At 63.9% G+C, this 56,936-nt stretch carries 50 protein-coding genes and 1 tRNA gene (1 of these 51 running past the window's edge); 25 read left to right on the top strand and 26 right to left on the bottom strand.

Going from position 1 to position 56,936, the window contains the following annotated elements:
• The 5 genes from FJ867_RS13210 to FJ867_RS28750 form a co-directional block, all read left to right on the top strand.
• Positions 1 to 61, top strand: partial view of a PIG-L deacetylase family protein gene (locus FJ867_RS13210; RefSeq protein WP_140649460.1) — the final stretch only. The gene continues 629 nt to the left of window position 1, outside the view; the window shows 61 of its 690 coding nt (coding positions 630-690); its start codon lies off the left edge, out of view; the stop codon is at positions 59 to 61.
• A gap of 242 nt (positions 62 to 303) precedes the next feature.
• The gene (locus tag FJ867_RS13205; RefSeq protein ID WP_140738360.1) at positions 304 to 2,211 is read left to right on the top strand and encodes a propionyl-CoA synthetase; all 1,908 of its coding nucleotides are present in this window, start codon (positions 304 to 306) and stop codon (positions 2,209 to 2,211) included.
• Positions 2,212 to 2,454: 243 nt separating this feature from the next.
• On the top strand, positions 2,455 to 3,534 hold the full coding sequence (locus tag FJ867_RS13200) for an acyltransferase (RefSeq protein ID WP_140497153.1): 1,080 nt from the start codon (positions 2,455 to 2,457) through the stop codon (positions 3,532 to 3,534).
• Positions 3,535 to 3,669: 135 nt separating this feature from the next.
• On the top strand, positions 3,670 to 3,990 hold the full coding sequence (locus FJ867_RS13195) for a putative quinol monooxygenase (protein ID WP_140497155.1): 321 nt from the start codon (positions 3,670 to 3,672) through the stop codon (positions 3,988 to 3,990).
• A 221-nt stretch (positions 3,991 to 4,211) separates the two neighbouring features.
• Positions 4,212 to 4,703, top strand: a complete 492-nt coding sequence (locus FJ867_RS28750; protein WP_181168360.1) for a hypothetical protein — start codon at positions 4,212 to 4,214, stop codon at positions 4,701 to 4,703.
• Between the two features lie 92 nt (positions 4,704 to 4,795).
• On the opposite strand, the gene FJ867_RS13185 is transcribed toward FJ867_RS28750, so the two are convergent.
• From FJ867_RS13185 to FJ867_RS13160, 6 genes are all read right to left on the bottom strand, one after another.
• A complete protein-coding gene (locus FJ867_RS13185) occupies positions 4,796 to 7,177 on the bottom strand; it encodes a polysaccharide biosynthesis tyrosine autokinase (RefSeq protein WP_140817595.1) in 2,382 nt (793 codons plus the stop codon).
• 237 nt (positions 7,178 to 7,414) lie between these two features.
• On the bottom strand, positions 7,415 to 8,311 hold the full coding sequence (locus FJ867_RS13180) for a UTP--glucose-1-phosphate uridylyltransferase (RefSeq protein ID WP_140512943.1): 897 nt from the start codon (positions 8,309 to 8,311) through the stop codon (positions 7,415 to 7,417).
• Between the two features lie 74 nt (positions 8,312 to 8,385).
• Positions 8,386 to 9,354 carry a glycosyltransferase family 2 protein gene (locus tag FJ867_RS13175; protein WP_140497161.1) on the bottom strand — a complete coding sequence of 323 codons (969 nt, stop codon included), beginning with the start codon at positions 9,352 to 9,354 and terminating at the stop codon, positions 8,386 to 8,388.
• Positions 9,344 to 10,294 carry a glycosyltransferase gene (locus tag FJ867_RS13170; protein ID WP_140512939.1) on the bottom strand — a complete coding sequence of 317 codons (951 nt, stop codon included), beginning with the start codon at positions 10,292 to 10,294 and terminating at the stop codon, positions 9,344 to 9,346. The genes FJ867_RS13175 and FJ867_RS13170 overlap by 11 nt, the downstream gene beginning before the upstream one ends.
• On the bottom strand, positions 10,294 to 11,283 hold the full coding sequence (locus tag FJ867_RS13165) for a glycosyltransferase family 2 protein (protein WP_140497165.1): 990 nt from the start codon (positions 11,281 to 11,283) through the stop codon (positions 10,294 to 10,296). Before FJ867_RS13165 ends, FJ867_RS13170 begins: the two co-directional genes overlap by 1 nt.
• A 15-nt stretch (positions 11,284 to 11,298) precedes the next feature.
• Positions 11,299 to 12,471 (bottom strand): glycosyltransferase family 4 protein, encoded by a 1,173-nt coding sequence (locus tag FJ867_RS13160; RefSeq protein WP_140497167.1) that lies wholly within the window; start codon positions 12,469 to 12,471, stop codon positions 11,299 to 11,301.
• A gap of 189 nt (positions 12,472 to 12,660) precedes the next feature.
• Here FJ867_RS13160 and FJ867_RS13155 point away from each other — a divergent pair, with 189 nt between their 5' ends.
• Entirely contained in the window at positions 12,661 to 14,157 is a 1,497-nt protein-coding gene (locus tag FJ867_RS13155) for a lipopolysaccharide biosynthesis protein (protein WP_140817593.1), read from the top strand.
• A gap of 49 nt (positions 14,158 to 14,206) precedes the next feature.
• Entirely contained in the window at positions 14,207 to 15,229 is a 1,023-nt protein-coding gene (locus FJ867_RS13150) for a phosphoribosyltransferase family protein (protein ID WP_140497171.1), read from the top strand.
• A gap of 212 nt (positions 15,230 to 15,441) precedes the next feature.
• On the opposite strand, the gene FJ867_RS13145 is transcribed toward FJ867_RS13150, so the two are convergent.
• The 8 genes from FJ867_RS13145 to FJ867_RS13110 form a co-directional block, all read right to left on the bottom strand.
• Complete coding sequence (locus FJ867_RS13145; RefSeq protein WP_140512933.1) at positions 15,442 to 16,521, bottom strand: glycosyltransferase; 1,080 nt, start codon at positions 16,519 to 16,521, stop codon at positions 15,442 to 15,444.
• A 65-nt stretch (positions 16,522 to 16,586) separates the two neighbouring features.
• Positions 16,587 to 17,033, bottom strand: coding sequence for a hypothetical protein (locus FJ867_RS13140; RefSeq protein ID WP_140817591.1), 447 nt, complete (start codon positions 17,031 to 17,033; stop codon positions 16,587 to 16,589).
• A gap of 14 nt (positions 17,034 to 17,047) precedes the next feature.
• Positions 17,048 to 18,490, bottom strand: a complete 1,443-nt coding sequence (locus FJ867_RS13135) for a GMC family oxidoreductase (protein ID WP_140817589.1) — start codon at positions 18,488 to 18,490, stop codon at positions 17,048 to 17,050.
• Positions 18,491 to 18,583: 93 nt separating this feature from the next.
• Entirely contained in the window at positions 18,584 to 19,915 is a 1,332-nt protein-coding gene (locus FJ867_RS13130; RefSeq protein WP_140556874.1) for a UDP-glucose/GDP-mannose dehydrogenase family protein, read from the bottom strand.
• A gap of 73 nt (positions 19,916 to 19,988) precedes the next feature.
• Positions 19,989 to 20,864 carry a family 16 glycosylhydrolase gene (locus FJ867_RS13125; protein ID WP_140630100.1) on the bottom strand — a complete coding sequence of 292 codons (876 nt, stop codon included), beginning with the start codon at positions 20,862 to 20,864 and terminating at the stop codon, positions 19,989 to 19,991.
• Positions 20,865 to 21,000: 136 nt separating this feature from the next.
• Positions 21,001 to 21,402, bottom strand: a complete 402-nt coding sequence (locus tag FJ867_RS13120) for a hypothetical protein (RefSeq protein ID WP_140630102.1) — start codon at positions 21,400 to 21,402, stop codon at positions 21,001 to 21,003.
• Between the two features lie 223 nt (positions 21,403 to 21,625).
• Entirely contained in the window at positions 21,626 to 22,648 is a 1,023-nt protein-coding gene (locus tag FJ867_RS13115; RefSeq protein ID WP_140817587.1) for a glycosyltransferase family 2 protein, read from the bottom strand.
• A 70-nt stretch (positions 22,649 to 22,718) separates the two neighbouring features.
• The gene (locus tag FJ867_RS13110; RefSeq protein WP_140817585.1) at positions 22,719 to 23,846 is read right to left on the bottom strand and encodes a nucleotidyltransferase family protein; all 1,128 of its coding nucleotides are present in this window, start codon (positions 23,844 to 23,846) and stop codon (positions 22,719 to 22,721) included.
• 522 nt (positions 23,847 to 24,368) lie between these two features.
• Between FJ867_RS13110 and FJ867_RS13105 the strand changes: the two genes are divergently transcribed.
• The 6 genes from FJ867_RS13105 (at position 24,369) to FJ867_RS13080 (ending at position 30,210) form a co-directional block, all read left to right on the top strand.
• A complete protein-coding gene (locus tag FJ867_RS13105) occupies positions 24,369 to 24,521 on the top strand; it encodes a lasso peptide (RefSeq protein WP_140497189.1) in 153 nt (50 codons plus the stop codon).
• 166 nt (positions 24,522 to 24,687) lie between these two features.
• Positions 24,688 to 24,987: a PqqD family protein gene (locus FJ867_RS13100; RefSeq protein ID WP_140497191.1), complete on the top strand. Its 300-nt coding sequence runs from the start codon at positions 24,688 to 24,690 to the stop codon at positions 24,985 to 24,987.
• A 118-nt stretch (positions 24,988 to 25,105) separates the two neighbouring features.
• Positions 25,106 to 25,480: a lasso peptide biosynthesis B2 protein gene (locus FJ867_RS13095; protein ID WP_224618327.1), complete on the top strand. Its 375-nt coding sequence runs from the start codon at positions 25,106 to 25,108 to the stop codon at positions 25,478 to 25,480.
• Between the two features lie 3 nt (positions 25,481 to 25,483).
• Entirely contained in the window at positions 25,484 to 27,391 is a 1,908-nt protein-coding gene (locus tag FJ867_RS13090) for a lasso peptide isopeptide bond-forming cyclase (protein ID WP_140817584.1), read from the top strand.
• The gene (locus tag FJ867_RS13085; RefSeq protein ID WP_140624898.1) at positions 27,388 to 28,359 is read left to right on the top strand and encodes a serine kinase; all 972 of its coding nucleotides are present in this window, start codon (positions 27,388 to 27,390) and stop codon (positions 28,357 to 28,359) included. The genes FJ867_RS13090 and FJ867_RS13085 overlap by 4 nt, the downstream gene beginning before the upstream one ends.
• Before the next feature lie 6 nt (positions 28,360 to 28,365).
• The gene (locus FJ867_RS13080) at positions 28,366 to 30,210 is read left to right on the top strand and encodes an ABC transporter ATP-binding protein (protein ID WP_140670773.1); all 1,845 of its coding nucleotides are present in this window, start codon (positions 28,366 to 28,368) and stop codon (positions 30,208 to 30,210) included.
• A 17-nt stretch (positions 30,211 to 30,227) separates the two neighbouring features.
• Here FJ867_RS13080 and FJ867_RS13075 read toward each other — a convergent pair whose 3' ends face one another.
• On the bottom strand, positions 30,228 to 30,503 hold the full coding sequence (locus FJ867_RS13075; RefSeq protein WP_140512914.1) for an exopolysaccharide production repressor exox: 276 nt from the start codon (positions 30,501 to 30,503) through the stop codon (positions 30,228 to 30,230).
• A gap of 600 nt (positions 30,504 to 31,103) precedes the next feature.
• On the opposite strand from FJ867_RS13075, the gene FJ867_RS13070 reads away from it, so the two are divergent.
• Both FJ867_RS13070 and FJ867_RS13065 read left to right on the top strand, forming a co-directional pair.
• A complete protein-coding gene (locus tag FJ867_RS13070; RefSeq protein ID WP_140497203.1) occupies positions 31,104 to 31,781 on the top strand; it encodes a sugar transferase in 678 nt (225 codons plus the stop codon).
• Positions 31,782 to 31,891: 110 nt separating this feature from the next.
• The gene (locus FJ867_RS13065) at positions 31,892 to 33,157 is read left to right on the top strand and encodes a polysaccharide biosynthesis/export family protein (protein WP_181165291.1); all 1,266 of its coding nucleotides are present in this window, start codon (positions 31,892 to 31,894) and stop codon (positions 33,155 to 33,157) included.
• A gap of 224 nt (positions 33,158 to 33,381) precedes the next feature.
• Here FJ867_RS13065 and FJ867_RS13060 read toward each other — a convergent pair whose 3' ends face one another.
• From FJ867_RS13060 to FJ867_RS13040, 5 genes are all read right to left on the bottom strand, one after another.
• Positions 33,382 to 34,683, bottom strand: a complete 1,302-nt coding sequence (locus tag FJ867_RS13060; protein WP_140512908.1) for an O-antigen ligase — start codon at positions 34,681 to 34,683, stop codon at positions 33,382 to 33,384.
• Positions 34,684 to 34,938: 255 nt separating this feature from the next.
• A complete protein-coding gene (locus FJ867_RS13055) occupies positions 34,939 to 35,766 on the bottom strand; it encodes an SDR family NAD(P)-dependent oxidoreductase (RefSeq protein WP_140817582.1) in 828 nt (275 codons plus the stop codon).
• A 109-nt stretch (positions 35,767 to 35,875) separates the two neighbouring features.
• On the bottom strand, positions 35,876 to 36,382 hold the full coding sequence (locus tag FJ867_RS13050) for an acetone carboxylase subunit gamma (RefSeq protein WP_140817581.1): 507 nt from the start codon (positions 36,380 to 36,382) through the stop codon (positions 35,876 to 35,878).
• A 5-nt stretch (positions 36,383 to 36,387) separates the two neighbouring features.
• Positions 36,388 to 38,583, bottom strand: a complete 2,196-nt coding sequence (locus FJ867_RS13045; protein ID WP_140624903.1) for a hydantoinase B/oxoprolinase family protein — start codon at positions 38,581 to 38,583, stop codon at positions 36,388 to 36,390.
• A 13-nt stretch (positions 38,584 to 38,596) separates the two neighbouring features.
• On the bottom strand, positions 38,597 to 40,762 hold the full coding sequence (locus tag FJ867_RS13040; RefSeq protein WP_140624904.1) for a hydantoinase/oxoprolinase family protein: 2,166 nt from the start codon (positions 40,760 to 40,762) through the stop codon (positions 38,597 to 38,599).
• Positions 40,763 to 40,848: 86 nt separating this feature from the next.
• Here FJ867_RS13040 and FJ867_RS13035 point away from each other — a divergent pair, with 86 nt between their 5' ends.
• The 4 genes from FJ867_RS13035 (at position 40,849) to FJ867_RS13020 (ending at position 45,642) form a co-directional block, all read left to right on the top strand.
• Complete coding sequence (locus FJ867_RS13035) at positions 40,849 to 41,628, top strand: helix-turn-helix transcriptional regulator (protein ID WP_140624905.1); 780 nt, start codon at positions 40,849 to 40,851, stop codon at positions 41,626 to 41,628.
• A gap of 185 nt (positions 41,629 to 41,813) precedes the next feature.
• The gene (locus FJ867_RS13030) at positions 41,814 to 42,566 is read left to right on the top strand and encodes an SDR family NAD(P)-dependent oxidoreductase (RefSeq protein ID WP_140817579.1); all 753 of its coding nucleotides are present in this window, start codon (positions 41,814 to 41,816) and stop codon (positions 42,564 to 42,566) included.
• A gap of 213 nt (positions 42,567 to 42,779) precedes the next feature.
• The gene (locus FJ867_RS13025; protein ID WP_140817804.1) at positions 42,780 to 44,123 is read left to right on the top strand and encodes a glucoamylase family protein; all 1,344 of its coding nucleotides are present in this window, start codon (positions 42,780 to 42,782) and stop codon (positions 44,121 to 44,123) included.
• Positions 44,113 to 45,642, top strand: coding sequence for a mercuric reductase (locus tag FJ867_RS13020; protein ID WP_140817577.1), 1,530 nt, complete (start codon positions 44,113 to 44,115; stop codon positions 45,640 to 45,642). Before FJ867_RS13025 ends, FJ867_RS13020 begins: the two co-directional genes overlap by 11 nt.
• A 31-nt stretch (positions 45,643 to 45,673) precedes the next feature.
• Here FJ867_RS13020 and FJ867_RS13015 read toward each other — a convergent pair whose 3' ends face one another.
• Complete coding sequence (locus tag FJ867_RS13015; RefSeq protein ID WP_140817576.1) at positions 45,674 to 46,255, bottom strand: DUF1349 domain-containing protein; 582 nt, start codon at positions 46,253 to 46,255, stop codon at positions 45,674 to 45,676.
• A 57-nt stretch (positions 46,256 to 46,312) separates the two neighbouring features.
• Complete coding sequence (locus tag FJ867_RS13010) at positions 46,313 to 47,752, bottom strand: aldehyde dehydrogenase family protein (protein ID WP_140512893.1); 1,440 nt, start codon at positions 47,750 to 47,752, stop codon at positions 46,313 to 46,315.
• Positions 47,753 to 48,018: 266 nt separating this feature from the next.
• Between FJ867_RS13010 and FJ867_RS13005 the strand changes: the two genes are divergently transcribed.
• The 5 genes from FJ867_RS13005 (at position 48,019) to FJ867_RS12985 (ending at position 53,751) form a co-directional block, all read left to right on the top strand.
• A complete protein-coding gene (locus tag FJ867_RS13005) occupies positions 48,019 to 48,678 on the top strand; it encodes a TetR/AcrR family transcriptional regulator (protein WP_181165292.1) in 660 nt (219 codons plus the stop codon).
• Positions 48,679 to 48,773: 95 nt separating this feature from the next.
• Entirely contained in the window at positions 48,774 to 50,027 is a 1,254-nt protein-coding gene (locus FJ867_RS13000; protein WP_140817574.1) for a sarcosine oxidase subunit beta family protein, read from the top strand.
• Between the two features lie 70 nt (positions 50,028 to 50,097).
• Complete coding sequence (locus FJ867_RS12995) at positions 50,098 to 50,364, top strand: sarcosine oxidase subunit delta (RefSeq protein WP_140512890.1); 267 nt, start codon at positions 50,098 to 50,100, stop codon at positions 50,362 to 50,364.
• Positions 50,361 to 53,240, top strand: a complete 2,880-nt coding sequence (locus tag FJ867_RS12990) for a sarcosine oxidase subunit alpha family protein (RefSeq protein ID WP_140556900.1) — start codon at positions 50,361 to 50,363, stop codon at positions 53,238 to 53,240. Before FJ867_RS12995 ends, FJ867_RS12990 begins: the two co-directional genes overlap by 4 nt.
• On the top strand, positions 53,233 to 53,751 hold the full coding sequence (locus FJ867_RS12985; protein ID WP_140523503.1) for a hypothetical protein: 519 nt from the start codon (positions 53,233 to 53,235) through the stop codon (positions 53,749 to 53,751). The genes FJ867_RS12990 and FJ867_RS12985 overlap by 8 nt, the downstream gene beginning before the upstream one ends.
• On the opposite strand, the gene FJ867_RS12980 is transcribed toward FJ867_RS12985, so the two are convergent.
• The 4 genes from FJ867_RS12980 to FJ867_RS12970 all read right to left on the bottom strand — a co-directional run bounded on the left by FJ867_RS12980 (position 53,741) and on the right by FJ867_RS12970 (position 55,114).
• Positions 53,741 to 54,226, bottom strand: coding sequence for a hypothetical protein (locus FJ867_RS12980; RefSeq protein WP_140817572.1), 486 nt, complete (start codon positions 54,224 to 54,226; stop codon positions 53,741 to 53,743). The two genes, FJ867_RS12985 and FJ867_RS12980, sit on opposite strands and share 11 nt — an antisense overlap.
• 37 nt (positions 54,227 to 54,263) lie before the next feature.
• The gene (locus FJ867_RS28745) at positions 54,264 to 54,419 is read right to left on the bottom strand and encodes a hypothetical protein (protein ID WP_181168359.1); all 156 of its coding nucleotides are present in this window, start codon (positions 54,417 to 54,419) and stop codon (positions 54,264 to 54,266) included.
• A 56-nt stretch (positions 54,420 to 54,475) separates the two neighbouring features.
• Positions 54,476 to 54,551, bottom strand: a tRNA-Ala gene (locus FJ867_RS12975).
• Positions 54,552 to 54,724: 173 nt separating this feature from the next.
• A complete protein-coding gene (locus tag FJ867_RS12970; RefSeq protein ID WP_140497238.1) occupies positions 54,725 to 55,114 on the bottom strand; it encodes a TIGR02300 family protein in 390 nt (129 codons plus the stop codon).
• A gap of 207 nt (positions 55,115 to 55,321) precedes the next feature.
• On the opposite strand from FJ867_RS12970, the gene aroA reads away from it, so the two are divergent.
• The gene (gene aroA, locus FJ867_RS12965; protein ID WP_140497241.1) at positions 55,322 to 56,680 is read left to right on the top strand and encodes a 3-phosphoshikimate 1-carboxyvinyltransferase; all 1,359 of its coding nucleotides are present in this window, start codon (positions 55,322 to 55,324) and stop codon (positions 56,678 to 56,680) included.
• Positions 56,681 to 56,936: the final 256 nt, after the last annotated feature.

The following is a 56,936-nucleotide window of genomic DNA, read 5'->3' as shown; positions in this document are numbered from 1 at the left end:
CCTGCTGCCGCCGGCGCCGCCGATCCGACCGGTCATCGTGAGCACCAAAAGGGTCGACTGAGCCGGGAGACGGCTGCTCCATCGCGGTGACCGTGCCCGACGACGAGACCACCGGCTGACGCACCGGTGCACACGGCCACATGGGCACGCCCGGGCCGGACCGTGCTTTTCTTCCCGGAGGGCCACGATGTCGCACCTTTGCGGCCAGGACCGGGCCGGATCAGACGAATTGAGGGAAGACATCGCCGGAAAAAACAGCATAGGCTATTGCCAGGACGGCAAATCTTCCCGGGGAGGAAACGGATGGCTTCACGCTATCACGAGGTCTATGACGGCTGGAAACGCGACCCGGAAAAGTTCTGGGCGGATGCGGCGAACGCCATCGATTGGTACACGCCTTACGACAAGGTGTTCGATGCGGAAGCCGGCGTTTATGGCCGCTGGTTTACCGGCGCCACCTGCAACACCTGCTACAATGCCCTCGACCGGCATGTCGCCGGCGGGCGTGCCGACCAGATCGCGCTGATCCATGACAGCGCCATCACCGGCACCGTGAAGACATTCACCTATGCCGAGCTCAAACGCGAAGTGGTGGCGCTGACCTCGGTGCTGAAGAACCGCGGCGTCGGCAAGGGTGATCGCGTCATCATCTACATGCCGATGGTGGCGGAAGCGGCCATCGCCATGCTTGCCTGCGCCCGCATCGGCGCCGTGCATTCGGTCGTCTTCGGCGGTTTTGCCTCGCATGAGCTCGCCACCCGCATCGACGACGCCAGGCCGAAGGTGATCATTTCGGCCTCCTGCGGCCTGGAGCCCGGCCGCGTCGTCGCCTACAAGCCGCTGCTCGACAAAGCGATCGAGATATCCCGCCACAAGCCGGACGCCTGCCTGATCCTGCAGCGCGACCAGCTGCGCTGCGAGCTCAGGGACAATTACGACATCGACTATGCGGACGCGGTCGCGCGCGAGCGGGCGGCCGGCGCCAATGTCGACTGCGTTGCGGTGCTTGCCACCGACCCGCTCTACATCATCTATACGTCAGGCACGACCGGCCAGCCCAAGGGCATCGTTCGCGACAATGGCGGCCACATGGTGGCGCTCGAATGGACGATGGAAAACGAGTTCGGCGTCAAGCCCGGCGAAGTGTTCTGGGCGGCGTCCGACGTCGGCTGGGTGGTCGGCCATTCCTACATCGTCTACGGGCCGCTGCTGCATGGCTGCACCAGCATCCTGTTCGAAGGCAAGCCGGTCGGCACGCCCGATGCCGGCACCTACTGGCGGGTGATCGCGCAGCATGGCGTGGTCGCCCTGTTCACCGCGCCGACGGCGTTCCGCGCCATCAAGGGGCAGGATCCCAGGGGCGAATTCGTCGCCAGATACGACCTGTCGAAATTCCGCACGCTGTTCCTCGCCGGCGAGCGCGCCGATCCCGAAACCATCAAATGGGCGGAGCAGAAACTGAACGTGCCGGTCATCGACCATTGGTGGCAGACCGAGACCGGCTCGCCAATGACCATCAACCCCGCAGGCCTCGGCCTGCTGCCGGTAAAATACGGCTCACCCGGCGTGCCGATGCCCGGCTACGACATCCGCGTGCTCGACGATGCCGGCCACGAGGTGCCGCGCGGCACGCTCGGCAATGTCGTGGTCAAGCTGCCGCTGCCGGCGGGCTGCCTGCCGACGCTGTGGAACGCCGACGCCCGTTTCCGCCAGGCCTATCTCGACGAGTTCCCCGGCTTCTACAAGACCGCCGATGCCGGCATGATCGACGAGGACGGCTACCTCTACGTGATGGCCCGCACCGACGACATCATCAATGTCGCCGGCCATCGGCTGTCGACCGGCGCCATGGAAGAGGTGCTGGCAACGCATCCCGATGTCGCGGAATGCGCCGTTGTCGGCATCGCCGATGCGATGAAGGGCCAGGTTCCGCTCGGCTTCGTCGTGCTCAACGCTGGTGTCTCGCGCGAGATCGGCCTCATCGAGAGCGAAGTGGTGGGGCTGGTGCGCGAGCGCATCGGCCCGGTCGCCGCCTTCAGGACGGTGGTGACGATCAAGCGGCTGCCGAAGACGCGGTCGGGAAAGATCCTGCGCGGGACCATGCAGAAGATCGCAGACAAGGAAGATTGGACCATGCCGGCGACGATCGACGACCCGGCCATCCTCGACGAGATCACGGCCGTGCTGAAGGAGCGCGGCATCGGGGTCTAGATGATCGGGCGCAGCAGACACGATCCTTCCGTTTATTGAGCGGTCGGCGCCGCCCCCCCATCCGCCTGCCCGCACCTTCTCCCCATGAAGGACGGTAGCGACGTACTCCAGTGCCGACTTCCCCCACTCCCCGTCGTTCGCGGGTGAAGGTCGGCGCCAACTGTCACATCTGGCCAATCTTTTGTTGTGCAATGCAACAACAGACTCTAGGGTTTGGCTTGGGGGGCCATTCAAAGGCACGGCATGGCTCAGCACAAGGCGACATTCGGCGGCGTCGACATATTGCGTTTCCTGGCCGCCGTCATGGTGATGTTCTATCACTATGGCTTCTGGGTATGGGCATTCCCTGACGGGGTTTCGGCGCGCGCGACCGGCGGCATCCCGCCCCATCCCGAAATGGCCTTGGTCGGCTCCGGCTGGGTCGGCGTGCAGATATTCTTCGTCATCAGCGGTTTCGTCATCGCCTTCAGCGCCGAGAATTCGACGCCGCTGCGGTTTTTCGAGGCAAGGGTGAAAAGGCTGGCGCCGGCGGTCTGGATCTGCGCGCCGGTGACCGCGGCGGTGCTGCTGCTCACCGGTCTGAGCTGGCCAACCGATGCCGTGATCAGGCTCGTTCGCACCGGCCTTTTCGCGCCCTACGACCCTTGGGTGGACAGCGTCTACTGGACGCTCGGCATCGAGATCGCCTTCTACGCTGTCGTCTGGATCCTGTTGCGGCTTGGCCGCTTCCACCTGATGGAGACGGTGGCAGTCGTGATCGGCCTCGTCAGCACGCTGTTCTGGTGCCTCTATTATCCGCTCGGCTGGTCCGACCTCGCCGAGACACGCTGGCTGCAGCTCGTCCTGGTGCACCATGGCTCTTTTTTCGCCGTCGGCGTGCTCATCTGGCTGATGCGGTTCAAGGCGGTGACGGCCTCGCGCCTAGCCTTCTGCCTGCTGTTCCTGGGCGGGGGCGTGCTGCAAATCGCCAGCTCGGTCGACGTCCACAGCATTAAGGTCGGTGCCGCGATGCCCTATGCGCCGCCGATCCTTGTCTTCCTGGTCGCCATCGCCCTGATGGCGTGGTCACTGCGGCTCGACCTCAGCTGGAGCGGCTGGCGCCGGATCGGCCTGATGACCTACCCGCTCTATCTGATCCACGACGTCATCGGCGCGGCGGTGCTCGGCGCGATGGTCCGCGCCGGGCTGCCTTATCTGTTGTCCATGGCAATGGTTGGCGCGACCATGATCGCGGCAAGCTGGCTGGTGGCGACCGAAGCCGAACCGCGCATCCGGCTGCTGCTCGACCACACGGTGTTCCGCTACCGGCTCAGGGCCGCGTAGTCGCGATCTTGTTGACCAATGAGGATTGACCAACGGGCACCTCGGTGCCTTCCTCGCAGGAGCGCACTGTCCAGCCGCAGGGTTCCAAGGCCTGGATAGTGAGTCGCGGCCCTGTACAAAGTTAGGGACCAATCGATGCGGATCGTCAGGATAGCCGAACTGGAAATCGATCCTGACCAGATCGACAGCTACAAGGCCCTGATTGCCGAAGAGATCGAGGCCTCCGTGCGAATCGAGCCGGGCGTGCTTTTCCTTCATGCCGTGTCGGAAAAAGGTGCGCCTGAAAAGGTGCGCGTGATCGAATGCTACGCCGATCAGACGGCGTACGAAGCCCATCTGACCACACCGCATTTTCTCAAGTACAAGACGCAAACGGCGAACATGGTGCGGTCGCTTCGGCTTATCGAAACCGACCCGATCGCGCTGTCTGCGAAACCCGGTCAGAACTCAAACTGACCAGGGCTTGGACCGACACCGCCGTCCATCCAGAGCGGACGATCGACCTGCCGTCGAAATCGCTGGCAAGCGAAATAGACTGATCTGCTCTGGGGCCGACCTGCTTCCAATCCATGTCGCCAACCTCAAAGCGCGTCGATTCTGCGCAATACAATATTGCTCCGGATGTCATTTCATAGACATCGCCAATCAGCCAAAGAAACCGGGCGTCACGGGCTAGCATGGCGTCTTTGGATCGGGCGCGGCTGCTTGAATCCGCCAAGCAGTACGGAAGCTACCTCGTTATAAATTCGACCCTTGAAGATGCCCGTACTTGTTTCGCCGGCTTGTTCGCTTTACGAACGGCAATGACCCTCATCTCTCGCATTGCCGCCCTTGCTTTGCTCGCCGTCATTGTCTTCGCGACGCTGTCGCCAATCCAGATGCGGCCCCACCTGGGTGACCCAGATTTCGAACGCGCCCTCGCCTACGTTCTGTTCGGCGTGGCAATTGGGCTCGGCTTTCCAAACCGCTTGGCTGGAACTGTCACTATAGTTGTCGTCGTAGCCACTGTGCTGGAGCTGATGCAGCTCCTCGAACCCGGTCGGCATGCGCGCCTTTCGGACGGCTCGCTGAAGGCTTTGGCAGGCATCCTCGGAATAGTTGTCGTCCATCTCAGTCTTTTGGTGGCCAGCCGCTATTGGCCGCGTAAGCTGACATTGCCTGCCGGATGATGCCCGGGTTTAGACTCCCACTGTAGCCCGCCGTGGCCACATAGGCGATGACCTGCCTCGTCACTCAGGCACGGAAATCGCCACGGTTGAACTCAGACCGTTGTCTTGCTGCGCACTTCGGTCTTGTCGAGATAATAGCTCGAGTACTGGCCGAAGAATTTTTCGGACGCTCCGAACGAGCCGTATTTGGCGAGCTTCTTGAGATCGACCTTGTTCAGCACCGCGCCGACGATCTTGTTGGCGACATAGGGTTCGGATTCGAGCATCGATCTCACCATCGCGCGCGGCGTGCGGCCCCATTCGGTGACCAGCACGAAGCCGTCGACAAGCGGCGCGAAGGCCTTGGCGTCGACCACCGGCCCCAGCGGCGGCAGATCGACGACGATGTATTCGAAGGTCTCCTTGGCGTTGTCGATGAAGCGCCGCATGCCGGCCGAGGAGAGAAGCTCGCTGGTATGCGAGAAATTGCTGCGCAGCACGGCCGGAATGATCGCCAGCTTGGTCTGCCGGTCGATCTTGCCGACCGACTGCCAGGTCTGGCCGCTCACCACCGCTTCCATCAGTCCCTGCTCGGCCTCCATGCCGAGGCTGCGGCTCAAGCCCGGATTGCGCAGGTCGCCGTCGATCAGCAGCGTCCTGGCGCCGTTGGCGGCGAGCAGTCCGGCCAGATTGGCCGCGACCGTCGACTTGCCTTCGCCGGGAAGGACCGAGATGACGCCGATGACGCGGCTGCCTTGCCCTTCCATGACGACGTCGAAGGCGATCTTTGCGCTGCGCAGCGTCTCGGAGAACATCGACGCCGGAGCATCGACGCTGACGCGCATGCGCGCGCGCTTTTCGGCGGCGGCCGGCGATTTGGCGGTTTTGAGATCCGGGTCGGCCGGCTTTTCCTCCCTGGCGGTCTTGCCGCCGATGACAGGCAGATAACCGAGGAATTTGAGGCCGACGCGGTCGCGGACATCCTCGCCGGTCCTGAAGAAACGCTCGTTGAATTCGTTCAGGCCGCCGAGCCCGGCACCCATCAACGTGCCCAGCACAAGCGAGAGCGCCAGCACAACCACCGTGCGCGGGCTGGAGGCGCTGAGCGGCGTCGATGCATCCGAGATGATGCGGATCTTCCCGACCGGGAAGGATTGCTGCTGGGCGGCTTCCTCGTAGCGGCCGAGGAATGTCTGGTAGAGCGTGGAGAGCGCCGTCGCCTTCTGGTCGAGTTCACGCAGCTTGACCTGCGACTGGTTGTCGATTGCGCTCTTGCCTTGCGCCGCGGCGACATTGGCCCTGAGCGCGGTCTCGCGCGCCAGCGCCACTTCATATTCGTTGCGATAGCTTTCGGTCAGCTGCTTCAACTCGCCGAATATCTGCGCCGATATGTCGGCCTTCTCCTTGGCGAGCGCCACCGCCTGCGGATGCTGCGGCCCGAAATTGGCCTCGACATCCTGCTGCCGCTTGGCGACGGCGAGATAGCGCGTCTTGAGCGCCGCGATGACCGAGCTGCTCGGCTGGTCGCTCGATATGGCGGCATCCTTGAAGGCGTTCTCCGAACCGCTTTCGACGATTGACTTGTACTGCTGGTAGCGGGCGCTGGCCCGGGCCGTATCGGCCTGCGCCACGATAAGCTGGGCGTTGAGGTCGGCAAGCTGCTTGGCGCTCATCAGCTGGCCGTCGCTGTTGGCGGACAGGCCGTGCTCGGCCCTGAATTTCTCGACCGCTAACGATGCCGCCTGCGAGCTTTCGCGCAGTTCCGTCAGCCGGCCCTGCAGCCAGACCGCTGCGCGCTCGGTGGCATCGAAGGAGGCGTCGAGCTGGTCGGCGAGATAGGCATCGGCATAGGCTTTGGTGATCGCGGTCGCCAGTGCCGGGTCCGTCGCCTGGTAGCCAAGCGCGATGACATAGCTTCGCCCGACGCGCTCCGCCTGCACCTCGTTCTGCAATTTGAGGATCGCGTAGTCGCGACGTGAGGTCGCGATCAGCGCATCGCGGGTGGCGGGGTCGAGCTTGGTGACGTCGCCGACGCCCGGCATGGGAGGACTAGGGCGAACATACTGGATCAGGCCGCGGATCAGGCCGATGCCCTGGGCGAGCGCCGACTGGGGCGGGTTCATGAATGCGTCGTTGCGGTCGAGCTTCAGCTTGTCGACGACCACGGCGGCAAGCCGCGTCGAGGTCAGGATTTCGATCTGGCTCAGGATGGCCGAATCGGTCTGCATGGTCGTCGACGCCGCCGAAATGTCGTCGACGATCTTGTTCAGCCCCTCATCGATCAGCACGCTCGAGACCGATTGGTATTTGGGCGGCGTGGTCTGCAGATAGAGCAGGCCCAGGACAAGACCAATGACCGCGCCCAGGACAACCACCTTGGCCTGCCGCGCTGCCATGCCAAGCAGCCGCTCGACATCGATGAAGTCTTCGCCGTCTCCTGCTTCCGAATTCGGCAATGGCATCCTCTTGTCGAGAGGAAAGTTGGCATAGTTCATCTTCGGTCCAATTCCAGAGCCCGTCCATCCCAATCATCGGGATGGGCTCTATCTCACTGTTTGAACATGATCTTTTCCGAAAACCGCCTTGCGCTTTCCGGGATCATGCCTTGGCTCCCAGGCACTTCGAAGATCGGGAGCATTGCCAAAAAGCAACGCAAGTTCCATGCCGGACGCCACAGGGCGTTGCGCGCATCGCACCGTCAGCCGTCCGACAATGCTCCCGAAACATGGGCATTATGCGGCTTCTTCCTGTCGTTCATGCGACCGGACGAACTCCTGGAGCATCTCGAAAACCGGACCCTTCATGTCGTCGCGCGCCAAGGCGAAGGCGATGTTGGCCTGGATAAAGCCCTCCTTCGAGCCGCAGTCGAACATGCGGCCCTTGAAAGGCTGGGCAAAGAAGGACTGCTCCTGCGCCAGGCGGACCATGGCGTCGGTCAGCTGGATCTCATTGCCCGCGCCGCGCTGCTGGTTGCCGAGCAGGGCGAAGATCTCGGGCTGCAGGATATAGCGGCCGTTGATGTAGAAGTTCGACGGCGCATTGGCCGGCGCCGGCTTTTCGACCATCGCCGTCACCTCGAAACCGCCGCCAATGTCGGCGCCGCGGCCGACAATGCCGTATTTGTTGGTCTCGGTCGGGTCACAGCGCTCGACCGCAATGACGTTGCCGCCGGTCTCGGCATAGAGGTCGGCGACCTCGGCCAGGCAGCCGCGGCCGCCGAACGAAACCATATCAGGTAAAAGCAGGGCGAAGGGCTCGTTGCCGATGACCTCGCGCGCGCACCAGACGGCGTGGCCAAGGCCTTGCGGGGATTGCTGGCGGATGAAGCTGGTGGCGCCGGCCACCGGCAGCAGGCTTTCCAGCGACTGCAATTGCGCCTTCTTGCCGCTCTGCTCCAGTGTTCCGATCAATTCCGGATGCAGGTCGAAATAATCCTCGATAACCGCCTTGTTGCGGCCGGTCACGAACACGATGTGCTCGATGCCGGCCTCGAAGGCCTCATCGACGGCGTATTGCACGACGGGCCGGTCGACGACGGGAAGCATTTCCTTCGGCATCGACTTGGTCGCCGGCAGGAACCGCGTTCCAAGCCCCGCCACCGGTATCACGGCCTTCCTGATTTTCTTCATCGCAAGTTCCTTCTGAGGAGATCGACTTCAGTCCATTCGCAGGCCAGGAAAAATCCCTCCATGTGCCTGCATCTTCACCTCCCCGCCCCTACGGCAAATTGTGCCGCTACTCGTCGCAACCGCACGGCGATCGGCATGCCCATATGCCTGACCGCCGCCGGGTCGCTGAGCGCCGTCCGGATCGCCTTGAGCGGGGACCGCGCCTTGATGTGCTGGACCATCGACAGGAACGAGGCTGCCTTGCGCAGGCTGCGGCTGCGCCGGGCGAAGGCCGCTTGCGCGGCCGCGTCCATCTGATGGCTTTGAGCGAAAATTGCATCGGCCTTGCGCATCGCCTCGACATGATGAGGCTCGAGCACGCGCGAAATGGAGCCGCTGCGGATGTGATAGGCATAGCCGATGTCAGGCTCGACCACGCACCTGCCGCCCTTGGCCAGGGCGTTGGCCAGGAATATGTAATCCTCGCCGATGATCAGGTCCTCGTCGTAGCGAAGTCCGTTTTCTTCCAGGAAGCGGCGCTCGAAGATCGGCTTGAGATAGCCGAGATTGAACTTCGATTCGAAGACGACGTTGCCGGCGATATAGCTGGCCAGCGAGATCTCGCCCAATTCCTCCAGATAGCGCGTCGGGAACATCGCATCCTCGATCACGCCGTCCTCGCGGACGACCTGGAGGTTGTCGACGGCGATTTGCGCGCCCGCCCTTCCGGCCCGCGCGATCATGGCGGCGATGCGGCCGGGATAGACCGCATCGTCGGAATCGAGGACCGCGACCCAGCGGCCGCGGGCAGCCTCGAGGCCGGCGTTCCTGGCGCCGCCGGGGCCCCTGTTCTGCGCGAGCGCCACGACGCGCACGATGTCCTGCGGATAGGCCCTTGCCACGTCGAGCGTGGCGTCGCGCGACTTGTCGTCGACGACGACGACCTCGACGCTGACACCCTTCTGCGCGATGGCGCTGGCGATCGCCCGGTCGAGGGTCGCCTCGGCGTTGTAGGCTGCAATGACGAAGGAAACGTCCGGGACGAAGCTGACGTCAGGCTGCACGCTTGCCTCCTTCCTGTGGCGAGGGCTGGCCGTAGAGACGAATCTCGCGGATGCCGACAAGGCCGCTGACGACGCCGACATGCATAATGCCGCGCAGCACGCTGCGGTTCCGCCGCACGGGGCTGGCAAGGAAGGGAAACGCCGCGGCGAAGCAATAGGCTGCCTTTGCCGAGGCAATGGCGACCTGTTTGAGCAGGCCAATGCCGCTCGCATTGCGCCCCAGGAGATGGCCATGCGTCTGCCCGACGCGGAAGCGGCGGCGGCCAAGCCAGTCGAACGCGGCCCTGGTCCGTGGCACGACCTCGTCCACCCAAGCCTCCGGAGAAAACGCGATCGTGCCGCCTGTCTTGTGCATCTGGTCGAAGAATTCGGTGTCCTCGCCGCCGGTCTGGCCACGCGCCAGGCTGAAGCGGCGCCCGCGCAGGCTGTCCGACCCCATGTCGAGCAGCACGTTGCAGGTGTAGCCGGTGCGGATCTCGCCGCGCACCCAGACCGGCAAGGTCGAATGGAAGTCGCCACGCCGCATCCAGTCCGGCGCATCGGCCCCATAGCGCGCCTTGACCGGGCCCAGCACGGCGGCGGCGCGACTTGCCTGGGCTGTTGCGACGAGCTCGGCAAGCCAACGCGGCGAAGCCGTCTCGTCGTCATCGATGAAGGCGACGAAATCCGACGTGCTGGCGTCAAGACAGGCATTGCGGGCGATCGAGATGTTGCGCGCCGGGCAGTGGTGATAGCTGATCGGCAGCGTCAGTTCGCGCGCCAGCGTCGTCACCAGATCCCTGGCGCTCGGCGTGTCGTCATTATCGGCGACGATGACACGGACATCGAAACCGGCCAGCCTGTCCATGGCGTCGAGCGAGCGCAGCGTGTGGGCCAATTCCGGCCGGCGGAACGTGCACACGCCGATATCGATGCTGCGGTTCTTGCCTGGAACCGCCATCACGCGACCCCGCGCTGTTTGCCAAGGCCGAGAAGCTGCAGCCAGAAACCGACGGACCAGCCGAAATGCATGACCATCGCCGAGACGCCGGCAAGCGCGATGTCGGCATTGCGCTGGCTTACCGCCGTCCACAGGCCATAGCCGAGGCATACGGATGCCCAGATCAAAAGCGGCACCGCCGCCAGCCAGTGCACGAAGGAAAAGGCCGCGAGCACCACCACCGGGAACACCAGCAGCGGCACCATCTGCCGGACCTTCGGGATGACGCGGTGCTTCAGGACATTCTTGGCGCGTCCGCGGCCGTAGCCGAGATACTGGAAATAGAGGCCGCTGAGCGACGCGCGCGGATAGTAGACCATCTGCGTCCTGCCGCTCATCCAGATCCTGTAGCCGGCCTGTCTCAGCCGGTAGTCGAGCTCGGCGTCCTCATTATGGCTGAACGTCTCGTCATAGCCGCCGACGGCCCGGAAGGCAGAAATCCGCATCAGCGCGTGATGGCCGTGATCGACCCATTCTCCGGCGGACAGATGCCTGTGCTTGGAACCGCCGGTGCCGAGCTTTGAATTCTGTGCCGCCGCGGCCGCCTTCTGCACGGTGCCGCTGCCGCTGGTCAGCATCGAGACCACGACAGAATCGGCGCCCGTGGCCAGCGCTTCCTCGACCAGCCGGTCGCAATAGTCGGCGGGATAGCCGCCATGGGCATCGATGCGGATCAGATATTCGGCACCATCGCCGAATCTGGCGACGGCAAGATTGATCGCCGCGCTCTGGATGCGCTTTTCATTGTGGAGCAGGATGATGCGGGGATCTTCCTTCGCACGCTCGCCGACAATGGCCGGGGTACCATCGGTGCTGCCGCCATCGGCAACGACGATCCTGGCGCCGAGCCTCGCGGCCGCGGGGCTGAGCTGGTCGAGCAGCACACCGATATGGGCTGCCTCGTTGAGGCAGGGAATCACGATCAGGCTGGAGGGGAGCGCTTGCATCATCGGGCGATCTCCATCCTAGGCCAAAGCCTCGGCCGCGAAGGGTTGGCGCATGGCGGCCAGGCTGCGAAGCTTGTCGACCAGCGCCTGGCAATCGCTGCGATCATAGCTCCATATCCTGGGGTTGCGCGACAGAACGCGCTCCTTCAACGTGCTGAAGCGGCGCTCCTCCATCTTGCCGATGGCGGCTTCGAGCGCGTCGGGTGAGGCTTCGGGCAACAGAATGCCGATGCCTTGCCGGCCGAGGAACCGCCCAGTTTCCGTGTTGGCCATCGAGATCGGCACCGCGCCGAATCGGCAGCCTTCATAGAGGCGATTGGGCAGCAGCCATTCGGAATTCTGGCCCGCCTCGAAGAAATCGATCGCCCAGGAGAAATGCACGTCCCGGTAGATCGCCGCCATGTCCTCCGGGTTGCGGTAGGGTCCGCGAAACGAAAGCCAGGGCTCCGCCTCGACGAAGGCGTGGAAATCCGGGAATTCGGTCAACGCCGGGCGGCCGCGCAGCACGATCTCGAACCGGCCGTCGGCGCGGCGCGAGAAATCGGCCAGGAGTTCGAGCGAGCGGCGGCAGCGCAATGCCCCGAACCAGCCGATGCGCCAGGGTGGCGCGACAGGCGCCTCGGCCATCTCATGCTCGGCCGGCAGGATCGCCGCTGCCTCGAAATATTTGTTTTCGACCAGTTCGACCGGCGCCGTCACCTGGCCGTACGGCTCGAAATAATTGGCGGTGAATGCGGGCGAGCTGGTCACCAGCAGCCTTACGTCCCTGGCAAGGTAACGTTCCGTGGCACGCAGCGCCTTGCCGACCGCATCGCTGCGAAGCATCAGGCGATGGATGTCGAGGCATTCATAGACGATCGGCACCGCGGCGCCGAATGCCGTGTTGGCGCGGCGGGCGAGCGCCAGCATTTCCAGGTTGCGCGCGATGATGAGATCGGGCCTCGGCATGCCGCGGAGCCTGGTGCCGATCGAAACCGCCGCCTTGGCGACTGCCGTCAGGCGCTGGGCGAATCGCCCGTCACGCGTCGCGCCGAGATCCAGCGGCCGCAAACCCTCGACGTCGGCAATGCGATTTGCCGTGCGGCGGAAGCCTGCGAGCGTGACCTGGGCGCCACCTGCCCTGAGCATTGTAATCCGCCGGCGCACTGCCGGGTCGGAAACGTCATGCACAAGGTACAAGACATTCAGCATGAAAACTCGACCGCTGTTGGCCCACCCACGGCGAACCTAGTACAGGTCTTGCTGCATCGCAACATTTTTGGTGCAGCGTAGCAAAATCCACGTTTTTTGTTGCACTGCAAAATAAATGCCGTAATTTGGCCGCGGCGGCGGTTGCAGGGTTCCTGGTCGGAACCTGCACAAGAATCAGGAATCCTGAATTTGGAAGCCAATCCATTCGATCCGCCAGAAGGCTCGCTGCGCAAATCCGTCGGGCGCGGCGCGGTCGTGACGGCCTTGTCGCAGTCCGTGCGGGTCGCCACGCAGATCATTTCCGTCATCGTGCTGTCGCGTCTCCTGTTGCCGCAGGATTTCGGCGTCGTGGCGATGTGCGCGCCGGTGCTGGCCTTCATCGCGCTGTTCCAGGATTTCGGCCTCACCCAGGCGACCATCCAGAAATCGGGCATACGGCACGACGAGGTGAACTACCTGTTCTGGATCAATGTCGCCGTCAGCGCCATCCTGGCCTGCGTGCTTGCCGGCGCGGCACCGCTGGTCGCCGCCTTCTACGGCGAACCGCGTGTGGCTGGCCTGGTGGCGGCGCTGGGCCTGCAGATCATGGCCTACGGCCTCGGTGCGCAGCATCTGGCGCTCCTGACCCGCCGCATGCAGTTCGGCCGCCTGGCCATCATCGATGTCGCAGGCGCCGTGGCTGGTCTTGCCGTGTCGATCGCCTGGACCTTCATCGACCGCTCCTACTGGGCACTTTTCGCCGGCACCTTGACCGGAGCCGTGCTGCCGACGCTGTGCTACTGGGCCAGTTCGCGCTGGCGGCCCAGCCTGCCGCGCAAGGTCGCCGGGATCAGCGAGCTGATCAATTTCGGCGCCGGCATAACCGGCTTCAACTTCGCCAATTTCTTCGCCCGCAATCTCGACAACGTGCTGATCGGAAAATACTGGGGCGAGGCGCAGCTCGGCCTCTATGACCGTGCCTACAAGCTGCTCCTGTTCCCGCTGAGCCAGATCACGAACCCGCTGTCGAAGGTGATGGTGCCGGCTCTTTCCAGGCTGAAGGACGAGCCCGACCGCTACCGCAGCGCCTATCTTCGCGTCATGCCGCTCATCCTGCTGGTGGCGCTTCCCGGCGTCGCTTTCGCCACCGCCATGTCGGACATACTCATCCCCTTCGTGCTCGGCGAGCAATGGCGCGCGAGCGCCGGCATTTTCCTGGCGCTTGGCTTCGCCGGGCTGCTGCAGCCGCTCAACAATCCGGCCGGATGGCTGTTCGTCAGCCAAGGCCGTTCCGGCGACTTCATGCGCTGGGGCATCATCACGGCGGTGACGTCGGTGCTCGCTTTCGTGCTGGGCCTGCCTTATGGCGCGCTCGGCGTGGCGATCGCCTATGCCGTCAGCGAATATCTGCGCACGCCTTTCCTGTGGCTCTATGTCGGCAGGAGCGGGCCGCTGCGGGCAAGGCACGTGCTTCGCGCGGCGACGCCGTTCGTGCTCGGCGCGCATGTGGCGCTGGCGGTGGTCTGGTTGGTCAAGCCGCTGCTACCGCAGCAGCATGTCATTGCCTTGGCCAGCGGCGCGATCCTTGCCTATCTCATCACCATCGTCATCGCGCTGGCCTTCGCAGCCGGCCGTGAAGCCTTGCGCGAGGCCTTGAAAATGCTGCCGGCAAGGCCGCCGGCGGCAGCACCGCGCGAGGCGCAATAATTTCGGCGCTTTCGACCCTTACCGTTCACCCGAGCATCAGGCCTGATCCATGCATTACCGATCGATCTCAGACATGAACGACGCGATCGTGAGCAACCTTCACCGGTTGCCGCGCGACATCGACCTGGTGGTCGGCGTCCCCAGAAGCGGGGTGCTGGCAGCGACGCTGGTCAGCCTCGCGGCGAACATACCGATGACCGACCTGGACTCCTTCCTCGAGGGTCGCGTCTACACATCGGGCATCACCAAGCGCCGTGCGGTGCTCGACCGCAAGGTCGCGGAAATGCGCAAGGTGCTGGTGATCGACGACAGCGTCTCCGGCGGCAACGCCATGCGCGACGCCCGCGCCCGCATAGAGGGTGCCGGCATCGAGGCCGACTACACCTTTGCCGCCGTGTTCGGGCTTGAGCCGCAGCATGCCGAGACCGATGTCGTCTTCGAGGTCGTGCCGCATCCGCGCATGTTCCAGTGGAACTTCATGCATCACAAGTTCCTGGCGCAATGCTGCGTCGACATAGACGGGGTGCTGTGCCTCGATCCGACCGAAGCGGAAAACGACGATGGTCCGGCCTACGAGAAATTCCTTAGCGAAGCGCGGCCGCTCCACACCGCGACCCGCAAGATCGGCTGGCTGGTGACCAGCCGGCTGGAGAAATACCGCGCGCTGACCGAGGCATGGCTGGCCAAGCACGAGATCAAGTACGATCATCTGATCATGCTCGACCTGCCGAGCAAGGCGGAGCGCCAGCGGCTTGGCGCGCATGGCAGTTTCAAGGCCGAATTCTACCGCAAATCCGATGCCATCCTGTTCATCGAGAGCGAGCACGAGCAGGCGCTGAGGATCACCGAGCTGTCGGGCAAACCGGTGCTGTGCGTCGAAACGCACATGGTCAGCTTTCCCAACGCGCTGTCGCTCCCGGCGCTCGGCCAGGCGGCGCGCAACCTGCCGGCCAGGTTGCGACAGGCCAAATCACAGGAAGGCCGCAAGGGCGCCGCCAAGGCCCTTGCCCGCGCGCTGCTTGGCGCCCGCGGCTACGAGACGCTGAAAAGCCGGGTCAAGCGCCTGGCCTGATCCGCCAAGGCTGCGAATCCAGATTAACGGGTTCCTTCGGAGTGTTTCGCCGGCGTGCCGGTCGAGAAGCATCAAACGAAAAACCCGCCTGTGCGGCGGGTTTCCGGCGCAACTCAGCACCATGACCAAAAATCTACCATAGCTGCCTTCACCCTGTCAAGAAAAAATTCCTATTACAGGGCTGCCGGGTCCGGTGCCAGCCTGAGCCCTGGCTACGCCGCCTGTCGCGAACGCTGCTGTGTGGCCTTGTCCAGTATGGAAAAGAAGGTGAGGAACTGGCGGTCCGGATCGAGCTCCGGACGCTCGGAGAAGCTGCGCGCCGTGGCCGAGAGCCGGTCATATTCCTGGCGGTCGTTCCACAGCAGCCTGACAGCCGCGATCCAGTCGGCGAGCGGCGCATCGTAATCCAGCACCACGCCGCCCGGGCCGATCGCTTCGGGCAGCCCGCCGCGCCGCGAGCCGATGACGGGAATGCCGCTGCAATGGGCTTCCGAGGCCACACGGCCCCAGGCCTCTTCCCATTTGCTGGGCGCCAGCAGGATCCTGGTGCGGCCATAGACGGTCTTCATGTCGCCGGTGCGGTTCTCCAGCCTGATGTTGGAGAACGGGGCGATGGTTTTCTCGATGCGGGCGCGATGATCGTCGGCAAGCTTCCAGCTCTCCACGAACAGGAACGGAATCTCGGGGCAGGCGCCGGCGATGCGCACGGCGAGCTCGAAGCCTTTCTCCTCGTACGGATTGATCAAGGTGACGAACTGGCCCGTGGTCGGCGTGCTGTAGAGGGCGGCATTGATGGTCGGCGGCAGCACCGCCGCATCGATGCCGAACTTCTGTTTGTAGGCGCGCGCGGTGAATTGCGAATTGGCGATGTAGAGCGCCGAATGCAACTCGCGCAGATCGCCGCCCAGCTCATGGAACTCGACGTTCCTGAGATAGACGACCAGCGGCACGCCTTCGGCCTGCAGCGCCTTGCCCACCGGAACCGACTTGTGGCATTGGACGACGGCCACGTCCGGCTTCAATCTGCGGACGGCAAAGTCGGCCGCCTTCCAGGGAAACCAGGCCCGCACCACCGGATAACCGGGAAAACTGTCGATGACCGCCGGCTGACGCAGCAGCTTCATCTTGGCGCGCGCCTTGAAGCCGAAGACACCGTCGCCGAACAGGGCGGCCAGTACGGCCGCCTCATGGCCGTGCTCGATCAACTGTTCCGCCAGATGATGGGTGCTCGACTGGACGCCGCCGCTGAATTCGGGCGTGTATCCGTTTCCGCCTGCAAAAAGAACTTTCATGGTCCTGGCTCCTGGTTCTTTCGCGTTTCGTTCAATGTGGCCCGAGAGCTTGCTCCGGCACCGCCTCAGGCACTCTGTTGCTCGAGATTGGCGAACGGATTGGTGCATGGCTGCCATCCGGTGAACCGTATCGGATCGCCCGGCGAACTGCGCCAGGCGTAGTCGGTCAGCATGTGGAATTCGGCGATCAGCCAGCGGTCGAAATGCAGCAGGTCCTGCCTCTTCTGCTCCGGCAGCAGAGCGCGGGCTTTGCCCAGCCTTGTCTCCTCGAGCAAGGTGACGGCGTCGCTGAGTTTCTTGCTCGGGAATATCCATGGGTTCCTGTCGCGGAACGCCAGGACGAACTGCTGCAAATGCTCGATGCGCATGTTGAGCTTGCCGAAATATTTCTCGAGCGTGACGCGCACCAGATCCTCATCCGAAAACGAGGATACTGCCGCGTAGGCAATGCCGGTCGACACCACCCCGCCCGCCATGACGGCCAGTGCGGAGCGTCGCGAGATCTCTATCATCTGGTTTGCTCCTCTCACGCCATCCGGCTCGCCGCCCGCAGGGACAGCGCTGCCGCGGTCAGGCTCGGATTGGCGCATGAACAGCTCGGATATGTGCTGGTGCCGACCACGACCAGGTTCCTGAACTGGTGATGAATCATGCCGCTGTCGACCACCGAATCGGCCGGGCCCGTTCCCATCCGGAGCGTACCCTGGACATGCGATTCGGTTGGCCGGATGCCGCGATCGAAAAGCTGTTCGACCGGCAGCGGGGCGAGCAGCCCGGGCAGTTTCTCCAGCGCCCGCGCCATGCCCTTGACCGCGTAGTCGGACGGCGCCTTGAAGCTGACGAAGGCGTTGTCGTCCTCGTCGAGCGTGACGAAATTCTCATGGTCGAGCAGGTTCTCGGTCACCACGACGAGCGGCAGCGCCTGGCGCAACCGCCCCTTCTCGGCGCGCATGCCGTGTTGCCAGCGGTTCTCGAAATAGACCAGCGCCGCGGCGTGCTCGGACCGGTGCGGACCGTCATAGAGGCCGAAATTCAAGCCGGTGGTGATGGTGCTGCCGTCGAAATTGTCGACACCGTCGAGGTAGACCTCGAAATTCCAGCCATAGGATTCATGCAGGCCGCGGCCGACGAATTCGCCTCCCAGGCCGGAACGCAGCATGATCGCCGCGCTCTGGATGGCATTGGCGCCGAGAATGAAGAGGTCGCCGCTGACCTGATATTCCTTGCCGGCGTGGACGAAGGTGACCGAGCGGACCGTCCCGCCGACATGGTCGAGCCGGCGCACTTCCGAACCGAGGCAGACCGACACGTCGGGATGCTCGAAGACATGCATCAGGCCGTTGTTGGCGGTGAACTTGGCGTCGACCGGGCATAGCCAGCATCTGAGGTTGGCGCAGCACGAGGTGCGCTGCGCGGTCGGCACGCGGGCGCGCGCGGTGGGCATGACGAAATGCTGGCCTGGCTGCGCCGCCTTCATCATCCGGTCGGGCGTCGACATGCGGTGCGGCGGCTGCGGAAAGGGCTTCGAGCGCGGCAGCATCGCCGCCATGTCGGGATCGCCCGAGATCGACATGATGTCTTCGGCGTCGCAATAGAACGGCTCGACGTCGTCATAGCTGATCGGCCAGTCATTGCCGATGCCGTAAGTGCTTTTCAGCCTGAAGTCGTTGGGATGGAACCTCGGCGTCTGCGCGAACCAGCAGTTGGTGCCGCCGCCCAGCCCGATCGTGTAGTTCCAGGGCTTGTCGGAATTGGTCTTGTAGGTCGACTCGTCCTCGATGTCGGTGTTGACGTTCTGCTTGAGCTGCCATTCATGCGTGTTGTGCCGGCCCCATTCCAGGAGCAGGATGCGCGCCTTACGCCGCTTCGTGAATTCGTGCAGGAAGAAGGCCGAACCGAAACCGGAACCGATCGCGACAACGTCGAAGTGGTCCTTGGTGATCTGCTCCGGCTTTACGTCCAGCACCATCAGCCGCAACTCCTTTCCGGGTCTTGTGCGTTCGTCATGGCAAGCACACCGGCCGGCCGCGGCGATCCCACATTGGATTGCCCAAACCCGGTCTCATGCCGCCATCCTGCCGATCGAGTGATATTCGATGCCGTGGCGGGCGATGACCTTGGGATCATAGAGGTTGCGGCCGTCGAAGATGATCGGCGTGGTCAGCGCGTCCTTCAGCGCGTCGAAGGAAGGCGCACGAAAACTCTTCCACTCGGTGGCGATCAGCAGCGCATCGGCGCCGCGCAGCGCCGCTTCCTTGGTGCCGCACAGAAGCAGGTCGTCGCGCAGCCCATAGATGGCTTGGCATTCCTGCATCGCCTCGGGATCATAGGCCTGCACGGTGGCCCCGACGTTCCAGAGTGCCTCCATCAGCGTGCGGGCGGGCGCCTCGCGCATGTCGTCGGTGTTGGGCTTGAAAGCCAGGCCCCAGAGCGCGAAGGTCTTGCCCTTGAGGTTGCCCTTGAAATAGCGGTTCACCTTGTCGAACAGCACGGACTTCTGCTCGTTGTTGCGCTCCTCGACGGCGCGCAGCAGCTTGGCGTCGAACTTGACGCCTTCGGCGGTCTTGATCAGGGCGCGCACGTCCTTGGGAAAGCAGGAGCCGCCATAGCCGAGGCCCGGATAAATGAAGTGGTAGCCGATGCGCGGATCGCTGCCGATGCCCTTGCGCACCTCCTCGATGTCGGCGCCGAGCTGTTCGGCCAGATTCGCCATTTCGTTCATGAAGCTGATCTTGGTGGCGAGCATGCAATTGGCCGCGTATTTGGTGAATTCGGCGCTGCGCACATCCATCACGATCATCTTCTCGTGGTTGCGGTTGAAGGGCGCGTAGAGCTCGCGCATCACCGCCTCGGTGGCCTCGCTCGATGTGCCGACGATGATGCGGTCCGGCCTCATGCAATCGGCGACGGCGGACCCTTCCTTGAGGAATTCCGGATTGGAAGCGACGTCGAAGGTCAGGTCCTCGCGGCCTCTTTTCTTCAGCGTTTCGGCGATCCTGGCCTTGATCTTCTCGCAGGTGCCGACCGGCACGGTCGACTTGCCGACGACGATCTTGGGCGCATCCATTTCCCGGCCGATCGCCTCGGCGACCGCCAGCACGTATTTGAGATCGGCCGAGCCATCCTCGCCGGGAGGCGTGCCGACCGCGATCATCTGGATTTCACCATGCCTGACGGCGGCGGCCGCGTCGGTGGTGAACTTGATCCGGCCGGCGGCATGGTTCTCCCTGACGATGCTTTCCAGGCCCGGCTCGAAAATTGGGACGAGACCTTGATTGAGCCGCTCGACCTTGTTCGCGTCGATGTCGACGCAGACGACCTGGTGGCCCACTTCGGCAAGCACAGCAGCCTGCACGAGACCGACATAGCCGATACCAAACACCGTCAAATTCATTCTGTTTTGTTCCTGTCCAGGGCAGCGGACCGTGGTCGGCCCGGCCGGTTCAAATCGACTTTCCCAATAGGTTCTACTTTACGCTGCATGCCAGCGATTCCGGAAACTGGCAGGGTTCGCCCTGCGCGGTGAAGGCGACGCGCTCGATCTGCAGCGAAAGCTTGCGTCCGGGATCGGCGAATGCGCCCAACCATCCGGTCATCGTATCGCTGCCCCAGAGGCTGAAGAAGATCTTCTGAGCATGGCTGGGCAGCTTTGCCGGATCGGTGATGGTGTTCACCAGCTGGCCGTTGACGTACCAGCGCAAACTGTCCTTCTGCCAGACGAAGGCGTAGTCGTTGAAGGCCTTTTCCGTGCCGCCCGGCACGTCGACCAGCTTCTCGTTCTTGCCCTTGCCGGCGATGTAGGCATTGACCTGCACCTTGGACGTGTCCTTGGTCAGGATCTCGAAGTCGATCTCGTCCCAGGGCTGCTTGTCCGACGGTCCGATATAGGAGAAGAAAGCCGCGTTGAGGCCGGGACCGGTGTCGGTCTTCATGCGCGCCTCGTAGGTGCCGTAGCCGAAGCGCTGCTTGGTCTGGATTTCGCCGCAAGCGTAGTCGCGGTCCTTCGTCTTCTGCTTCTCGAAACCCAGCGACAGCACGCCGTCCGCCAGGCTGACCTGCCCCTTCGCCCAGGTACAATTCTGATGGCCGCCATTCGTCCAGCCATCGGAGACATACCAGCGCTGGCGGTTGAAGCTGGTGAAATCATCGACGAATGAGGGCGCCGACTTCAGATCCTGCGACCAGGACGGCGCCGGCCCGGCGAACAGGCCAGCGAGAGCGGCCAGCGCGACCAGGGCAGCCCTGCGTCCGGCGGAACCGCCCGGGCGGGCTTGTCTGGCCTGGCGCGTTGACGATATGCCGCGAACTGCGACGGTGAACGTGGTTCTCGGATCCGCATTCATACGAAACTCAACCTTTGCGCTGTGCATCCCCAACCCAAAGTAGCCATTCGAGCCGTTGCCAAACGGCGCTTTCTTTCTCTCGTCAGCCCCTCCCCAAGCTGCCTTCCCGCCTCGCGCCAAATCCACCCTTCAGCCTTCATCCTCTGCCGGCGCCTGCCGGTTTGGCGAGCCCCTGGCTGGCCGTCATATCGGACGACCCGTCCTCATCGAAAACCATATCCAGCGAATGACGAAGCTCCCGGACCATGCCGTTCTGGCGCGACAGCGCCGCGATGCGGCGCTCGCAATTCAGGATCGACGTCGTCAATTCATCGACCTCGGCGGAACGGCGCGCAGACGCCGAGCCGTTCTCCATGGCCTCGACCAGAAAGGCGGCGTTGGTGGCCGTCGCCTTGTAGCGATTCTCCAGCCCGTTTCGCTCGGCCTCGATCTCGGCCGCGATCTGCTCGAACAGCTTCGCCAGGCGGTCGAGGCGCGAAATGTCGGTCTGGCGGTCGCGGGCCGGATTCCTTGATCTGAAGCCGAATATCGAGGCCATGCGTTCAAAGTCCTATGGTAGTCCGGCCGTCGGCCGGACCCCTTACCGGTTCAATATCGGGCAGTCCGATCGGAGGCCAGCTCATTGGCCATCCTAATTGCTGCACCGCAACATAGACTGCCATCCCCGGGCCGCGTAGGCAACCACCCAATTCGTAAACTCATAAATCCGCCGGAAATGGTTTGCGCGACGGGCTGGCAAGAGCGCGGCCGGATACCCGCATTCAAGGCTGCTTGCCCGTGCTGGTGCCGGCCATGAGAAAACGCATTGGCGGCACATGTTGACGCCGGGAGGCTAACCCGACGCGGCGAAACAGCGCCTCGAGCTTGTCGGACGCCACGCCCTGGACGATGGGAACCAGGTTGGATTGGCTTGCGAAGGCATAGGCCGCGGCCGACGCCAGGCCCCGCTCTGCCTTGACGTCGAGGAAATTGCGCAGCCGGTATTTGTCGCGCACGTGGCGCTCATGGCGGCGCAGCACCGCTTTGGAACCCTCAGGCAGGCTGTCGATCGCCAGCAGCGCCAGGTCGGCGTCGGCAAGACGCTTCAGGTCCTGGGTCTTGTGGCGGCCGCTCAGCGAATCGGCCCGCACGATGGCGCCGTAACCGCAGGAGCGGATGACCTTGAAGCGCGCGCCGCTGGCGACCGCGCGCGCGTAGAGTTCGTAATCCTCGCCCAGACGCAAGCTCTCGTCATAGCGCAAGCCGTGCCTGTCGAGAAAAGCGCGGCTGATCACCGGCTTGAGGAAACCGAGTTCGCCTCTGCGCACGTTGCGCCTGGAGATGTTGCCTTCGACGAAGCGCTCAAGGTCGAGGAATTCCGGCTCGGCCGCGAACTGCGGTGCGACGATCTGGGTGACATCGCTCAAGGCGTCGTCCCTGATGAGCATGATGTTGTCGGCCGCGAAATCCCAGTCCGCGCCGGCAAACAGATTGTGAAATCTGCCCGCGAGAAAGAAGTCGTCGGCGTCCAGAATGGCGATGAACGGCGATTGCGAGGCCGCGATAGCGGCGTTGCGGGCGAAGGAGGGGCCGCGATTGACGTCGAGCCGGATCACCGCGAGCCGGCCGCTGCCGTCATCGGCGGCGCGGGCGACTTGGGCCGTGTCATCGGTGGAGGCGTCATCGACGACGACGACTTCGGCCACTTCCGGTTCGCGCAGCGCGGACGCGATGGCGACCGCGATTGTTCGCGCCGCGTTTCGGGCCGCGATGATCACGCAGACCTTTGATTTTGTCATCGACATGAATTTGCCTCTTGCACAGGTTCCATTCTGCCCTCGCCCTGTACGTGTTCGATGCCTGACAGGCTTCCCGTCACGGGCTGCCCTGCCGTTCGAAGATGCGGCGGCTGATGTCGGCCGATGCCGCCCAGCCGGCTTCCGCCAGATAGCGGACCGGCGCACGACCGCACAACTCCCACAACACGGTGCGCCGCTGCGGCCAGCGCAGGGATGACAGCCATGGCGCGATGACCATGTTGAGCAGGTCCTCATTGCCGATACGCGACAGCATCCGCGCGGCGCGCTGCGACAGGAGCGTGTCGGCGCCGCCGAGGAGCACGTCGGCGGCGCGCAGGCCAAGCAGCAGCGTGTCGTCCAGCCCCTGCGCCGCGGCGGCATCGAGCAGGCGCTGCTGCTCGGCTTCGTCCAGGCGGTCGGCGCTGGCGCGCACGTCGCAGACGTAACCGGCGCAGGGTTCCCGGTTGAAAAGCGCCTTGGCGACGCTGATGCAGGACAACAGCAGAGTGTCGGCCGCCGATGTGAACGGCACCTCGACGCCGGTGATCTCGACCTGCCGTTTGCGCCGCAGGAAGCCATCCGCGTCGCGCGGGCTGGGCGAGCCGGGTTGCTGGAGCCGATAATGCAGATCGACAGTGGATTGCGTCGGCCCGTCGCCGCGGACCATGTGCTGTTCGCCGAGGAAACGGACCCACCAGACGGAGCGCGACTTGCCGGCGATCTCGTATCCGATCGAGCGGAGCGCCTCGCGCGCCCTGAAAAACCCGGCCGGCGCCACCAATATGTCGACATCGCCCGAAGGCTTCATGAAATGATCGTCGTAAAGCAGATGCTGCTGGAAGGGACCTTTCAGGAAAACGAAATCGATCTGCCTGTCGCGCAGCGCCGCCTGGATCGCCATCGAATCCATGATGCAGGACGCGTTCATCGAAACGGTCTTCCGGCGGTAGGCGTCGAGCCATTGGGAGAGCTGAGCCGGCGGCCCGTTCGCGGGTGCGCTCGACAGCACCTTGAGGATAAAGGTCGCGACCTTGTTCAACCTGGCTATGTCGGTGACATTGGCCACGGAGAGGCCGGAGGCATCGCCGGGCGCGGCGCCGGATCGCGCCGCGAAGAACAGCCGCAGACAGGCCTGCACATAGGCGATCTCGCCGGCGCAATCGGCGGCGCGCAGTCGCTCATATGAACGTTCGTTCAAGGCCATCGGGCGCACGGTTCTCCAGAAGCGATCGGCGCGACGCCTATGCTGCAGGTGCGAAGCAAAGCATCGCCAAAAACTTTTGCGCCGTCCAGTTTTTCCTTTTGCAGCGCAAAAATCCGGCCCCGACGTTTATCGAAACCGGCTCGGGCGAACGATGAGGAGAACTGCTGGACCCCAGGGGACGAGTGGCCTTTTCGGCGTTCCGTAGCAAACCTACCGGGAGACCCGGTGCTAGGGCATTATTGTCGCCATGCCTTGAAGTGACAGGGCTTATAAAGTTTATATATGCAAATCAATTTCTTATGCTGACCTAGTGCATTAGGCCCATATGCAGGGATCTCGAGGCGATGAAGGCCAAAGCTTGAGATCGTTACTCACGACTGTGTCTGCGCGCGCAGTCCATAATTGATTAATGCGCGGTAAATCAGGCTTGACTCATAAATGCTGCCATGCAGCTATTGCATCGCAGCATGAAAGTGCCGCCGGCAATCGACAGGCCGTTTCCAGTCCTTGATGGAGTGTAAAATGGAACAGAATGTTGAAAAGCAGGAGTACGAAACGCCCAGCCTGACGGTTCATGGTTCGATTGAAACCATCACTCAGGGCGGTGGCGGCAACACGGCGCTCGACGCAGCATTTCCTGCGCACACGCCGATTGGCGACCTGACGTTCTCCTGAGCCTGTCCTGATTCTGGAGGGACACGTTGAGCCTCTGGAATCCAAGAACCATAAAGGGAGTCGGGGTGAAAATCCCGGCTTCTCTTCATTGCCTGACCCGGCTTTTCTTCATCGCCAGAATGGTCGGCACGCATTGCGGACAGTGTGTAGCAAACGAGGTTTTCGGATGAACTGGAACCCATCTGACCACGATCGCGTAAGTGCGACCAAGGAAGCGGTTGCCTGCGAATTCGGCAATGGCCTGGCGCTTCTCAACCTGAAATCCAACATCTACTACAGCCTCAACGGGGTAGGCACGTTCATCTGGGAGCTGATTCAGGAGCCGAAACCAATTGCCGAAATCCGCCGGGCCGTGCTCGCGCGCTATGATGTCGACGCCGAGCGCTGCAGGGCCGATGTCGACGCGCTGTTGAAAGGTCTGGCCGATAGCGGACTTGCGAGGCTGCATCATGAGGAACCTGTCTAGGCAGGTTCCGCAAAAGCGGGTCACGGTTTTGCGGCAAGAACCTGCGACGGAGAAAAGTCCCGACCAGACGAAGCACCGGCGGCGTCGGCTTCGAGCTCTCTCCCTGAGTGGCCCGGAAATGCTGTTCCTCTGCCGCTGCCTGCTGGTGGTCGCGGCCGTTCGCCTGGGGCTGACCCTGTTCTCCTACAACCGCCTTCGCGGCATCGTCACCCGGCTGGAGGCGCGTGAATGCGCCAGCACGGGAGAGCTGCGCCGTGTCGCCTGGGGCGTTGCCGCCGCGGCCCGCCTGGTGCCGCGCGCAAGCTGCCTCACCCAGGCGCTCGCCGGCCAGTACATTCTCGCCCGCCAGGGCAACGCCTCGAAGATCCGCATCGGCATCGAGCGCGACACCGGCCGGCAGCTGAAGGCGCATGCCTGGCTGATCAGCGGCAACCATGTCGTCCTTGGCGGCTCGATAGACAGGTTTGTCCCTCTCGTCGACTATGGTCAATGACCGATGAGCGGCGTGGCCGGTATCCTGCACGGGCACGAGGCGCCGGAGTCCGCAGCCGATATCCAGCGCATGCTGGCCCGCATGCGTCATCGCGCCCGCGACGGCAGTTCGTGGTGGACCGACAAGGCTGTCGCGCTCGGCCACGCCTGGCTCAACACGACCGATGAAGCCGGCCCCGGCCCACTGACGATGGCGGGCGGCAAACTGGCCGTCACCGCGGATTGCCGCCTGGACAATCGCGACGAGCTGACGGCACGGCTCGGCGTCCGCGACGCATCGGTTGCCGACGCCGTGCTCCTGATGTGGGCCTATCTGCGCTGGGGCGAAGCCTGTCCCGTGCACCTGCAAGGCGACTTCGCCTTCGCCATCTGGGATGCCGAGCGGCAGGTGCTGTTTTGCGCGCGCGATCATTTCGGCGTCAAACCGTTCTACTATCACGCGGACGGGCAGCGCTTTGTCTTTGCCTCCGAAATCGGCCCGATTCTTGGCGTCACCAGCGCCGGCGCCCGCCTCAGCGAACATCAGATCTCGGGTTTCCTGGCCGGGCTGCCAGACGATCCGCAAGCGACGCCTTACACCGATATTTTCCGCCTGCCGGCGCGCCACAGCCTCACTGTGACGGGGCAGCGCGTGACGCTGCAGCGATACTGGCAGATCGAGCCGTCGTCGCGGCCTATGCGGCTGGACGCCGCCGAGGAATTCGCCCACCTCTTCTCGCAGTCCGTGCGCAACCGCATGCGCGGAAGCGCGGCGGTCGGGGCCATGCTGAGCGGCGGCCTGGACTCCTCTTCGATCGCCTGCGTGGCGGGCCGGCAAAACCTGTCCGAGGGAAAGCCGAGGCTGCCCACCTTTTCGCTGGTTTTCGAACGCGGCTCGGCGATGGACGAAACCCCCTTCATAGACGCGGTGCTGGAACAAGGGCGCGTCGACGGCACGCTGATCCCGGTCGGCAACTACGCGCCGTTCGCGGAATTCGAACGGGTGCTGGAAGAGCAGGAAGGAACGTTCCTGGCGCCGGGCCTTACGCTCACCCGGGAGGTCTACAGGACGGCGGGGGCCAAAGGCGTCAAGGTGCTTCTCGACGGCCATGGCGGGGACGAAGTCGTATCGCAGGGGCACGGCCATCTGCACGAGCTTGCCAATGCAGGCAAGTGGCTGGAGCTGTGGCGCGAGATCCGCAGCGCTTCCAACACCTATGGCGACGGCATGCTCGGCATGTACTTCCAATTCCTGACCATCTACGGGCCTGCCTGGCGCGTGGCCAGGCTCAGGCACGCCGCGAACCGGCTCCTGCACAGGCTGCGAAAGCCGGCCCAGGGCGGAAGCTGGCGCGACCTGATCAATGCCGATCTTGCCGGCCGCACCGAGCTCATCGAGCGGGTTCACCGAGCCGGCTACAAGCCGCCCGACGTCAGCGCCAGCGAGGCGCTGACCCACCGCTGGATTCTTTCCAACGGCTATGTGCCGCATGCTTTCGAAGTCCTCGACAAGGCGGCCGCCAATTTCGGCGTCGAACCTCGTTATCCCTTCTGGGACAAGCCGCTGGTCGAGTTCTGCCTGGCATTGCCGGGCGAGGAGAAGCTCAGCCGCGGTTTTGGCCGCTACGTGCTGCGCCGCGCCATGCAAGACGTGCTGCCGGCGGCGGTCCAGTGGCGGCGCGACAAGATCGATTTCACCGGCAATCTCGTCAACGGCATGCTGCGCAACCACCGCGACCTCCTGGAACAGGTGCTCGGCCCGGACGCCGGCCGCATCGAGCCCTATATCAACCTGCCGGCCGTGAAGGCTGCCTATGCCCGGCTGCTCAGTCGGCCCGACCGGCCGGCGCCGCTCGACGTCCAGTATGTCTGGCGCTCGGCGTCGCTGTCGCTGTGGCTGCGGCAGGTGCAGCGTGCCGGGAGTGCCGCATGACGCCGTTGAACGAGCCGCTGGCCCTCCGCCCGCGCGCGCAAGGCTGGCCGCGCGGACAGCGCCGTTTTTATCGAGCCTACGGCCTGACCATCGCTTCCGAGGTGACATTGCCAGAACTGGAGCCGGCCGAACCCGCAGCGGCGGATATCGTGATCAGTGTCGGCGCGATCGATATGCCGAAGCCTTCGCCCGAGGCCGCGACCATTTTCCGCTTCGAACCGGATCGGCAATATCTGGCATGGCACGCTGTCGCCGCGTTCCTGATCAGCGACGCCTGCCGCATCGAGGTCGAGCCGGCGCCCGGCATCGACGACGCGCTGATCGCGTTCCCGCTGCTGGGACCGGTGATGGCGCTCATCCTGCACCAGCGCGGCCTGCTCGTGCTGCATGCCAGCGCCGTCGCGATTGCCGGCAAAAGCGCCATCTTCATGGGCGACAAGGGCGCCGGCAAATCGACGACGGCAAGCGCCATGATCCGTGCCGGACACGAACTGCTTACCGATGACGTCGTGGCGCTCGATCTCAGCCATCCGGACGAGCCGATGATCGTGCCGGGTTTTCCCCAGATCAAGCTGGCGGCCGACGCGGCTGCCGCGATTTCGCTCGAAGGGGCACAAGTGCGGCCGCAGGTGCATCCGGCTATCAACAAGGCCCAGCACCGATTGCACGGGGCGTTCTCGCGCGACAGGGTTCCGGCGACCCGCATCTATATTCTCGAGCGCGGCCAAAAGACTGAGATCTTGCCCATGCCCGGCATCGCCGCTTTGCCGGCCGTGATCAGATTTTCATACGTCACGCGTTTCGGCCGCGCCGCCCTGGTCGGCGATTTCGCGGCGGCGCATCTCGGGCATTGCGCACGGCTCGCCGATCGCGTCGGCGTGTGCAGGCTCGAAGTGCCGACGGGCCTCGACAGGATCGGCGAGGTCGTGAGCCTCGTCGAGCATGACCTGATGGCCGGACAGGGATAGCAGGAGATGTCGAAATCATCGCTCCTTCGCCCGTCATTGTTTCGGGAAATCGCCGGGTTCGGCGCCGTTATCGCCCAGATAGGCGGGCGGCGGGCCTGGACGGCGCTGCTCTTCCTGATCATGGGCAGCCTGACCGAAGGCATATCCATCCTGTTGCTGGTCCCGCTGTTGCAACTGGTCGGACGCTCCGGCCAGGATTTCGCGATCAAGCTGCCCGACAATGATTTCATGCGCTGGCTGGTGCCGGACGGCACGCTGAAGCTGACCACGATGTTGTGCATGCTGGTGGCGCTGGTCGCGCTGCAGGCCGCCTTCAACCGCTTCAAGTCGGTCTACATGGCCAGGCTTCTCTTCGATTTCATCAACCGCCTGCGCATGAACCTGTTCGAAAGCATCGGCAAGGCACGGTGGGGCGTCTTCACGCGCATGCGCGGCTCCGACCTCGACCATGCGCTGACCGGGGACATAGACCGCGTCCAGGGCGCGGCCTTCTCGCTGCTGATGCTGGTGCAGATCGCCGTGCTTCTGGCCGGCTATCTCGTGATCTCCATGTTCATTTCGCCGGTCATGACGCTGTTCGCCGTGGTCATCGGCATGCTGATGTTCCTCGCGCTGCGGCCATTCCGGTCGCGGGCCACCGCCTTTGGCCAGGTCCTGACCACCAACCGCCAGGATCAATACCGGACGGTCTCGGAATTCCTCGGCGGCATCAAGGTGGCCAAGAGCCTGAACATCGAGGCGACCTATTTCGCGCAGTTGCAGGCGACACTTGAAAGAATGAAGGCCGACAACATCGCCTATGTGCGCAACAGTTCGACCGGCACCGCCCTGTTCCAGGTGGCGAGCGTGATCGGCTTGAGCCTGTTCATCTATGTGGCGCTGGTTCGCTTCGACCTCTCACTGGCCGAGATCGTGGTGCTGCTGCTGGTCTTCATGCGCATCGCGCCGCGCTTCATGGACATGCAGACGCAAGCGCAGCAGGTCCTGATCAACCTGCCCGCCTATGCCGCGATGCGCAGCCTGCAGATGCGTTTCGACGCCGAGCGGGAACCTGGCCATGCCGGGATCGAGGACGCTCGAAAGCTGTCGCTCGATTTCGGACTGAATGTTCGCGGCGTCTCCTTCGCCTACGAGGACGGCGCCGCCAAGACGGTGGTGAGCGACATCACCTTCGGCCTTCCGGCCGGCAAGGTCACCGCCCTTATCGGCCCTTCGGGATCAGGCAAGAGCACGATCGCCGACATGCTGCTCGGCCTGCTCGAGCCGACAGCCGGCACGATCCTCGTCGATGGCGTCGAGATCGACGCCGCCAATCGCCGGGGCTGGCGCGACCAGGTCGCCTACGTGCCGCAGGACGTGTTTCTCCTGCACGACACGATCGCGGCGAACCTGCGCCTGGCCGCACAGCAAGCAAGCGACGATGAACTGTGGGCCGCATTGCGATCGGCCCATGCGGCCGAATTCGTCGAACGGCTCGACCTCAAGCTCGAAACGGTGGTCGGCGACCGCGGCGTGCGGTTGTCGGGCGGCGAACGCCAGCGGATCGCGCTGGCGCGCGCCTTGCTGCGCAAGCCGTCGCTGCTCATCCTCGATGAGGCGACCAGCGCGCTCGACTGGCAAAACCAGGCGCTGATCGCGCAATCGATCGACGGGCTGCGCGGCTCGATGACGATCCTGACCATCGCGCACCGGCCATCGATGATCGCCTTCGCCGACTGGGTGGTGGCGATGGAAAACGGCCGTGTCGTCGAGGCCGGGCAATATCGGCGGCTGAAGGCGAAAGCAGGAAGCCGGTTGTCCCGGATGCTTTCGGGCGAACAATCTCAGTCCGAACCCGCCGACGTGGCCTGAGGCCAGCCCGGTCTGGGTCAGTGAAGGCTTCGCCCGGCGCCGCCGAGCTTTTCACCCTCGGCCACCTCGGCCGAACTCAGCTTTCTTTCGGCCTCGCGTGTCCTGTCGGCCGGCGTCGGCGCGCTTTTGACGATCATGGCATAGACGAGCACGAAGTAGCCCGCCTGGATGACCACGGCACAGATGATGACGCGCAGCAGCGTCGTGCCTATTGAAGCGCCGCCCAGCCATGACCAGCCAACGACGATCGCAAGAGCGAAAATCATCCCAACGATGAATTTTGGAAGCGACATACCCAACAGCCCACAAACCGGCCCGGGTATATTCCAATCATTGCCCCACCCGAGCGTCGTCCCTTGTCATGCGGGCTTGTTAAGTCGCCCGCTCCCGGCCGGTTGCTTCCGGCCTTTCAACCTGTCGCCACTTTGACAGGTATAATTTGCAATTCTATTAAGGCGAGCAAAAGGCCGCAAGGGCAACTGCATTTATTTTTAGGTGAGCTTTTGCGCTCGACTCGCTCATGCTGCAACGCACACGACGGGATTACGCGCAACTTCGGCTCTTTGGTGTTTTTCAGTAGAATCTACAATATTGAATAGTATTTTATATGAATACCACCGAATATCGTGCCGCGCTAAAGCACCAACGAGCTCCATTCAAGGGCATAAAGAACGCCCCGCCTAGAAGTTGCCCCAAAAGCGCCTCTATTTTTCCGGCTATGCCCATTTATTGTCATAAATGTGCTAAATATTCCGAAATTTGTGCAGGGCACGCTTATTATTTAGTCAATTCATGACGTGACTATTTCAAAGGTGCGGGAAATTGTGTGTTGCGCTGCAACATTTTTTTGATATCGTGCCGTAAACCATCCGGTCAACGCATGGAGTTTTGGCATGAGGGATGTTGCCAAGTCGGCCACAGCGGAGTTTTCGCAGGCTGGCGTCGATTTTCCACCGCCGATCGGCGGCCTTATCAAGCGCAGTTTCGATATTGCCGGTTCACTGGCCGCCCTGATCGCTCTCAGCCCGCTGTTCGTGATGATAGCGCTGCTCGTCAAATTCTCCGATGGCGGATCGATTTTTTACGGTCACCGGCGAATCGGGCGTGGCGGACGGGTTTTCCCTTGTCTCAAGTTCCGCACCATGGTGCCGGACGGCGAAAGGGTGCTGGCTGCCTATCTGGCGGCCAATCCGGAAGCCAAGGCGGAATGGATAGCCACCCGCAAGCTGAAGAACGATCCGCGAGTCACCCGGGTCGGCGCGGTCCTGAGGAAACTCAGTCTCGATGAGTTGCCGCAGGTCATCAACATCCTTCAGGGCGACATGAGCCTTGTTGGACCTCGCCCGGTCGTGCGCGACGAACTGGAGATCTATGGCAGCGCCGCCGTGTATTACCTGAAGTCCCGCCCCGGCCTGACCGGCCTGTGGCAGGTCAGCGGCCGCAACGACGTCTCCTATGACAGCCGCGTCGCGTTCGATCGCCACTATGTCGAGAATTGGTCACTTTTTGAGGATATTCGCATCATCATCAAGACAGTTCCGGCTGTCTGGATGTCGCGCGGCTGCTACTGAGCGGTCGCGAACCGGATCGCACGCGGGAGATTTCTCCCGGCAGGCATCGGGCGCAGGCTCATCGGGCTGGTGGGGCCAAAGCGGATCGGAACATTCAGTTGAAGATAGACATGTTCGAAGTTTTTTGCAGCGGCCCGCATTCGGGCCGCTCGCGGCGTTTGCGGCTCGTGGCCAGCTGCCTGGCCCTGTCGCTCGCCCTGCCTCGGATCGCCCTTGCCGACGAGTACCATCTCGGATCGCAAGACAAGCTCACCATCCGTATCGCGGAGTGGCAGACCGTCGAAGGCACGTTCCGCGACTGGTCGGCGGTGAATGGCGTATACACGGTCGGGCCGGCCGGAATGCTGTCGGTGCCTTTCGTCGGCGAGCTGCCGGCATCCGGCAAGACAACGGCCGAAGTCGCGGCGGCGATCGGCGAGGCGCTGCAGCACAAGCTCGCCTTGTCGGACCGGCCCGAGGCATCGGTCGAAATGGCGCAGTTCCGGCCGTTCTATATTTCGGGCGAGGTGCAGAACCCCGGCCAATTCCCCTATGTGCCCGATCTTACGGTGCTGAAGGCGGTCAGCATCGCGGGCGGCATCCGGCGAAGCGCCGACTACGGCCCGCAGCTCGGCAAGGACCTGGTCACCGCCAAAGGCAATTTCGACATATATGACGATCAGCGCGTTCGACTGATCGTCAAGCGCGCGCGCATCGATGCCGACCTTGCGGGCAAGTCCAGCTTCGACGTGCCGAAGGAGGTCGAGGGCGATCCGAGACTGCAAGCCATCGTCGCGGACGAGATGACGATCCTCACGGCTGACCAGAAGGCGCTGAAGCTGAAGCTCGAGGCGCTCAGCGACCTGAAAGGGGTCCTGCAGGCCGAGATCGAATCGCTGCAGAAGAAGATCGTCAACCAGCAGAAGCAGGTCGACCTGGCGCAGCAGCAACTCACCAGCATCGGTCCGCTGGCCCAGAAAGGCCTGGTCGCCAACGCAAGACTGTTGGATTCGCAGCAGTCCGTCACCGACCTTCAGGGCAAGATCCTGGACTACGAAACGGCCATCCTCACCGCCAAGCAAGCGATCAGCAAGGCAACGCAGGATGCCATCGATGCCCAGAACACGCTGAGCTCGAGCCTCGCCGCCGACCGGCAGCAGACCGAAGCCGACCTGAACGAGGCCGCGCTGAGGGTCAACATGCAGAAAGGATTGATGGCCCAGGCCACCGATCCCGCCACCGTGGCCGCCAGCGCAACCAACGAAGAGCCCACCCTGATCTATTCACTGCTGCGCGCTGCCGACGGCAAGACGAGCGAGATTGCGGTCAAGGAAGACACGCCGGTGCTGCCGGGCGATGTGATCAAGGTCAAGCTGGCGCCAATGCCCAGCCAGTAAGTGGTCGAACGGCCGAGATAAGAGCAGCTCACCGTTCACGAAAACGGTGAGCTGCTCTATCCCTTTGTTTTTGCGCAATTCCGGACGGAAAGCGCTGCGCGCGTTTCCCGGGGAAGCCGTACACACTTTCCTGAAATTGCTGGAGCGGGGCGGCGTTTGAGGGAATCGCCAGCCGCTCTATCGCCTTGCTTTGACGCAATCCCAAACGGGAAACCGATCGGTATTCATCGAGCGGCGTCCGTGCCAGGCTCGGGGCCGCTCCAGCCTCTGGCGGCATTTGCCTCTTCGATCCTTGCCGCAGACAGGCGAGGACGGGCAACGGGCAGTCGCGCCAGCTTGAAGAAGCTGAAATACATCAGGAAGGAACCCATGATGTAGGGGTTGAGGATCTCGACCTCGACGAAGGAGCGGATCAGGAGCAGCACCATGACGCCGGCCAGAACGACCGAATCCGCCCGCCATGTTCCGAACGCGACCGCCGAGACATGGCCGTAAAGCGTGCGCAGGATGACCAGCGAAACCAGCGTCGCCCCGACGAAGCCGAGTTCGACAAGGGCTTCGATGTAGGTGTTGTGGAAGTGGAAGCCGGTGCGGGTGGTGATGTAGAACTCGTTCCACAGGCGCTCGGCCTCGGCAAAACCCTGGACCCAGTATGCGGCATAGCCGACGCCGAGCATGGGCGCCCTCTGCGCGGCGTTCCAGCCCTGCTCCCACAGATAGGTGCGCCCGGTGAGCGTCGAATCCTTGCCGAACAGGCCGAGGACGAAGTCCATGAGGCCGAGATTCAGCGCCACAAGGATAGCGACGACCAGCATGCCTGTGCCGACCAGGAAGATCACCCGGCGGTAGCGTCGCGACAGCACCTTGCTCATGGCAAGCAGCATCACCAGCGCCAGCACCGCCGGTGTCGAGGCCATCGAGGTGGCCGAATGCGAGATGACCAGCAGATAGGCCGACAAAAGCACCACCGGCACGGTCAGGAACAGGCTCAGCCGGCCGTGCCTGAGGAAGGCGATGAAGACGACGCTGAAATAGATGCCGAGCGAGGCGACGAAGCCGATCTGGTTCTTTGAGGCGAAGGCGCCGACGAAATTATAGGTGCCGTCGAGGACGTCCTCGGAATAGGCCCCGACCTTGAGAGAGTAGAGCAGGACGACGAATATGCCGACCAGGGCGCCTATCGTCAGGGTCCGCACACTGACGGCTCGCGCCGCGACATAGGCGCAGGCGATGTGGGAGAAGTACTGGACGGCCGTTCTCGCGGTGATGCCGGGAGCGTCCGACCAGAAGACGGAGAAGCATACATAGGCCGCGAACGACAATGGCAGCCAGGCGCTGGACAGATGCCGCAGGAACCGCCTGTAGTCGACCATGATGAGGGGCAGCCACACCGCATAATAGGCCAGGATCAGCACCTGGCCGAATATGACGGAGTAGGAGAATGCCCAGACCGAAACGGCAACGGCAAAACTGCCGTAGACCGAGTTCCTCTCGGGATCGACCAGCAAGGACTTTGGAATCTTCATCTCAGGTTCTCGCCGAGCCTACCCCGGACCGCCGCGTAGCCGGCAGGCATCTCCGTAAGAAGGGTGCAATCGACGGCATCTCCATTGTGCAGTGCAATATAACCTATCGCGCCGCGCGCTCAATGGCAAATGCGGTCACCTTGTCTTACAGCCAGGCGAGCGCCGAGAGATCAGGTCCGGGACACGCCCGGACGGGATCGGACTTCTCTTTCCATTGCCGGCCTCTCCATCGAGGCCCGCAAACAGCCGTGCGCGCTACCAAAGTGCTCCGCCGGTGACCTGTATGTTTTCCATGGTGATGCCCTTGGCCATATCCGAGCAGAGGAACACGGCCAGCGCCGCGATCTCCTGCGGCTGGAGAATGCGCTGCTGGGGGTTGCCCCTGGCGATCTCGGCCATCGCGTCCTCGGCCGTGCGGCCCTTGCCCTCGCGCTCGACGACCTGCGCCACGTTGCGGCGCATCAGTTCGGTCTCGACCCATGTCGGGCTGATCATGACGCAGGTGACGCCATGCGCCGCCCCTTCGAGCGCCACGCAACGGGTGAGGCCGAGGAGACCGGCCTTGGAGGCGCAGTAAGCGGGATTGTCCTTCCAGCCGACCGAGGCGGCGGTCGAGCCGATGTTGACGATGCGGCCCCAGCCGCGCTCGATCATGCCGGGCAGCACAGCGCGGGTGGCGCGGAAGGCGCCGGTGAGATTGGTGTCGACGATCTTGTCCCACAGCGCGTCGGAATGGCCGCAGACCGGCTGCTCGGCCGTGGTGCCGGCGGCGTTGACCAGGATGTCGACAGGACCGACCGCCGCCTGGGCGTCGGCCGCGAAACGGTTCGTGACGTCGCTGTCGCGCACGTCAAGATGGGCGGCGTAAATCCTCGTTCCATGCGCGCCGAGAGCCGAACGCACGCGCTCTATCTCGTCGTCGCCGGGATAGTAGGCGGCGTCGGATCTCTCCACGCCGCCAGGTGCGACATAGGAGCCGACGGCGACATTGGCGCCGGCCTGCGCCAATGCCGTGGCAATCGCCAGGCCCATTCCGGAGAAGCCACCGGTGACGATTGCGCCGCGGCCGGAAAGGTTTGTCATCGGGCATGGCCTCCGCGCGGCACGGGACGGTCCATCAGTCCCGAGAGTATCTGAACTTCATAGGCCAACATAACCTTCGGAGCCGGTGACGAAACTTGTGTCCTTGCCATCAGCTTTCCTTGTCCATCGGCTCGAGCGGCTTGCCCAGCCAGTCGCGGTAGAAACCTTCCAGGTCGGGTTCGAAATCATGGACGATGGGATAACCCGGCGCCGCGGCCTCGACCTCGTGCAGCGTGCCGCATTGCGGGCAGATGAACTCGCGGATTTCCATCCATTCGGGATCCGGCAGGTCGCTGTTGGGATAAATCTCGCGCAGCGCCTCCTCGCTGTCGCGCACGAGGATCGAAGCCTTCAGCTTCCAGTTCTTGCGGTAGTCGCCGAAGGAATGGCCGCATTCGCAACGGGTTACCCGCTCATCGCCGCTCTGACAGATGAAGAGGTGGTCGCCCACGGGAAGCAGGATCGGATCGCTCCAGCCGACTCGGTCCTGCAAAACCGAAACATATTTGAAGAACCGGTCGTCATCCTTGTAGGCGCTCATGACGCGGCGCGTCTGCGGCCAGGGCAGCGTGCCCGCGACCAGATCGGCGATGACTTCCTTGCTGTATGAGGTCATGGTCCCTACTCCACGCCGAAGGTCGATTTGGCGTCGACATCCCAGAAGGTTGAAAAATCCCTGGTGAAGCGCGGCGAAAGCTTGATGGCGCTGGCATACATCTTCTTCACCTCGGGCGCGAAATCGGCCGCCTTCACCCGCTCGCGCTCCTTGGCCATCCACTCCGAGACCGGCCTGGCCCGAGCGAGCCGGCGCGACCGCATCTCGGCGCGGTGGCGCTTGGTGGCTTCGAGGTTGGCGACGGGATAGCCGTCCTCGTCCTCGTCAAGCACGATCCCGAAGATATTTTCGGCAGCTTCCCTGGTGAGATAGCCGTTCTCGACGTCCGATGCCGTCTTGAGCGGATCGCGCTCCAGCACGTCGCCATAGCCGCCACCGCCATTGTAGGAATGGGTGAACACGTCGCCGGTTTTGTGGGGCGCGGTGATATAGGGCCCTTCCATCGTCACGTGCTGGCCTTCGAGCCGGACCTCGAGTTCGGAACGATAAGGATTGGTGCCGGTATGGTGCGCCAGCGGCGCGCCCTTTTGTGCAAGCTCGAAGATGTTGCTGTCGCGCACCGCACGGTGTTTCTGGCACGTCGGCGCCGGATACCCGCCGCAGAGCCCGCCATTGTCGAAGACGCGCGAGGAGTGTTCCGAGGTGACCAGCCGGAGATGGTCGGTCTTGCTGACCAGCCAGGTCGACAGGAAGGCGCAGCCGCCGCGATATTTGCCGGCGCCCCCGGAATTGGCAACGATCGAACGACCGATATAGACCATCGGCATGTTCTGTTCCCAGATCTCGATGTTGCCCATGTCGGATTCAGGGTTCCAGCCGACATAGGCGGTGTCCAGCCCGTCCTTGATGGCAAGCGCGCCGGAACCGGCGGCCGCGCATTCGAAATGCGCCATGCCGAACAGCGTGCCGTACTGGCTGGTTCCCCCCATCTCGATCATCGGGCTGTTGACCTGGCCGACGAAGGCCTCCTCGACGAAGCCGCGGGCGATGAATGATCTCGACAGGAGCCGCTGGAAGACGCCATAAGCCGGCAAGAGCAGCGCCCAGGACGTGGCGGTGGCCACCATCTCATTGTCGGGATTGGTCCAGGTGCCATGCGGCAGCTTCAGCTCCGTCGCCATCCAGGCGCCGTCATTGACCAGGCCTTCGAAATTCATGTGCTGGGTCAGCGTCACGAACATGCCGCCATCCATGCCGGCCGGCGTGCAGTTCATGGAATGGTAGCCCCAGGGCTGCGTGCCCTCGAAATCCATGATGATCTTGCCGCCTGTGGTGATCTCCATTTCGATCGGTATGTTGTAGAGCCAGTCGGGATCGCCGAGCGGCTGGTAGCCCGGCTTGCCCTTGGTGACGTGACCGTAAAAAGTATGCCCCCGATAGATGCCGGGAACGGTCAGTTGCCGCGTGCGGGCGAGTTGCGCGCGGCGGCCCTCCTCGATGAATTCCTTCGACACCTTCATCCAGTAGTCGAGGCCGATCTCGTCGATCAGCGCTTTGACGCTTTCGCGCATGTCGATGCAGGAGGCGACCTTGGCCTTCTCGTCCAGCACCCAGTAGATGGGCATGCGCAGATTGCGCTCGCAGCGGATCACGTAGTCGCGCCGCAGTTCGTCGTTCTGGCCGACTTTTTCGGCACAGACGAACAGGCCTTCGGTGAAGCGCTCCTGGGCCAGCGCCACGTCGCCGCCCGGCGTGATGCCGCCGGCCTCCAGCTCATGGCAGACGGCGCCGGCCCAGCCGACGAGCTTGCCCGAGTGGAAGATCGGCACCACGTCCATCACGTCGGGCACCTGCACCGTGCCGATGAAGGCGTCGTTGTTGGCGAAGATGTCGCCGTCGACGATGCGGGGATTTTCCTCGTAGCCCTGTCTGATCATCCATTTGATGAAGCGGCTCATCGTGTGCACATGCACCATGATGCCGTTGGAGAGCGCGATCGCGTCGCCCTCGGGCGTGTAGATGGCGACGACCATCTCGCCGACCTCGCGCACGCCGGGCGAAGCCGAGATGCGACGCGCCATCTCGCGCGCCGAGACGCAGTAGGCGCGCAGCTTGGTGTGCAGCGTCTCGAATTTCAGCGGATCCTGGTTGCGCAGTTCGAGATCGGTAATGCCGTCATAGCAGCCGGTCTCGTCCATGAGCCGTTCGGATTCGATCAGCCGCTCGCGGAGGCGCAGGGCGGAGGCGGGTTTGTCCAGCATGGCGTTCGCCCTCTCAAGCGTGGGAGTAGTGGAGCAGCGTCCATTCGTCGACGAAGACACGGTCCCGCGGATGGACGACGAGGGTGGTGGCGGGGTGTTCGATGATGGCCGGGCCGGTCACCTCATGCCCCGGCAGCAGAAGATCCATCTCGTAGAGATCGGCCTTGTGCCAGCGGCCGCCAATATAGGCCTCGCGCACGCCCTTGTGCGCGGATGCGGGGTTTGAGGGGCCGAGCGGCCGCTTGAGCAGCACGGGCTTGACCTTGTCGGCGGTGGCGATCAGGCCGAGCTCGGTGATCGAGAAGCCGGCTTCGCCATAACGCGAGACGCGATGGTTGACCTTGGCGTAGACCGCCTCGAACTCGTCGATGACCTTGCACATGTCGCCGGCCGAATTGATCGCCGAGAGCGGCGCCATCACCTCGACGTCCTCGAGCTGGCCGGTATAGCGCATCATCAGGAACGGCACCGTCCTGATCTTGTCCAGCGCATGACCGTCGGCCACCATCTCGTCGACCGCGGCCCTGGTGAGATCGTCCCAGACCGCAGTCACTCTGGCGCCGAAGGCCAGCAGCTCGGCCTCACTCGCCCGCGCGCCGATGTCGATCTGGGTGGATACCGAATGCCGGCGCATGAAATCCGCCGTGGTGCAGCCGAAGGCGGAGAAAGCGGCCGCGAACTGGAAGGTGATGATATCCTTGAAGCCGATGCCCCTGGAGCAGCCGGCCAGATGCAGCGGCCCCGAGCCGCCATAGGAAAGCAATGTGAACTCCGAAGGGTGGATCCCCTGGCCGGAGATGACGCGGCGCAGCGCGTTGTTGGCGTCGGCCTCCAGCATATCGATCATGCCTTCGGCGGCTTCCTCCACGCCGACGCCGAGCAGACGGGAGCACTTCTCCTCGAAGGCCTTGCGCGCCTTCTCGACCTGCAGCACGACCTTGCCGCCGAGGAAATAATGCGGGTTCAGCCGACCGAGGATGGCGTCGCAATCGGCGATGGTCGGCTCGGTGCCGCCCCTGGCGAAGCAGATCGGGCCGGGATCGGCACCGGCGCTTTCCGGCCCGAGCGAGACTTTCTTCGTCAGCGGATCGACCTTGAGGATCATGCCGGCGCCGGCGCCGATCGTGTCGAGATGCAGCGTCGGCACGTTCAGCTTGAACCGGTCCATCAGCGGCTCGTTCTCGATCCGTGTCTGGCCGCGCGTGATGACGCCCATGTCGAAGGAGGTGCCGCCCATATCGGAGCAGATCAGCGAGTCATTGCCGATCAGCTTGCCGACATAAGCCGCGCCCAGAATGCCGCCGATCGGACCCGAGATCATGGTTTCGTGCAGGCGCGGATGATTGATCGAGGTGAGGCCGCCGAAGGAGAGCAGCGTCTGGACGCCATATCTGAAGCCGTATTTCTTCGAGACGTCCTCGATCCCCTTGAGCTGCTTGCGGCCGCGCGAGGTGGCGTAGGCCTCGATCAGCACCGAGTTCAGCCGCGACTGCTCGCGGATGACCGGGCGCACCTCATGGCTGCCGTAGACGAGGATGTCGGCTCCGGCGGCGGCGATCTCCTCGCGGCAGATCTCGGCGATGCGCTTCTCATGCACCGGATTGACATGCGAGAAGATCGTCATGATGCAGACCGCCTCGACCTTGTCGGCGATCAGCTTTTTCGCCGCGGCACGGACCTCATGTTCGTAGAGCGGCAGGATGATGTCGCCGAACTGGTCGATGCGCTCGGTGACGCCGTGAGTGCGTCGGCGCGGCACCAGCGGATCGGGATGATGATGCGTCACAGCGTGCAGCCGGTCGGCATAGGAATAGTCGGCCCAGGCCTGCAGGCCGCGACCCATCAGGATCATGTCCTCAAGGCCCTTGGTGGTGATCAGGCCGAGTTTCCTGCCGGTGCGCGACAGCAGCGTGTTGAGCATGCCGGTGCCGGAATAGAGCACCACATTGACGCCCGAAAACAGGGCCTCGAGCGAGATGCCCCAGGCGTCCGCCGCGTCCTCGGCCGAGGCGAGGAACCCCTCGGCCTCGTTCTTCGGCGTCGTTGCCGACTTGCCGATCTTGAAGCGGCCGTCCTGATCGACAAGGATGGTGTCGGTCATGGTGCCGCCGGCGTCGATGCCGATGACGATGGGATTGGTAGAGATATGGTCCACGGGTCGCCTTCCCTTGCCGAGCATGACCACAGGCTAGATTCGCGGGACCGGATCGCGCCATATGCCTAAAGGCACAATGACGGGCGAGAGCTCGTCGCCGAAAAAGAGGCATGCGCATGGGCAACATCTGGGCGCCGCTCGCCATGGCGATCGCCGCCACCGGCACCGACAGGCATGTCGACTGCCTGATCGACCTGATCGGCGCCGACATCGCGCATGACCTGGTGACGGTGACGCGCTACTCGGCGACGCAGACGCCGCAATTCGTCAAGCACCGGCGCTTCTCCGACGAGATGGTGCGGCGCTATCTTGATAATTACTACGTGTTCGACCCCTTCTACGCTTCCTGGCGGCGCGAGCGCCGGCTGGGCATCATGCCGCTCAAGCGGCTGGCCGACGACGAGGCGAAACGCGGCCAGTACATAGCCGGCTTCCTCGCGCAATCGGAGATATGCGATGAAGTCGGCATCATGCTGGCCGATGGCGGCGACTGGTGCCTCGGCATTTTCCTCGATCGTTCGACGACGGCGTTCAAGGACAGCGAGATCGCCCTGCTGACCGAGCGGCTGCCGGTGTTCGAGGCGCTGCACGCGCTCGACATCAAGGCGCGCGGAAGCGATTTCACGCGCAGCTCGGCGCCCTCCAGCCCCGGCGCCTCGCCGCGCCAGCAACCCACAATCCCGGCGAGCCTATGGCCGGAACTGTCGCTCAGGGAAAGAGAGCTCGTGCAATTGATCCTGGCCGGCCATCCGACCGCCAACATTGCCGAGCGGCTCGGCATCACCGTCGGCACGGTCAAGAACCATCGCCGGCGCATCTATGAGAAGCTCGACATCACCACCGAGCGGGAATTGTTCCTGCAGTTCTTCCTGTACCGCTCGGACAAATAGGCCTGGCGCTGGTGCAAGCGCTGGACAGGCAGATCGAGGGGAGCCCGGCATAACGCGCCTCAGGGATTGGCCCAGACGATCGAGGTGCATGCCGGCTTGAACTTGGCCGGCGGCGACCTCACAGTCACCCCCGAACATGGTTTCGCCGAGCGGAGCCGATTTGCGCCAGGACAGGGGAAAATGAGATGCCGACGATTCTCGCGGAACGGTTTGCCGGACGCTCGGCGGTGATTACGGGCGGCGCATCCGGCATCGGCCTCGCCGTCGCACAGAGGCTGATCCAAGAGGGCGGGCGCGTTTCGGTTTGGGACCGCGATCCCGCCCAGATCGAAGCGGCCAGGGCTTCGATCCCAGCGCTGCATGGCCAGACCGTCGATGTCGCCGACCCGGCGGCGGTGGATCGGGCGGCGCGGTCGACGATCGAGGCGCATGGCGGGGTCGACATCCTGATCACCAGCGCCGCCATCACCGGTCCCAACATGACCGCCTGGGACTATCCGGTGGAGGACTGGCGTCTGGTCATCGACATCAACATCAACGGTGTCTTCTACTGCAACAAGGCGCTCGTCCCGCACATGCTGGAGCGCAATTACGGCCGCATCGTCAACATCGCCTCGATCGCCGGCAAGGAAGGCAATCCCAACGCTTCCGCCTACAGCACATCCAAGGCCGCGGTGATCGGCCTGACCAAATCGCTCGGCAAGGAACTGGCCAAGACCGGCATAACCGTGAACTGCGTCACGCCGGCGGCGGTGCGCACGGCGATCTTCAAGCAGATGAGCCAGGAGCATATCGATTTCATGCTCTCCAAGATACCGATGGCGCGCTTTGGCGAGGTCGACGAGGTGGCGGCGCTGATTTGCTGGATCGCCTCGGAGGAATGTTCGTTCACGACGGCTGCCGTCTTCGACGTCTCCGGCGGCCGCGCCACCTACTGATGTGGTGCGGCGCTTTCCGGCTGGCGGCAAGCCACTACAATTGCGCGTGAGGAAGCAACCAACGGAGCTGGACAAGCGTACAGTGGCCGAAGCCGGAACCCGGCAACGGCAACAATGAGGGCGAAGACATGACCAGGCGTGACAGTTCGGCCCGCGCGCAATTCCTGCACCTTTCTCCGACAATCGCGACGACCGGACCGGAGCTTGCCGCATTTGCTTAAGGTCGAGCTTGCCATCCTGTCGGACGACGACCTTCTGGATCGTTTCCAGCGCGCGGCCTTCGGCTATTTTCTGGAAAACGTGAACCCCGAAAACGGGCTGGTCGCCGACACGTCGCGGCCGAATTCACCGGCCAGCATCGCGGTCGTAGGCTTTGCGCTCTCCTGTTATCCGATCGGGATCGATCGCGGCTGGATGGAGCGGGAAGCAGCGGTGGAGCTGACGCTCGCCGCGCTGCGTTTCTTCTGGACCAGCACGCAAGGCAGTGGCGCTGATGTCACCGGCCACAAGGGTTTTTACTATCATTTCCTCGACATTCGCACCGGACTTCGGGTGTGGCGCTGCGAACTGTCAATGGTGGATACGGCATTGCTGATGGCCGGCATTCTCGTGGCGGGCGCCTATTTCCGGGGCGACAATGACGAGGAAGCCGAAATCCGCCGGCTGGCCGAGGCGCTCTACCGGCGCGTCGACTGGCGATGGGCGCAAGGCAGTAGTCCGACGTTGCGACAGGGCTGGAAACCGAAGAGCGGCTTTCTCCACTATGGCTGGGAAGGCTACAATGAGGCGACGATCCTCTATGTCCTGTCGATGGCCTCGCCCGACAGCCCGACGTCCGACGACAGCTACGCGGGCTGGACGGCGACCTATCAGTGGGAAAACATCTACGGCTACGACGTGCTTTATGGCGGTCCGTTGTTCATGCACCAGTTCTCACACGCCTGGATCGACTTCGCCGGCATCCGCGACGCTTTCATGCGCGAGAAGAATTCGGACTATTTCGAAAACAGCCGCCGCTCGACCTACCTCCACCGCGACTATGCTCGGCACAACCCCCATGGCTATGATGGATACGGAGAGAACCTCTGGGGGCTTTCGGCCGGGGACGGACCGGGCGGCTTTCGCAGCAGCATACAACGGCGGCGGCGCCGGTTTTCCGGCTACGTCGCGCGCGGTGCGCCTTTCGGGCCGGACGACGGCACGATCGCGCCGTGGTCCTATCCGGCGTCGCTGCCTTTTGCGCCTGATATCTGCATGGCGGCGCTGCGCCATCTCGCGGATCGCTACCCCCAGGTGATCGACAATTTCCGGCTGCCGAGCGGCTTCAACCCGACGCTGGCCAACCGGCGAAAATTTGGCCGCGACGGCTGGGTGTCGGAAGGCCATTTCGGCCTCGACCAGGGCATCGTGGTGATGATGATCGAGAACCACCGCTCGCGCCTGGTGTGGGAGCTGATGCGTTCCAACCAGTACATCCGCCGCGGCCTTAACAAGGCGGGGTTCACAGGCGGATGGCTGTCGCAGCCGGCAAGCCCGGATGGCCGCGATGTCGCTTGAAGGGACGAAAGCTGCCGGTTTTCCGGCCGACCACAATGATGTCGAGCTGGTCAGGGGCGCCCATCCGCCGCATTGGCGAAACCCGCCGCCCACCGGACCATACAATCTCGTCGTCGTCGGCGCCGGGCCTGCCGGCTTGACTGCCGCGACCGAAGCGGCAAGCCTCGGCGCGAAAGTGGCGCTGATCGAACGCGGGTTGATCGGCGGCACGTGCATCAACACCGGCTGCATCCCGTCCAAGTCGATCATCCGTACATCCAGGCTCTATGCCGACATGCGCGATGCCGAGAATTTCGGAGCCGATGCGCCGGACCATCTTCGCGTCGATTTCCAGCGCGCGATGACCAGGATGCGGCGCATCCGGCAACGGATCAGCCATGCCGACAGCGCTGAGGCGCTTGCTGCGCTGGGCATCGACGTTCATTTCGGCGAAGCCCGGTTTGAGGGAAGCGATTGCGTGACCGTCGCGGGAACCACGCTGCGCTTCCGCAAGGCGCTGATTGCGACAGGCGCGAGGCCGGAGTTTCCATCCATTCCCGGCCTGGTCGAGGCCGGCTATCTCAGCAACGAGACGATGTTCGACCTTGTCGACTGCCCGAAGCGGCTGCTGGTCATCGGCGGCGGGCCGCTTGGCTGCGAGACAGCGCAGGCCTTCTGCCTGCTCGGTGCGAAGGTCATCCTGGCGCAGAGCGATCCGATGTTCCTGCCCGGCGAGGAACGCGACGCCGCGCAGATCCTTTCGGAGGCGCTGGCGCGCGAGGGGGTCGAGGTCCGACTGAACACCGAAGTGGTGGCGGTGCGCAGGGAAGGCGACAAGAAGCTCGCCGATCTGGTGCGGGACGGCGACACGACGACCATTTCCGTCGACGAGATCATCACCGGCATAGGCCGCTCGCCCAATGTCGACGGTCTTGGCCTCGACGAGGCGGGGGTTGCCCACGATGCCAAAGGCATCAAGGTGGACGATTATCTCAGGACCTCAAACCCGCGCATCTATGCGGCGGGCGATGTCTGCCTCGACTACAAATTCACGCATACCGCTGAAGCAACAGCCCGCATGGTCGTGCAGAACGCCCTGTTTCTCGGGCGCAAGAGGCTGAGCGAATTGGTGGTTCCGTGGTGCACCTACACCGATCCGGAAATCGCCCATGTCGGCCTCTATCCGGTGGAGGCTCGCCGCGACGGCATTCCGGTCAAGACCTATACGGTGCTGATGCACGATGTCGCCCGCGCGGTGATGGACGGCGAGGAAGAGGGTTTCGTCAAAATCCATGTCAGGGAAGGATCAGACCGCATCCTCGGTGCGACCGTGGTCGCCGCCCATGCCGGCGAGATGATCAACGGGGTGTCGCTGGCCATCAGGTCGGGCATGGGATTGCACGCGCTGGCCGACGTCATCCATCCCTTCCCGACACAGGCGCAAGGCATCAAAATGGCCGGCGACGCTTACCGGCGAACGCGGTTCACCCCTTTGTGGAGACATCTGGCGGCACGCTGGCTGGCGTGGTCCAGGCGATGACGCTTGTGTCCCGTCGGCGTTGGCGCGGGCTTCAGCCGTGCAGGTCCCGCGAAATCGGCGGGCCGACCGAAAAGCCGGTGAAGGTGACCTCGAAGCCTTCGCGCTGCGGCGAACAGCACATCATGCCGACATCGACCGCCTTCGAGACCGGGAAGTAGGCGAGCCGCACCGGCTTCCAATGACCGTCGGAGACATCCAGATACTGGACGCGGATAGTCTCGGCATGGCGGGTCACCCGGATCCTAACGCCATCCGGACCGGCTGGAATGGTGGCCAACGACCAGTCCGAGGCATCGTTGGTGACGACGACCGAGAAATACATCACGCCGTCGGTGTATTCGATGCCGGCCTTGATCCAATGCGTTTCGCTGAGGCGGAGCATCAGCCCCGCCTGGTCGTAGAGCACCTCATAACGTCCGGTGACGGTGACTTCCGCGGTGAAATCGCCCTCTACGCGCGTGTAGAGGAAATGGCCGTTGTCGCGCCAGAAATCATAAAAAGTCTCGCGCCAGAAATCCGTCTCCTTGCCGGTGCGCACATGAACCGCATCGCCGTCGATGGAATGATGCGGCGGCGGATTGAGCCAGGTCAGATCCTTGTCTTGAACTGTCATCGCCTTGTCTCTTGGTGCACGCGAAGGCTTCGCCGGCCCGGTCAGCCGGCGCCCCGATCAGCCTGCAAACGTGTAGGCGGTCTTCACGGTGGTGTAGAATTCCATGGCGTATCGGCCCTGTTCGCGCGGACCGTAGCTCGAGCCCTTGCGGCCACCGAAGGGAACATGGAAATCGACACCCGCCGTCGGCAGGTTGACCATCACCATGCCGGCCTCCGAATTGCGCTTGAAATGCGTGGCGTGCTTGAGGCTGGACGTGCAGATGCCGGACGTCAGCCCGAATGGCGTATCGTTGGCGACGGCGAGCGCCTCGTCGTAGTCCTTGACGCGGATGACGCTGGCAACAGGCCCGAAAATCTCCTCGCGCGAGCTGCGCATGGCGTTGGTGGCATCGGTCAGCAGCGCCGGCCGCAGGAAGAAGCCCGGCGTCTTGCGGTCGAGCCGCTCGCCGCCGAAGGCGAGCGTGGCGCCTTCCCTCACGCCGATGGCGATATAGTCTTCGTCCTGCTTGAGCTGCGTCGCATCGACGACGGGACCGATCTGGGTCTGCGCGTCGAGCGCATCGCCGACGACCAGTTTGTCCATCCGTTCCTTGAGCGCTTCGACGAAACGGTCATGAATGCCGTTCGTCACGATCAGCCGGGACGAAGCCGTGCAGCGCTGGCCGGTCGAGAAGAAAGCGCCGTTGATCGCGCAATCGACAGCCGTAGCGAGGTCGGCATCGTCGAGCACCACCAGCGGGTTCTTGCCGCCCATTTCGAGCTGGAACTTGCGCATGTGCTCGACGCTCGCCGCGGCGACGCGCTTGCCGGTGCCAACCGAGCCGGTGAAGGTGATGGCGTTGATGTCCGGGCTGTCAAGCATCGCCTGGCCGACCACCGAGCCCTTGCCCATGACGAGGTTGAGCACGCCCTTGGGCAGGCCGGCACGGTGCAGTATGTCGACGATGGTCCAGGCGCTCTCGGGAACGAGATCCGCCGGCTTGAAGACGATGGTGTTGCCGTGGGCAAGCGCCGGGGCGATCTTCCAGGCGGGAATGGCGATCGGGAAGTTCCACGGGGTGATGATGCCAACCACGCCGACCGCTTCGCGCGTGATCTCGACACCGACGCCCGGCCGCACGCTAGGCACGACTTCGCCCGAGAGGCGCAGTGTCTCACCGGCGAAGAAATCGAAGATCTGGGCGGCTCGAATGGTCTCGCCAATGCCTTCGGCCAGCGTCTTGCCTTCCTCGCGCGCAAGGTTGCGGCCGATCTCGTCCTTGCGCGCCAGGATCTCGTCCGACGTCTTCTTCAGCACCGCGTGACGGACCAGCAGACCCGAGCGCGACCAGGCGGGAAAGGCCGCCTTGGCCGCGGCGATCGCCTGTGCCGCCTGTTCGACACCTGCGGAAGCGTATTCGCCGACGATGTCGCCGGTATCGGACGGGTTGATGTTGCGGGAGCCGGCATCGCCGACCCACTCGCCGTCGATGAGGTTCTGTCGAAGCGGTGCCATGTCGTGTCTTTCCTGCTGGTTCGCCGCGCGGCGGCATCTGTGTGATTTGTATTTGCCAGACAATTGCTCTGCGGGAAAGCACGCTTTGCGCGGACGGCCGCGACAAAGTCTCTCGGTTCGCGGCCCCGCGCGACCTGCTGCCCGCAGCGCATCGCCCTTGGCCCAACAGGTTCGGCGACACATCGTTCCAATCACCGCGAAACGGGTCTGTACATATATGTCTATAGTCTTGATTTGCCCGGGGCGGCGTGTCATGCGTCGTGCCGATGGAAGCCACCGACACGACAACCCAACGCGCCGGCGCCACCGGCAACATCAAGGTCACCCGGGAAGACTGGCTCAAGCTCGCGCTTGAAACGTTGATTTCGGACGGCGTCGAAAGCGTCCGTGTGCAGACGCTCGGCCAGAAGCTCGATGTGTCGCGTTCCAGTTTCTATTGGTACTTCAAGAGCCGCCAGGACCTGCTCGACCAATTGCTGGATTATTGGCGGCAGACCAATACAAGGTTCATCGTCGAACGCGCCGCGCGGCCTTCCGCGACCGTCATCCGCGGGGTGATGAGCATCTTCGAGTGCTGGGTGGACGAGAAGCTGTTCGATCCGCAGCTGGATTTCGCGATCAGGGCGTGGGCCCGGCGATCGCCCGCCATCAGGCGGGCTCTCGACGAGGCCGACGAGGAGCGCGTCGACGCCATTCGCGACATGTTCAGGCGCCACGGCTATGACGAGGAAGACGCCTTCGTGCGCGCCCGCGTGCTCTATTTCATGCAGATCGGCTACTACTCGCTCGAGCTCGACGAACCGATGAGCAGCCGTCTGCCGCACGTCGCGTCCTATCTGCGCAGCTTCACCGGCCAGGAGCCCACGGCACAGGACGTCGAGGATTTTTCGCGCTATGTCGAGGAAACGCTTTCGCGCAGCCGTTAGCGACAGCCGCCGCTTTCACACCACGGCACGAACTAGACACATATGTACAATAGCGTTACGCCTCAGCCCATTGAACCAACCTCCTCCAGCACGCCATGACCAGACGCTATTCCGCTTTGTCGCTCTTCAGGGAAGGCCTCGCCGGCCAGACCGGCTGGGAGCCGGCCTGGCGCTCGCCCGAGCCGGAGCCGTCCTACGACGCGATCGTCATCGGCGGCGGCGGCCACGGGCTGGCGACGGCCTATTACCTGGCGAAGAATCACGGCATCGCCAGAGTAGCGGTTTTGGAAAAGGGCTGGATCGGCGGCGGCAATACCGGCCGCAACACGACCGTGGTGCGCTCCAACTATTACTATCCGCAGAGCGTCGAGCTCTATGGGCTGGCGCACCGGCTCTATGAGGGACTGTCGAAGGACCTCAACTACAACGTCATGCTGTCGCAGCGCGGCATGGTCAGCCTGTGCCACTCGACCGCCGAAATGGAGATCGGGGCACGCACAGTCAATGCCATGCAGATCAACGGCATCGATGCGGAGCTGTTTTCGCCCCAGGATGTGCGCCGGGTGGCGCCGATCTACAATTTCACGGCCAATGCGCGCTTTCCCGTGTTCGGCGGCATCTGGCAAAGCCGGGCCGGCACCGCGCGCCACGACGCGGTCGCCTGGGGTTATGCACGGGCCGCGAGCCGACTCGGCGTCGACATCATCCAGAACTGCGAAATCACCGACTTCATCGTCGAGGGCGGGCGCTGCCGCGGCGTCCAGACGACGCGTGGCGCCATCCGCGCGGACCGCATCGGCATGGCCGTGGCAGGACATTCCTCGGTGCTGGCGGCCAAGGCCGGCTTTCGGCTGCCGATCAATTCCTATGCGCTGCAGGCCTGCGTAACCGAACCGGTCAAGCCGATCCTCGACACGGTGGTACTGTCGCCCGGCACGGGCGTCTATGTCAGCCAGTCCGACAAGGGCGAGATCGTCATCGGCGGCGGGCTCGACCGCACTCCCTCCTATGCCCAGCGCGGTAACCTGCCGACGCTGGAGGGGGTGATCGCGGGGCTGTTGGAAATGTTCCCGATCTTCGGCCAGTTGAAGCTGATGCGGCAATGGGCCGGGATCGTCGACGTCGTGCCCGACTCCTCGCCGATCATCGGTCAATCGCCACTGCCCAATCTGTTCCTCAATTGCGGCTGGGGCACGGGCGGCTTCAAGGCGATCCCCGCCGGCGGCACGCTTCTGGCGAACCTTTTGGCAACGGGCAGGCACAACGACATCAGCCGCCCCTTCGATCTCGACCGCTTCGCCAGCGGGCGGCTGATCGACGAAGCGGCTGGTTCCGGCATCGCGCATTGATGCATGTCGCGCAAAAGCGCCGAGCGGCCTTAGGGCAACGACATGCATAAGACGACGACTGAGGTTTGCCATGCAGCTTTTCCCTTGCCCGTTCTGCGGCCCGCGCGACGAGACCGAATTCCACTATGGCGGCGATGCCGGCAATGTCAGGCCTGATGGCGCCGAGGTGCCGATCGAGCACTGGGCCAACTACCTCTATCTGCGCTCCAACCCAAAAGGCGCGGCGCGCGAGATCTGGGTGCATATGAACTGCGGCGAATTCTTCGTCATGGAGCGTGACACCGTTACGCACAAGGTGCTGTCTTCGGCTGCCCTGGGCGGGGAGCACGCGGCGTGACCGCCTCGCGCCTTAGCACGGGTGGCAGCGCCATCGACCGCTCGCGCCCGATCCGCTTCAGCTTCGACGGCGCCACCGTACAGGGATTCGCCGGCGACACCATCGCCTCCGCGCTGCTGGCCGCCGATGTCGCGGTCGTCGGCCGCAGCTTCAAATACCACCGGCCGCGCGGCATCTGGGGCGCGGGCGTCGAAGAGCCGAACGCGCTGGTGGATATCAGCGGCCCGCAGACGACGCCGAACACGCGTGCGACGACCGAGCCGGCGCGCGACGGGCTGGTCGCCAAAAGCGTCAACGCGACACCCAATGCGCTGGCCGACCGCAACGCCTTCCTCGACCGCTTTTCCCGCTTCATTCCGGCCGCCTTCTACTACAAGACCTTCATGTGGCCGGACTGGCACATGTTCGAGCCACGCATTCGCGCCATGGCGGGACTGGGTCAGGTAGACAAGGACTGGACGTCGCCCGGCCCGGCCGACCAGATCAACCACCATTGCGACGTGCTGGTGATCGGCGCCGGACCGGCCGGGCTGGCAGCGGCAAGGCTGGCGGCCGGCGCAGGCCGGTCCGTCATGCTGGTCGACGACCAGCAAAAGCCCGGCGGATCGCTCGGTCACCGCGCCGGCGAGATCGACGGCAAACCGGCCGCCGTGTGGGTCGAGGAGACGGTTGCGGGGCTTTCCGCCGGCGGTCACCTGGTCCTGCCTTCGACCACCGCTTTCGGTATCTACGACCATAATCTGGTCGGGCTTAACCAGCGGCATTTCGACGGCCGGCCGGACACGCTGTGGCGGGTCAGGCCGCGCCGGATCGTGCTGGCGACGGGCGCCATCGAGCGGCCCCTGCCATTCGCCAACAATGACCTGCCGGGCATTCTCTCGGCGGACGCAGCGCTCAGCTATCTCAGGCGCCATGCGGTGCTGGCCGGCCGCCATATCGTCGTCGCCGCAAACAATGACAGCGCCTATGAAGTGGCGGAGGCGGCCGCCGAGGCTGGCGCCGACGTCACGCTTGTCGACATCAGGCGCGACGGTATGCCCGCCGCGCCCGCCAAGGTGCGGATGCTCAAGGGCCGCGCGCTCACCGCCGCGGCCGGCAAGCTGCGCGTCGAGGGTGTGATGCTGGACGACGGCACCAGGCTCGATGCCGATTGTGTGCTGGTGTCGGGCGGCTGGACACCGACCATCCATCTCTTCGGCCAGGCCAAGGGCAAGCTCGCCTGGAGCGAGGCGCGCGCGGCCTTCCTGCCGGGCGACCCGGTCGAGGCCATAGCGGTGGCCGGAGCTGCCGCCGGCGCGGTTTCGTTGTCGGAGGTATTCGCCGGTTCGCAGAAAGCCGTCGCGTCGCTCGGCCCGACGAAGGCAGCAGTGCCGCGCAGCAGCGGAACGGAGGCGACCAGCGGGATAGTAGCGGCATGGCCAACGCCGGGTTCGAAGGGACGCATCTGGATCGATTACCAGAACGACGTGACGGTGAAGGACATAGAGCTGGCGGCGCGCGAAAATTTCGTCTCGGTCGAACATCTGAAGCGCTACACGACGCTCGGCATGGCGACCGACCAGGGCAAGACCTCCAACCTGCCTGGCCTGGCGCTGATGGCCGGGATCACCGGCCGCACGGTGCCGGAAGTCGGCACCACGACCTATCGTCCGCCGTTCACGCCGGTTCCGCTGGCGAGCTTCGCCGGCGCGCGCAGCGGCGAACTGATGGCGCCGGTGCGGCGGCTGCCGCTGGAGAGCGTGCATCGTGCCAGCGGCGCCGTGTTCCAGGAGTATGGCGGCTGGCTGCGCCCGGCCTATTATGGGGGCGGCGATGCGGATCGCACGATCCAGGACGAGGCCCGTCGCGCCCGCCAGTCCGTCGCATTGTTCGATGGCTCGACGCTGGGCAAGATCGAGGTGATCGGACCCAAGGCGGCCGCGTTCGTCGATTTCGTCTATTACAACACGATGTCGACGCTGAAGCCGGGCCGCTGCCGCTACGGCTTCATGTTGTCCGAGAATGGCGTGGTCTTCGATGACGGCGTGCTGGTGCGGCTAGACGAGCATCGCTTCGTCGTGTCGTGCTCGTCCTCGCACGTGGCCGCCGTGCATGCGCGGCTGGAGGAGTGGCGCCAGGACCGGTTCGGGCGCGGCGCGGTCTACATCCACAACGCCACCGCGGAAATGGCGACCCTGACCGTTTCGGGACCGAACGCCCGGAAACTGCTCGAGACGGTTGATCTCGGCCTTTCGCTCGAGGATGGCGAGCTGCCGCACATGGCGGTCGGCCAGGGCAGCTATGACGGCGACGAGGTGCGCATCACCCGCGTCAGCTTCACCGGCGACAGAAGCTACGAGATCTCCATCCGGGCCGATCGCGCGGAGTCCTTGTGGGCGCGCCTGCGCGACGCCGGGCAGGCGTTCGATGCGGTTGTCATCGGCCTCGAGGCGCTGATGATCCTGCGCGCCGAGAAAGGCTTCATCGTGATCGGCAAGGACACCGACGGCACCACGCTGCCGCACGACCTCGGCGTCGAGGGCCCGCGGGCAAAGCGCCAGACCGAATTCGTCGGCCGCCGCTCGCTGTTCACCGAAGAGGCTTCGCGCGGCGACCGCATGCAGCTGGTCGGGCTGGCGGTCCCGTCCGGCGAAGCGCCGCTGCCAACTGGCGCGCATGGCATCAAGCGCAGCGGCGGCAAGCTGCGCAGCCAGGGCTTTGTCACATCGAGCTACCGGAGCCCTACGCTTGGCCGGCCGGTTGCGCTCGGCCTGATCGAGCGCGGTGCGGCCCGCCACGGCGAAACGATCGAAATCCAACATCTCGGCAAGGCGATGACGGCGACGATCGCCGCTCCTTGCGCCTTCGACCCGGCAGGAGACCGGTTCAATGCGTGATCTCGCCCAAAAATGGCCGGTAGCGCCGGACTGGCAGTCGGCAACCATCGGTGCACCGGGTCTCGAGGCGCGCACGATCCCCGGCCTTCACCAATTGCTGGTCAGCGGCGATCTCGACGCCTGGGCGCGGATATCCGGCATGGACGGCAACGGCGTGGGCGCCTTTGGCAGCGCGCAAGGTGACCGCTATGCGGCGCGTCTGGCGCGCGACCGCCTGCTCGTCGTGTCGAGCACACCGCTCGCCATCGCCGCGGGTTGGCACGCGGAAGGTTTCGCGGTGACGGCGATCAGCGCTGGACTTCATGTGTTCGAGGTCAAAGGCTCGGCCATCGACGCTTTCATCGCGCGCGGATCAACGCTCGACCCAAACAAGGAAAGCGCCAGTGCCGCACTTTCCTTCGCCGGCGTCAGTGCCATCGTCTACCGCCACCGGGACAGGCTGCGCATCCATGTCGATCGCGGCCTGGCATCCTACCTGTGGACGTGGATGGAAACGGCTCTCAGAGCGTGAACGACCAGAACAGGCAGGCCAGCGTGGCCGCCGCGAAGACGACGAAAAACAGACTGCGCAAGAGCACGTTGCGGCGAAGCTCGTTCATGACGAAGTGGCAACCGACGATAGCCGCCGCAAACAGGAACCGCCAGTTCAGCAGCGCCCATAGGGCGTCGCGCTGGCTGAATGCCCATCTGGCGACGAGACAGCCTACGATGGAGGCAAGGAGCACGATCACGGTCCAGAAGATGGCATCGGCTGCATGGGTGAGCACGATGCCGGCGGCTCTGATCGGCAGGATCATCATCAGCAGCGCGCTGAAGAAATAGACGGCGGCGAGTGGTATGAACATCCCGGCATCGGCAATGCCGTCGAGGCGCCTGACGCCGATCGCACCGTAGGGGTAGCCGTGCCTGGCCACCACCAGGCTCAAGGCCATGAGCAGCGCTGTCAGCACCGCGACCAGGGCGAAGGACGTGAGGGCTTTGCTCATGACGGTCCCGTTCAAAGCGAATCAAACAGGAACCGTTTTAGTCAATGGCCGCATATTGCGTAAGCACCGGCGCGCCCGACGGCAGCGAAATCGGCAGGCAGCCCAGCATCAGTGGAGCGGGCGGCCAGAACGAAACCGCCGCGTCGACCGCCTGAGCGGCGCGCTTCAGGCTGCGGCGGGCAGCGATGTCCAACAATTCCGAAGCTGAATCCGGTTTCTACAACCCCGAAATTTGGAAAAGTGACTGTTTGGTGGAGCCAATCGGAATCGAACCGACGACCTCTTGAATGCCATTCAAGCGCTCTCCCAACTGAGCTATGGCCCCACTTCCGGCAGTCAACCGGCGCCGTTTCCGGCGAAGAGATCCGGCGCGGGTTGGAGACCGCGCCGTTAGTGCAGGCGGCTTCTAACCCCGCCCTTCGTCAATATCAAGCCTTCATCAGCGGCTTTTTCTTCACAAGCTGCGAAAGCCGGCAAACGCTTGCGTTCCCGGCCTTGTCAGACCTCGTCGTCGTCGTCGCCGACGCCGATCATGTCGGCGACATCGTCGTCCTCTTCCTCTTCGTCGGCGAGGAACGTATCGTCCTCGTCGTCGCCCAGGTCGACATCATCCTCGTCGTCGCCGAGATCGGGCAGATCGTCGCCCTTGACGTCTTCGTCAGCCTCTTCGAGCGAGACGACTTCTACGCCCTCCTCGTCCTCGGCGTCCACTTCCTTCTCGGCCACTTCCTCTTCCTCCTCGAGGGCGGCGATCTTGCCTTCCTCGAAATAGGAACGCGGATAGGTCTTGCCGGTATAGGGCGAGACGATCGGGTCCTTGTTCAGGTCGTAGAATTTTCGACCCGTTTCAGGGTCGATACGCTTTGTGCCAAGTTCGGTTTTTGCCACGGCAAGCCTCGTCGATAAAAGAGTGGTCCCCTTAACCACTGTTTGCAGCGCTGTCAAAGCCAAAAGCCGGCGTCACAAAACCATGCGTTGGAAGGCCTAGCGTCAAGCGTCGACCATGGGGGATGACCATTTCGGCCCACCGTGATACGAGACCGCCGCAACAAATGAAAAGCGCCGGCCCGCCGGCATTCCGTCCAGGGAAATTCCATGTCTCACGCCGCCGCTTCCAAGCCGGCCACCGCCCGCAAATGTCAAGCGCTTTCCGGTACGGCGCGCGTGCCGGGCGACAAGTCGATCTCGCACCGCTCCTTCATGTTCGGCGGGCTCGCCTCCGGCGAGACCCGCATCACCGGCCTGCTCGAAGGCGAGGACGTGATGCGCACCGGCGCCGCCATGAAGGCGATGGGCGCACATATCGAGAAGCGCGGCGACGAATGGGTGATCCGCGGCACCGGCAACGGCGCGCTGCTGCAGCCGGAAGGGCCGCTCGACTTCGGCAACGCCGGTACCGGCTCGCGGCTGACCATGGGGCTGGTCGGCACATATGACATGGAAACGACCTTCATCGGCGATGCTTCCTTGTCAGGCCGGCCGATGGGCCGCGTGCTGGAGCCGCTGCGCCAGATGGGCGTGCAGGTGCTGAAGGCAACGCCCGGCGACCGCATGCCGATCACGCTGCATGGACCAAAGCATGCCGCCCCGATCACCTATCGCGTGCCGATGGCCTCCGCGCAGGTGAAATCGGCGGTGCTTCTCGCCGGCCTCAACACGCCGGGCATCACCACCGTCATCGAGCCTGTCATGACGCGCGACCACACCGAAAAGATGCTGAAAGGCTTTGGCGCCAATTTGTCGGTCGAGACCGACGAGCGCGGCGTGCGCCATATCTTCATCGAGGGCCAGGGCAAGCTCACCGGCCAGACGATCGCCGTGCCGGGCGACCCATCCTCGGCCGGCTTCCCGCTGGTGGCCGCGCTGATCGTGCCGGGTTCCGACATCGTGATCGAAAACGTGCTGATGAACCCGACCCGCACCGGGCTGCTTTTGACTTTGCAGGAGATGGGCGGCCAGATCGAGATCTTGAACCCGCGCAATGCCGGCGGTGAGGATGTCGCGGACCTGCGCGTGCGTTATTCCGAGCTGAAGGGGGTCACCGTGCCGGCCGAGCGGGCGCCGTCGATGATCGACGAATATCCGGTGCTGGCCGTTGCCGCCAGCTTCGCCGAGGGCGAGACGCTGATGCAGGGGCTGGAGGAACTCAGGGTAAAGGAATCCGACCGGCTGTCGGCGGTCGCCAATGGACTGAAGCTTAATGGCGTCGACTGCACAGAGGGTGAGACATCGCTCGCGGTGCGCGGAAAGCCCGGCGGCAAGGGGCTCGGCGGCCATCCCAATGGCCCGGACACGACCGTGCAGACCCATCTCGACCACCGTATCGCCATGAGCTTCCTGGTGATGGGGCTGGCGACTGAGAAGCCGGTGACCATCGACGACGCCAACATGATCGCGACAAGTTTCCCGGAGTTCATGAGCCTGATGACAGGGCTGGGCGCGGAGATTGGGTGAGAGTTGATGGGTTGGGGCCAAACTGAAATGCCGGCAGGACAGCGCCCCCCTCTGTCCTGCCGGACATCTCCCCCACAAGGGGGGAGATCAGCCGTCATAGCGGCCTTCGCAAATCGCCCGCGTTGCAGAAGTGAGCGAGGCGTCGGAACTGCCAATCTCCCCCCTTGTGGGGGAGATGTCCGGCAGGACAGAGGGGGGCGCGACGGATCGCAAGCTCTCTCCGGACCGCTACGCTGTTCGGTTTCAGGTATGCTGG

This window comes from Mesorhizobium sp. B2-5-3 (assembly GCF_006441005.1).
Classification (GTDB): Bacteria; Pseudomonadota; Alphaproteobacteria; order Rhizobiales; family Rhizobiaceae; genus Mesorhizobium.
This window is presented reverse-complemented; position numbering and strand designations above follow the sequence as displayed.

Excerpts from the sequence above, each read along its gene's own strand:
- FJ867_RS13170 (WP_140512939.1), bottom strand. The coding sequence starts at position 10,294 with ATGGCGGTTCCAGGCAAGAACCGCAGCATCGATATCGGCGTGTGCACG.
- FJ867_RS13180 (WP_140512943.1), bottom strand. The coding sequence starts at position 8,311 with ATGAAGAAAATCAGGAAGGCCGTGATACCGGTGGCGGGGCTTGGAACG.
- FJ867_RS13145 (WP_140512933.1), bottom strand. The coding sequence starts at position 16,521 with ATGAAAGTTCTTTTTGCAGGCGGAAACGGATACACGCCCGAATTCAGC.
- FJ867_RS13120 (WP_140630102.1), bottom strand. The coding sequence starts at position 21,402 with ATGGCCTCGATATTCGGCTTCAGATCAAGGAATCCGGCCCGCGACCGC.
- FJ867_RS13195 (WP_140497155.1), top strand. The coding sequence starts at position 3,670 with ATGCGGATCGTCAGGATAGCCGAACTGGAAATCGATCCTGACCAGATC.
- FJ867_RS13035 (WP_140624905.1), top strand. The coding sequence starts at position 40,849 with ATGCGCATGGGCAACATCTGGGCGCCGCTCGCCATGGCGATCGCCGCC.
- FJ867_RS13165 (WP_140497165.1), bottom strand. The coding sequence starts at position 11,283 with ATGATGCAAGCGCTCCCCTCCAGCCTGATCGTGATTCCCTGCCTCAAC.
- FJ867_RS13200 (WP_140497153.1), top strand. The coding sequence starts at position 2,455 with ATGGCTCAGCACAAGGCGACATTCGGCGGCGTCGACATATTGCGTTTC.
- FJ867_RS13040 (WP_140624904.1), bottom strand. The coding sequence starts at position 40,762 with ATGCTCGGCAAGGGAAGGCGACCCGTGGACCATATCTCTACCAATCCC.
- FJ867_RS13065 (WP_181165291.1), top strand. The coding sequence starts at position 31,892 with ATGTTCGAAGTTTTTTGCAGCGGCCCGCATTCGGGCCGCTCGCGGCGT.
- FJ867_RS13020 (WP_140817577.1), top strand. The coding sequence starts at position 44,113 with ATGTCGCTTGAAGGGACGAAAGCTGCCGGTTTTCCGGCCGACCACAAT.
- FJ867_RS13015 (WP_140817576.1), bottom strand. The coding sequence starts at position 46,255 with ATGACAGTTCAAGACAAGGATCTGACCTGGCTCAATCCGCCGCCGCAT.
- FJ867_RS28750 (WP_181168360.1), top strand. The coding sequence starts at position 4,212 with ATGGCGTCTTTGGATCGGGCGCGGCTGCTTGAATCCGCCAAGCAGTAC.
- FJ867_RS12985 (WP_140523503.1), top strand. The coding sequence starts at position 53,233 with ATGCGTGATCTCGCCCAAAAATGGCCGGTAGCGCCGGACTGGCAGTCG.
- FJ867_RS13205 (WP_140738360.1), top strand. The coding sequence starts at position 304 with ATGGCTTCACGCTATCACGAGGTCTATGACGGCTGGAAACGCGACCCG.
- FJ867_RS13115 (WP_140817587.1), bottom strand. The coding sequence starts at position 22,648 with ATGTCGATGACAAAATCAAAGGTCTGCGTGATCATCGCGGCCCGAAAC.
- FJ867_RS13125 (WP_140630100.1), bottom strand. The coding sequence starts at position 20,864 with ATGAATGCGGATCCGAGAACCACGTTCACCGTCGCAGTTCGCGGCATA.
- FJ867_RS13060 (WP_140512908.1), bottom strand. The coding sequence starts at position 34,683 with ATGAAGATTCCAAAGTCCTTGCTGGTCGATCCCGAGAGGAACTCGGTC.
- FJ867_RS13110 (WP_140817585.1), bottom strand. The coding sequence starts at position 23,846 with ATGGCCTTGAACGAACGTTCATATGAGCGACTGCGCGCCGCCGATTGC.
- FJ867_RS13095 (WP_224618327.1), top strand. The coding sequence starts at position 25,106 with ATGCTGTTCCTCTGCCGCTGCCTGCTGGTGGTCGCGGCCGTTCGCCTG.
- FJ867_RS13085 (WP_140624898.1), top strand. The coding sequence starts at position 27,388 with ATGACGCCGTTGAACGAGCCGCTGGCCCTCCGCCCGCGCGCGCAAGGC.
- FJ867_RS13150 (WP_140497171.1), top strand. The coding sequence starts at position 14,207 with ATGCATTACCGATCGATCTCAGACATGAACGACGCGATCGTGAGCAAC.
- FJ867_RS13070 (WP_140497203.1), top strand. The coding sequence starts at position 31,104 with ATGAGGGATGTTGCCAAGTCGGCCACAGCGGAGTTTTCGCAGGCTGGC.
- FJ867_RS13140 (WP_140817591.1), bottom strand. The coding sequence starts at position 17,033 with ATGATAGAGATCTCGCGACGCTCCGCACTGGCCGTCATGGCGGGCGGG.
- FJ867_RS12995 (WP_140512890.1), top strand. The coding sequence starts at position 50,098 with ATGCAGCTTTTCCCTTGCCCGTTCTGCGGCCCGCGCGACGAGACCGAA.
- FJ867_RS13100 (WP_140497191.1), top strand. The coding sequence starts at position 24,688 with ATGAACTGGAACCCATCTGACCACGATCGCGTAAGTGCGACCAAGGAA.
- FJ867_RS12980 (WP_140817572.1), bottom strand. The coding sequence starts at position 54,226 with ATGAGCAAAGCCCTCACGTCCTTCGCCCTGGTCGCGGTGCTGACAGCG.
- FJ867_RS13010 (WP_140512893.1), bottom strand. The coding sequence starts at position 47,752 with ATGGCACCGCTTCGACAGAACCTCATCGACGGCGAGTGGGTCGGCGAT.
- FJ867_RS13000 (WP_140817574.1), top strand. The coding sequence starts at position 48,774 with ATGACCAGACGCTATTCCGCTTTGTCGCTCTTCAGGGAAGGCCTCGCC.
- aroA (WP_140497241.1), top strand. The coding sequence starts at position 55,322 with ATGTCTCACGCCGCCGCTTCCAAGCCGGCCACCGCCCGCAAATGTCAA.
- FJ867_RS13045 (WP_140624903.1), bottom strand. The coding sequence starts at position 38,583 with ATGCTGGACAAACCCGCCTCCGCCCTGCGCCTCCGCGAGCGGCTGATC.
- FJ867_RS13030 (WP_140817579.1), top strand. The coding sequence starts at position 41,814 with ATGCCGACGATTCTCGCGGAACGGTTTGCCGGACGCTCGGCGGTGATT.
- FJ867_RS13080 (WP_140670773.1), top strand. The coding sequence starts at position 28,366 with ATGTCGAAATCATCGCTCCTTCGCCCGTCATTGTTTCGGGAAATCGCC.
- FJ867_RS13075 (WP_140512914.1), bottom strand. The coding sequence starts at position 30,503 with ATGTCGCTTCCAAAATTCATCGTTGGGATGATTTTCGCTCTTGCGATC.
- FJ867_RS13005 (WP_181165292.1), top strand. The coding sequence starts at position 48,019 with ATGGAAGCCACCGACACGACAACCCAACGCGCCGGCGCCACCGGCAAC.
- FJ867_RS13090 (WP_140817584.1), top strand. The coding sequence starts at position 25,484 with ATGAGCGGCGTGGCCGGTATCCTGCACGGGCACGAGGCGCCGGAGTCC.
- FJ867_RS13135 (WP_140817589.1), bottom strand. The coding sequence starts at position 18,490 with ATGGTGCTGGACGTAAAGCCGGAGCAGATCACCAAGGACCACTTCGAC.
- FJ867_RS13130 (WP_140556874.1), bottom strand. The coding sequence starts at position 19,915 with ATGAATTTGACGGTGTTTGGTATCGGCTATGTCGGTCTCGTGCAGGCT.
- FJ867_RS13160 (WP_140497167.1), bottom strand. The coding sequence starts at position 12,471 with ATGCTGAATGTCTTGTACCTTGTGCATGACGTTTCCGACCCGGCAGTG.
- FJ867_RS13050 (WP_140817581.1), bottom strand. The coding sequence starts at position 36,382 with ATGACCTCATACAGCAAGGAAGTCATCGCCGATCTGGTCGCGGGCACG.
- FJ867_RS13185 (WP_140817595.1), bottom strand. The coding sequence starts at position 7,177 with ATGAACTATGCCAACTTTCCTCTCGACAAGAGGATGCCATTGCCGAAT.
- FJ867_RS13105 (WP_140497189.1), top strand. The coding sequence starts at position 24,369 with ATGGAACAGAATGTTGAAAAGCAGGAGTACGAAACGCCCAGCCTGACG.
- FJ867_RS13055 (WP_140817582.1), bottom strand. The coding sequence starts at position 35,766 with ATGACAAACCTTTCCGGCCGCGGCGCAATCGTCACCGGTGGCTTCTCC.